This window comes from Escherichia sp. E4736, from assembly GCF_005781225.1.
Classification (GTDB): Bacteria; Pseudomonadota; Gammaproteobacteria; order Enterobacterales; family Enterobacteriaceae; genus Escherichia.
The window spans coordinates 114706-172376 of record NZ_VATT01000010.1 but is presented as its reverse complement, the minus strand read 5'-3'; the positions used below and the strand labels follow the sequence as shown (position 1 = coordinate 172376).

The following is a 57671-nucleotide window of genomic DNA, read 5'->3' as shown; positions in this document are numbered from 1 at the left end:
CAGACAAAAGTGTGCAGAGCGACCTGCAAGACGGCACGCTGATCCCCTGCTTTCAGCAACCGTATGAATGGTGGCTGGATCTGGTGGCTATCTTCCGTAAACGGGAATACCAGCCCTGGCGGGTCCAGTATGTGTTGGACGAGATGCTGCGTGAAATTCGCCACCAGCTTGCCCAGTCGCAGCAACTGCGGCCTGAACAAGCGGCGGAAAACAAAGATTAGTGGTCGAGATAAAGGTAATGCACCCAGCTGGTCATGCGTAACAGCACTTTGCGCATAACCGAAACATGGCTGAAATGATCGGAATAGACCGCCACCTGGGCGTAAATACCGTCTGGTAATGCGCTCAAATCAGTATGCTCATCCAGCTCAATAGTCGCGATAACGCCATCAGAACCTGGTGCTGTATTTAAGGACTGTAAAGTGCCGGTCGACTGATAAGCCCCGCCGGGAACGGCTGGACTAATGGCAGCCAGCTTACCGCTGAAGACCTTACCTGGCAGGGCATTAAACACCACTTCCGCATCGTCGCCAGGAGCCAGTCGCAGCAAGGAGTTCTGGCGGAACTGCGCCACGATTTGTCGTTTCTGATCGGGTATAAACACCATTACCGGACGCAGCGGCAGCGACGCGGCATACGTTCCTGGACGAATCAGTACCTGAGTCACGTAACCGTCGCTCGGCGCACGCACTACCGTCTGCTCAAGGTTATATTTTGCTTCCGCAAGCTGCGCTTTCAGGCTGGCGATTTGAGAATGTTCCCCCAACACCAGGCTATCCAGTTGGCTCTGGATCTGTTTTTGTTCCGCCGCCGATGACTTCACTGAGGCTTCCTGCGCCAGATAGTTTTGCCGCGCCACATCGATATCCCGTTCTGAAAACGGATTTACTTTCGCCTGGCTGCCGCGTGCGTAACGCTGGTACTCTTTGGCAAATTTATCCCGTGTGGCCTTTGCCTGCTGGGTATTCGCCGCCATCTCATCTAACTCTGCCCCCAATGCCCGCTGTTTATGTTCTGCGGTGACGATATCCGCCATCAGTCGATCCACCCGCGCCTGATAACGCGTCGGATCCAGTCGAAATAGCACTTCGCCTTTTTTAATCAGCGTATTTTTCTTGTCCGTCACTTCAATTACTACACCCGTCACCTGCGGAACAACCGGAATGGAAATAACCGCTTTTTGCGCTTTAAAGGTGTATGGATGGTTATAGTTCATTAATAGAATTAAGCCGCTGACAATAAATATGCCACCCAGTGCCGCAGTAGGGATGGTCCATTTATTCACGGGAATTTTAAAAATCTTAAACATTGCCCATGCGAAAGCCACATAGGTCAAAATAATCAGTAAATCCATAAATATTACTCGGCAGAAGGAGCTTTCATGTCGGCGAGCTGTTTCTCCAGCCCGGCAATGCGCTGTTGTAGTTGCATAACGGATGAATCATGGCTTTGCATTCCCCATCCCCGCTCCGGGCGGTAAAGCGTGGCCCAAATCCACAAAAAGGGCCAGATAACGTGCAGCGTAAACAAACTCACCCAACCGGCAACATGAATGGCATCGGCATGAGGATGGTTGCGTTTTTTCGCAATCAGGTAGGGAATATCATGTAAAATAATAATCCCATAGAAGATCACCAGAAATACAAAAATAAGCACTCCCAGTGCAAAATAATCCAGGAACATATTTTCCTCAGAGAATATAAAAAAGAACAATTAACGCATATTATGAAATGCCATGATGCAGTGCAATTTCCTTATTTATATAACGACATATTGTTTTTTATATACTTTCTGAAATGTGCTGCCTAGCTTTTAAACAGGTCGAGGCTTATCATATTGAAATAATGGAACTATTGGCCAAACTAATGAATAACTCCAGTAAAACATCCACAGTACAGATTAAGCGTATTAAACCTTCAATTATCTACCGTTTATTATTGATTGGTCTCGGAACACCAATGGTGATTTACGGCCTGGTTTGCGGCGTTTTAGGCATGTTTGGCTACGATCAGGTCAGATGGAACGACACCGTAATCCACGGCCTGCTGGCCCTGCCCGCAGGAATGCTTGCAGGCCTGTCAGTCAGTGTGTTCCTCACCGTGGTGATTGGCACTATCGCTTGTTTTGGTTTGTGGTTGTACAGCCTGGTTCGCCCGCTCACCATCGAAACGCGAGATTAAACTCCTGGCAAAACACGCCGGGCAGCTTCTGCCAGAAATGCACTTCTGTTGGCGTAGTCTGGGTTATTGCGCACGTAGGTATCAATCTTGTTCAGTAACCTTTTCGGCATCGTAATATTGATACGTTCAGCCCGACCTTCGAACTGATTCATATTGATATCCACCAGCAACCATTGCCCGCCAATAAAGTCCTGCGCCTGCTGAGCCAGATGTTCGTCTACGGAGCCAGGAAGAGGCAACTCTTCATTCATCTCGCACAAGGTTTCAAAGTGTGCGACCAGTGCACTTCGCGCATCCTGGAAAGCGTCATCAAGCGTATCCCCGGCAAAATAACAACCAGGTACATCAGGGAAAAAACCGCTGGCGCTACCGTCGGAATCGCTATGGATATAGGCGGGATAAAACATATTGCCTCCTGAAATTTTAAAATGTTAAACCAGCCTGACGCCCAATTTGTGCCAGCGTACCGGGCTTAATATCTTTTTTAGGATGCGGGACCGTCACCAGGCCCGGATGAACAGGATGGCGAAACTGATGATGACTGCCGCGGGTTCGAATATGTTCCCAGCCATGCTGTTTCAGGATGGCGATCACGTCTGCACTTTTCACATCCCTGTCCTTCCATGATTATACACACGATACACATATAATTAGCGATAGCAATCACGATAGCGCGATTTATAGAGGCCGTCAGGTGGCTAAAATTGATTCAGGAATGTCGCTCGGAAGAAGAATAACCACGTGCAGTAACTTGTTGAAAAAATGCGAGGAGACTCGCAATTTACGTATAACTCATAGTATTAGGCGTTAAAAAACCTTGTATTAGATTATCCATGCGATATCGAAGCCAGTCTTGCTATAGCTCCAACTCTTATTCATAGAACGTTTAAAATAACCAATAAAAGAATAACAGACATTGTTTTATTTCCTTGATAAATATCAAGCTTGTTTCACCATTGTATTTACAATGTGCAAACATTATTTTTTGTGTGTTATACATTAAGTATGATCAATGATAACGCGTTAATATATAAATATTTTCTATATTTTTATAAAACGCATTTTTATTAAATATATAAAAGGAGTTATAATGTCTATGGAGTTTATAGATAAGCTGAATTCATTATCCGCAAAAATAAAACAACAAGCCGGGGTCATTGAAACTGAGGAGGCTACCAAAAATGCTTTCGTAATGCCGTTCATTAACAATGTGTTAGGTTATGATGTCTTTGATCCTACCGAAGTTATCCCAGAGTTTGTATGCGATATTGGAACGAAGAAAGGTGAAAAGATTGACTATGCGATCTTAAAAAGTGGTGAGGTTCAGATTCTCATTGAATGCAAAAAAATCGGCGATCCTCTAAATATAAATCACGCTTCACAGCTTTTTCGATACTTCCATGTAACAAATGCAAGAATATCTATTCTAACCAATGGACAAGTTTATAAATTTTTTACTGATTTAGAAGCGCCTAATAAAATGGATGAAAAACCATTTCTTGAGATAGATCTACTTGACTTAGATGAAACAGTTGTTCCCGAGATAAAGAAACTTACTAAATCAGCATTTGATTTGGAATCAATAATTAATGCTGCAGGTGAATTAAAATATGTTAGTTTAATTAAAAAAGTTCTCCATGCACAAATGAATAATCCTGAAGAGGATTTTGTAAAATTCTTTGCAGCAAGAATTTATGAAGGTATGTTAACACAAAAAGTAAAAGATACGTTTGCAAAATTAACAAAGAAAGCTGCCAATCAATATATTAACTCTCAAATAAACGAAAGATTGAAATCGGCAATAGGTGGTGGTTCATTATCTGTAATTGATTCGAATTCACACAATGAAGAAGTAGAATGTATTAATAAAGAAGAAACCGATATTGCTACTACTATGGAGGAGCTTGAAGGATTTCATATTGTTAAAGCTATAGTTCGCGTAGTGCTTGATGCACCACGAATAGTCCACAGAGATACAAAAAGCTATTTTGGTATACTTGTAGATGACAATAATCGAAAGCCACTCTGTAGATTACATTTCAATCGAAATCAAAAATATATTGGCCTATTTGACTTAGAGAAAAACGAAACCCGCCATCCTATTGAATCTCTCGATGATATTTATTCTTTCAGCGATGAGTTAAAAGCGACTGCCGCTTTATACAACTAAAACATAGGCAGGCAACAATTAATGTTGCCTGCCTAAAACATCAGAACAGCCCCAACGGTTTATCCGAGTAGCTCACCAGCAGACACTTGGTTTGCTGATAATGCTCCAGCATCATCTTATGGGTTTCGCGTCCGATGCCCGACTGTTTGTAGCCGCCAAACGCTGCGTGTGCCGGGTAGGCATGATAACAGTTGGTCCACACGCGCCCGGCCTGAATGCCGCGCCCCATCTTATAGGCCAGATTGCCGTTACGACTCCAGACGCCTGCACCCAGGCCATATTGTGTGTCGTTCGCCAGCTCCAGCGCCTCGTCCATCGTTTTAAAGGTGGTTACCGCCAGCACCGGGCCAAATATTTCTTCCTGGAAAACACGCATATTGTTCTGACCAAACAGGATAGTCGGTTCAAGGTAGTAACCATCTTTCAGCTCGCCTTCCAGCAACTTGCGCCGCCCGCCGGTGAGCACATCTGCGCCCTCTTTTTTACCGATATCAATGTAATTGAGGATGGTTTCCAGTTGCCCGTGAGATACCTGCGCGCCCATTTGTGTCACGCTGTCGAGCGGGTTACCGCTACGAATACTTTCAACACGGCGGATGGCGCGTTCCATGAAGCGTTCGTAGATAGACTCCTGCACTAAAGCACGGCTTGGGCAGGTACAGACTTCGCCCTGGTTAAAAGCAAACAATGCAAAGCCTTCCAGCGCCTTATCGAAAAAGGCATCTTCTTCATCCATCACGTCAGCAAAGAAGATATTGGGCGATTTGCCGCCCAGCTCCAGGGTTACTGGAATAATGTTTTGCGTGGCGTACTGCATAATCTGCTGACCCACTTCCGTTGAGCCAGTAAACGCCACTTTGGCGATGCGTTTCGAGGTCGCCAGATATTCGCCAATTTCGCCGCCCGCACCGTTGACCACGTTCACCACGCCCGGCGGCAGTAAATCACCGACGATTTCCATTAGCAGCAGTACAGAAAGCGGGGTAAGTCGTGCGGGTTTCAGCACCACGCAGTTGCCCGCCGCCAGCGCGGGAGCCATTTTCCAGCTCGCCATCAGCAGCGGGAAGTTCCACGGGATAATCTGCCCCACCACACCTAACGGTTCGTGGAAGTGATAAGCCACGGTTTCGCTATCAACTTCACTGATCCCGCCTTCCTGCGCCCGAATACACGAGGCGAAATAGCGGAAATGGTCAATCGCCAGCGGCACATCGGCAGCACTGGTTTCGCGAATGGGTTTGCCGTTATCCCAGGTTTCAGCCGTCGCTAACAGCTCGAGGTTCTGCTCCATCCGATCGGCAATCTTAAACAGAATCGCTGCGCGATCCTGCACCGAGGTATGCGCCCATTTATCTTTCACTTTATGCGCAGCATCCAGCGCCAGATCGATATCTCGTTTGCCCGAAGACGCCACTTCGCACAACAACTGCCCGGTTACCGGCGTCAGGTTCTGGTAATACTCGCCATCGGCGGGCGCGACCCACTCGCCACCAATAAAGTTGTCATAGCGGGCTTTTAACTTGAGGGGGAAACCATACTCGCCGGGCTTAATCTGTGCTGAAGGGGGATTGTTGGTCATGATCGTCTCCTTGCGGTGTGAGGTATAACAAGGGTAGACGTGACTGGCGAAATCTTCGCCAGTCGGTAACAGCTTTACGACGGCTATCACGAATTTACTGGCAAGGACTACAGCGGGTAATGTGCGACGTACACTACTTGCTGGTCATTAATTTTCTTCTCTTGCGCAAATCCTTCTTTAACAATCGTCCGTAAATCAGTTCGCGCTGTATTATCAGAGACGCCCAGACTCGCGCTGGTTTCAGAAACTGTGTACTCTTTCCCCGGATTGGCGAGCATCACATTCAGAAGTGTCACCTGACGCGGATTTAGTCGCCTAAGCACACCAGAACTAAACAATAGGCGGTCAAGTTTTGCGCTTCGTTGCATAATTTCATCAATATGCTGCTGCCAGTTTTGCATAGCACGTTTAATGACACCCGCCTGATATTCAAGGAAATAAGTCAGATCCATACCATCTGATTCAGTGTACTGGTAGCTGGAGGCATATTTGACTGGTGCAACATGAAGCAAACGGCTGATGGAAATATATTTAAAGACATCGTAGCCCGATTTCAGCATATACCAGTAAAACAGCGCCCGACTGGTGCGCCCGTTGCCATCGCGAAATGGATGTTCATGGGCCAGCATAAAATGCAGAATGCAGGCGCGGACCAGCGGGTGAATATACCCTTCATGGCTGTTTAACCACTGGCAAACTTTTTCCAGTCGTTCCGGCAACAATGCCGCAGCGGGCGGTTGGTGCACAATATTGCCGTCATAATCGGCGATCACGACATCATCTGTTTCACGAAATTCACCCGGACGATATTTCGCGTCATTTATTCCCCCCATACCAATAGCATATAACTGACGTATAAGCGCAGGTGTCAGCGGTTCTGTGAGTAATTGCGGAATTTCCGCCATCAGCCGGGCATTTCCCGCAATCATATGCTCGTCTTCAGTGCGTGGCGCCCGCCCTGTTTCCAGCATTTTTCTCGCCACCAGCGTCGTGGTATTCGCACCTTCCAGTTGGGAACTGGTAATCGGCTCTTCCAGGCGTAACTGGCTTAACTCGGCGCCCGCCCCGCGTAACCGTTCAGTCTGATCTTTCAGCGCCAGCGCGGTTGCATGTTTGTCGACAAGCTCGCACGCTTCTGCAATCACTGGCGTAATGTTGAATCCGGCCTGCTCACCCGCTTCATTGCAATAATTGATTCGCTGGATCGCCGCGTTGCGCGCCAGCCGGGTAAGCGTCCACGCCACTTCAATGTTTTCCCCTTTTTTGATGCGGTACTGCAACTCATCAAAAGGCAGATAACGTCCTTTTTCATCGGTAACCCGGTTAAAGCGTAAGTGGGCCTGGAGTTCCTCACCCGATAAGTGTGATAAAGGAATCAGTCTGGGAGGTGATTTGATAGCCATTTGCTTATCTCAAAAAAGCGCAATATTGAGATAGTGTATAGCAGACTAAAGAAACTATCTCAAAAATCGCAAGTTTTGAGATAGCGGCTGACAATACGCCAGCCGCAGGAGAATGGGGATTACATTGCAGCGCGATAAATCGCCACAATTTCTTCCTCAGTTGCCTGAATCGGGTTAGTAAAGCCACAAGCGTCTTTCAGGGCATTGCTTGCCAGCTCCGGGAAATCTTCTTCTTTAACGTTCAGGTCTCGCAGACCTGCCGGGATATCCACTTTCTTCGCCAGGTCGCGAATCGCGTTAATACAGGCTTCCGCCCCTTCAGCATCATTTTTACCTGTGACGTTCACACCCATCGCCGCGGCGCAGTCACGCAAACGTGATGCAACAACTTTGCTGTTATATAACTGCACGTGCGGCAGCAGAATGGCATTACAAACGCCGTGCGGCAGATCGTAAAAGCCACCTAACTGATGCGCCATCGCATGAACATAACCCAGAGAAGCGTTATTGAATGCCATACCTGCGAGGAACTGGGCATAAGCCATTGCTTCACGCGCTTTAGCGTTGCTGCCATCTTCGACGGCTAACGGTAGATTTTCCGCAATCATGGTCATTGCTTTCAGCGCGCAGGCATCAGTAATTGGCGTTGCCGCAATAGACACATACGCTTCGATGGCATGAGTAAGAGCATCCATTCCGGTAGCTGCAGTCAGTGACTTAGGCATACCGATCATCAGCGAGGAATCATTAACCGAAAGCAGCGGGGTAACGTGTTTATCCACAATCGCCATTTTGATATGTCTCACTTCGTCGGTGATGATGCAAAAACGGGTCATTTCAGACGCTGTACCCGCCGTGGTATTAATGGCAATCATCGGCAACTGTGGTTTTGCAGAGCGGTCTACGCCTTCATAATCACGGATATCACCACCGTTAGCGGCTACCAGTGCAATACCTTTTGCGCAGTCGTGCGGAGAACCGCCGCCTAAGGAGATCACGCTGTCGCAGTTATTTTCCTTCAACATTTTCAAACCTTCTGCGACATTCTTCGTGGTCGGATTAGGTTGGGTACCCTCATAAATAATGCTAAAAATATTGCGGTCATATAAGGCTTTTTGTACCTCTCCCGCCATACCTAATTTCGCTAGCATTCTGTCAGTAACAATTAATATACGGCGAAAACCATATTCCTCCATCATATTCAGCGCATCTTTTAAAGAATCTTCGCCAATGACATTAACAGAAGGAATAAAAAATGTGGAAGCTGCCATAACACACTCCAGAACGAGGGTAAAAGGGCGGGCAGCTTACAGAGGATTTATATTTAAAAAGTTGATCGATATTATTCTTTTTAGAATCGTATATTAAAAAAAGCACATTAGACTCATGTTCTAATGCGCTTTTTCAAAATTTATAAGACTTTTAAAGTAATTCGCATTTAATATGAATTAATCATTATCTTATTTATGCGGAAATAATAATGCGTCACGCAATAAATGATCATTTCCCCGACGACGCGTAAAACCAATGCGGTCAAAATATTCCAGAATTTGAATTGCCAGTTTTCGACCAACACCTAAGCGATCGCGGAAATCCGCCGCACAGGTCGAGCCACACTCCTGATCGAGATCGCGGATCATGTTGGCAAACTCGACAATCCGATCGTTACGGTAATAACGATCTTTAACGATCGCCGTAATTATCCCCTGCTGCGCCGCCTGCCGTAGTGTCAGGCGCATTGCCTGTTCGTCAGTTCCCGTCTCTTTTGCCAGGTCACGCACCCACCACGGCTCGTTGCCAAACAGCGGTTCCACTTTTTGCCAGATTGCTTGCTGCTCTTCGCTAAATCCCGCTTTGTGATCCGGCAGATGCAGCCAACCATGATGGCTGTGAATGTCGCCGCTTTCGCGCATCTTTTCAATCAGCAACAGCACCAGTGCTTCATCTTCCATCGGCAACGCCATGCGCCGCAGACGCTCACGCCCTGGACCTGGTTCATCGCGATGTTGCTCATGATAAGTTGCTAATGTGTCGAGAATTTTACGTTGCCAGCGGGCGGCAACTGGAGCGTTCAACAAACTGTAACCAGCCTGAATATAGCCCGGCTGTTGCAGTAATTCGCGCATCCCTTCACCATTGAGCTGACGCGCCCAGGCGAAATCGGCAAGGTTAACCGCACCGCGCTCCAGATGAACGGTCAGTGCGTCGGCATCGCTTTGTGTGCGTGCCAGTGACGCCAGCCATTGCAGATATTCCGGCTTACGTTTACCGCGACGCGGCGGGTTAAGCATCACCACCCGCGCCCCCGCCAACGTGTTACGGGCAGAGATATCGCGCAGCACCAGGCGATCGTTATCCGCCAGCCACAGCGGCGTGTCGAACACCAGCTCGGCAAGGTTATCTTCCAGCAGCGAAACGCGTCCCGTAACGTGGCTGGCGGCGTGGTGAATATGCAGCGGCTGCCACTGGGTCAGCGGCGTATGGGTTTGTAACTCGACAATCACTCGTGTGAACGGCTCTGGCGGCACATCGGCAAGCAGCCAGTCGCCACGGTTAATCTGTTCTTTTTTCGCATCACCAGCGATGTTAAGCGCGATACGCTGCCCGGCATGGGCGGTTTCAGTTGGCTGGTTTTGCGCATGCAGCGCACGCACGCGCATCGGTTTATTTACACCAGTCAGCCATAGTGAATCGCCTACCTTCACTTCCCCGCTTAACGCCGTACCGGTGACCACCAGCCCGGCACCTTTTACGGTAAATGCGCGGTCGATAGCGAGTCGGAAACTATGTTGGCTGGCGTGTTCGCGTTCCGGCAACTGAAGCAGATGTTCGCGCAGGGCATCAATTCCCCGTCCTTCGGTCGCTGCGGTGATAAACAGTTTTGCCTCAGCAAAACCGTATTCCCGCAGCACCTCCTTTACCTGGCGTTCAACCTCATCAACACGCGCTTCGTCCACGCGATCGGCTTTAGTCAATGCCACTGTCAGCATCGGGTTACCGGTAAGCTGCAAAATCGCCAGATGCTCACGGGTCTGTGCCATCACGCCGTCATTGCACGCCACCACCAGCAGTGCGTGATCGATACCACCAACGCCCGCCAGCATGTTGGAAAGAAACTTTTCATGACCGGGAACGTCGATAAAACCAGGCACGCGTCCATCTGGCTGCGGCCAGTAGGCATAGCCGAGATCGATGGTCATCCCACGCTTCTTTTCTTCCGGCAGACGGTCGGCATTTACGCCCGTAATCGCCTGTAATAACGTCGTTTTGCCGTGGTCAACGTGTCCGGCAGTCGCAATAATCATTTCAACAACATCTCCAAAAACCGTTGCTCATCTTCAAGGCAGCGTAGGTCCAGCCACAGACGCCCGTCATAAATGCGCCCAATCACCGGAATCGGCAATTCACGCCAGCGAGCAGCTAATGACTCAAGGTGGCTACCGCGTCCGTCATGAGGCGTAAACGTCAATGCCGCGCTCGGCAGACGATCCACCGGCAGCGAACCACTGCCAATCTGCGACAGGCATGGCATAACCTGTACCGCAAACTCCGCACCATAGTGAGCGGCAAGGGGTGCCTGCAACCGTTGCGCCTGGATTTGAATGACCTCTGCGCTGCGGGTAAGCAGACGCAGGGTCGGTAATTTTTCACTCAGTGCTTCAGGGTGTAAATAAAGACGCAACGTGGCTTCCAGCGCCGCGAGAGTCATTTTATCTGCACGTAATGCACGTTTCAGCGGGTGACTCTGCAAACGCGCGATCATCTCTTTTTTACCAACGATAATCCCTGCCTGCGGCCCGCCTAACAACTTGTCGCCGGAGAAGCTCACCAGGCTGACGCCCGCCGCAATCAACTCCTGCGGCATAGGCTCTTTTGGCAAACCATACTGACTGAGATCCACCAGCGAACCACTGCCTAAATCAGTCACCACGGGAACATCCAGTTCTTTGCCGAGCGCCACCAGTTCAGCTTCGTCTATCGCTTTGGTGAAGCCTTGAATGCTGTAATTACTGGTATGCACCTTCATCAGCAGCGCGGTATTTTCATTCACTGCCTGACGATAATCATTCGCGTGCGTGCGGTTGGTGGTCCCTACTTCATGTAGGGTGCAGCCTGCCTGACGCATGACATCGGGAATACGAAACGCGCCGCCAATCTCCACCAGTTCGCCGCGAGAAACCACCACTTCTTTACCACTGGCAGTAGCTGCCAACATCAGCAGCACCGCCGCCGCATTGTTATTGACGATACAGGCATCTTCTGCGCCGGTGATGCGACATAACAACTGCGCCAGCGCACGATCGCGATGCCCGCGTCCGGCGTCATCCAGATCATATTCCAGCGTCACCGGCAAACGCATAACTTGCGTAACAGCCTCAACCGCCGCTTCCGCCTGCAATGCCCGCCCAAGGTTCGTATGCAGCACGGTTCCCGTCAGGTTGATCACCGGACGCAGCGCGCTCTGCGCCTCTTTCGCCAGACGAGCATCAACCTCTTGCGCCCAGTTTTCACACCATGCAGGCAGCGACTGGCTGTCGCGAATCATTTCCCGCGCTTCGTCGAGCATTTGACGTAGCAACTCCACGACACGGGTATGGCCATAAGTATCACGCAAAGAAAGGAAAGAGCTATCGCGCAATAAGCGATCGATAGCTGGAAGTTGACTATAGAGGGAACGCGTTTCGGTTGTCATAGGAAACCAGGCTCATCAAGGCCCTCTCGCACGGAGAAGGGCGTTTAACATAACCACGGATTGTAACGTGAGATGGGTCAGGAGGACATATCGCGCATCAAGCCTTTGGCGGTTCGGTGCGAGCGAAGCTTTCGCGGCTAAAGAGATTCTCGACCAGTTTGACTAAGTGTGGGCGGTCCACACACCAGCCCGGCGCAACGCGGCGGAAATTGAGATACCCGACGGCACAGGCAATGGCGATAGTCGCCAGATTGACTGTATCAGTTTTGAGCGTGCCATCGACCAGATATCCTTCCAGCACATCCAGGCTGCGGTTGATTTTCTCCCGCTGGCGTAACAATTCATCTTCAGACTGCTGCGCCGCCGGACGCGCCTGTTCACGCACCGACACCAGCCCGGCATCCATAATGCCATCCGCCAGCGCCTCAATTTTGCGCACTCGCAACGACTCCAGCGGATCGCGCGGCAACATCGCCGGAGCGACATTCATTAATTCAATATATTCAGCGATGATCGGCGAATCAAACCAACATTCGCCCTCTTCGGTCACCAGCACCGGCACTTTCCCTAACGGGTTAAATTGCGTCACGCCATTGTCCGCGCTATAGGGCAGTTCATTAATAAATTCGAAAGTTATGCCCTTTTCTAACAACAGAATAGAAAGTTTGCGTACAAACGGGCTGGTGTAGCTACCGACGAGTTTCATGCCGAGTCCTTTGTGCGAGGAAAAATATCAGTATGGCCCAGGCTCACGCAAAACACAGGTGATATAAGTCTCAATGATCCAAATAAAGATAATGCATCCAACTGGTCATTCTTAGCAGTACCTTCCGCATCACCGAAACATGGCTGAAATGGTCGGAGTAAACTGCCACCTGGGCGTAGATGCCGTCGGGTAAGGCATCGATATCATCGTTAGGGTCCAGTTCAATGGTTCCCAGCACACCGTCCGTGCCGGGCACGACCGTTAATGATTGCAGTACCCCCTGCGCCTGATACGAGCCGCCAGGCACGACAGGTAAAATACTGGTCAGTTTGCCGTGGAACACCTGCCCAGGCAGCGCGTTAAACACCACTTCCGCATCATCGCCGGGTTTCAGACGTAACAGCGAGTTTTGCCGAAATTGGGCGACAATTTGCCGTTTTTGCTCAGGGATGAAAACCATAACCGGACGCAGCGGCAAGGCAGCTGCGTATGTACCTGGGCGGATCAGTACCTGAGTAACGTAGCCATTGCTTGGCGCGCGAATGACGGTCTGCTCAAGGTTATATTTTGCTTCAGTAAGTTGCGCTCTTAAGCTCACAATCTGCGATTGCTCACCGTTGACCATGCTGTCGAGCTGGCTCTGGATCTGCGCCTGCTCCGCCACCGAGCCTTTCACTAACGCATCCTGCGCGAGAAAATTCTGCCGCGCATCGTCGATGTCACGTTCCGAGAACGGATTCACCGCCGCCTGGCTGCCTTTCAGGTAGCGTTGATAATTTTTAAACAGCCGATCGCGCTCCGCTGAAACCTGAGTGGTGTTAGCCTGCGCTTCAGTGAGCTGCGCCCGCAGCGTTTTGATGTTATGCGTCGCCGTCATCAGATCAGCCTGAAGTCTGTCTACTCGCGCCTGGTAACGTACCGGGTCGAGCTTAAAAAGCACCTCGCCCTTCTGAATAAGCTGATTATTTTTATCGGTGACTTCAGTCACGATCCCCGTCACCTGTGGCGTGATAGGGATAGCTATCACCGCCTTTTGCGCCGTAAAAGTGTAGGGATGGTTATAATTCATCAGTAAAATCAAACCACTCACCAAAAACACACCGCCGAGCGCCGCCGTCGCCAGCGTCCACTGATTCACCGGAATGCGGAAGATTTTAAATACTGCCCACGCCAGCGCCACGTAAGTTAAGACAATCAACAGATCCATGATTAGATCTCCGGAAACGTGGAGTAGTCAGGTTTTTTCTCGGCGGCGAGTTGATGTTCCAGCCGGGAGATACGGTCAGAAAGCGCAGCGATGTCCGGGTCAGGCGCCCTCTCTTGCGGCGTAATATGCGACTGCATCCCCCAGCCGCGTTCCGGTTGGTAAAGCGTGGCCCAGATCCACAGGAACGGCCAGATAATGTGGAGCGTAAACAAGCTGACCCACCCTGCGGTATGAATGGCATCGGCATGAGGATGGTTGCGCTTTTTGGCAATCAGATAGGGGATGTCATGTATCGCGATGATTCCATAAAAAATCACCAGAAAGACGAAGATCAGCACTCCCAACGCGAAATAGTTTAGAAACATAGCTGCCTCGAATTCACGCTTATCAGAGTTGTTATGGGCTGGCAGCCAGATACGCGTCGGGCTGATTATTTGACAATAATCCGGGATTGCGATTCTCGCCATCACACCGAAGAATAATTTTAAGAAGCGATGAGTTGCTTAGTTACATAACGATTTTATGACTAAGGCATAACATGCTGTAGATCACATCAGGTGAACGCCGTGAGAAAATATCTTGTGATTTAGATCACAAAGATTCAACAAACCGTCAAAATAAAAATGTGACGTTACTCACATTTAAATGCCATTTTTAGCGAAAATCGCCGTCTTGTTGCTTTTTTACACAAACGTTTTGTGATGAACATCACGTCAATTACCTCTCTACCCCCTATATTTATGTGACTAGCATCACACAAAAGGCCACCAACTGGACAGTTAACCGATTCAGTGCCAGATTTCGCAGTATCTACAAGGTCCGGCTACCTCTGCCGCCACATTAACAAAAAACCTCGGGCTTCCAGCCTGCGCGACAGCAAACATAAGAAGGGGTGTTTTTATGTCATCCGATATTAAGATCAAAGTGCAAAGCTTTGGTCGTTTCCTCAGCAACATGGTGATGCCGAATATCGGCGCGTTTATCGCGTGGGGTATCATCACCGCGTTATTTATTCCAACAGGGTGGTTACCGAACGAAACGCTGGCGAAGCTGGTCGGGCCGATGATCACCTACCTCCTGCCGCTACTGATCGGTTATACCGGTGGTAAGCTGGTAGGCGGCGAACGTGGCGGCGTAGTCGGTGCCATCACCACCATGGGCGTTATCGTCGGCGCAGATATGCCGATGTTCCTCGGTTCTATGATTGCAGGTCCGCTGGGTGGCTGGTGCATTAAGCATTTCGACCGCTGGGTAGACGGTAAAATCAAATCCGGTTTTGAGATGCTGGTGAACAACTTCTCTGCCGGTATCATGGGGATGATCCTCGCTATTCTGGCATTCATGGGGATTGGTCCGCTGGTTGAAGCCCTGTCCAAAATGCTGGCTGCGGGCGTTAACTTCATGGTTGTCCATGACATGCTGCCGCTGGCGTCCATCTTTGTTGAGCCAGCGAAAATCCTTTTCCTCAACAACGCCATTAACCACGGTATCTTCTCGCCGCTGGGTATTCAGCAGTCCCATGAACTGGGTAAATCCATCTTCTTCCTGATTGAAGCTAACCCGGGTCCGGGTATGGGTGTTCTGCTGGCGTACATGTTCTTTGGTCGTGGTAGCGCTAAACAGTCTGCGGGCGGTGCGGCAATCATCCACTTCCTGGGTGGTATCCACGAAATTTACTTCCCGTATGTGTTGATGAACCCGCGTCTGATTCTGGCCGTTATCCTCGGCGGTATGACTGGCGTGTTCACGCTGACTATTCTGGGCGGTGGTTTGGTTTCTCCGGCATCTCCGGGTTCTATCCTCGCGGTACTGGCGATGACGCCAAAAGGTGCTTATTTCGCTAACATCGCAGGTGTGTGTGCGGCGATGGCTGTGTCCTTCGTTGTCTCTGCTATTTTGCTGAAAACCAGCAAAGTAAAAGAAGAAGATGATATTGAAGCTGCAGCACGTCGCGTTCAGGAAATGAAAGCTGAGTCTAAAGGCGCGTCTCCGCTGTCTGCTGGCGATGTGACTAACGACCTGAGCCACGTACGTAAAATCATCGTTGCCTGTGACGCCGGTATGGGTTCCAGTGCGATGGGCGCAGGTGTGCTGCGTAAGAAAATTCAGGATGCGGGTCTGTCGCAGATTTCAGTTACCAACAGCGCGATCAACAACCTACCGCCGGATGTGGACCTGGTCATCACTCACCGTGATCTGACCGAACGCGCTATGCGCCAGGTTCCGCAGGCACAACATATTTCGCTGACTAACTTCCTCGATAGCGGCCTGTACACCAGCCTGACTGAACGTCTGGTTGCTGCCCAGCGTCATACTGAAAACGAAGTGAAAGTAAAAGACAGCCTGAAAGACAGCTTTGACGATTCTAATGCCAACCTGTTCAAGCTCGGCGCGGAAAACATCTTCCTCGGTCGCAAAGCGGCCACCAAAGAAGAAGCGATTCGTTTTGCTGGCGAGCAGCTGGTGAAAGGCGGTTATGTTGAGCCGGAATACGTACAGGCGATGCTGGACCGTGAAAAACTGACCCCGACTTACCTGGGTGAGTCTATCGCCGTGCCGCACGGTACGGTTGAAGCGAAAGATCGCGTGCTGAAAACGGGCGTCGTGTTCTGCCAGTACCCGGAAGGCGTGCGCTTCGGTGAAGAAGAAGATGACATTGCCCGTCTGGTGATTGGTATTGCAGCCCGTAACAACGAGCACATTCAGGTTATCACCAGCCTGACCAACGCCCTGGATGATGAGTCCGTCATCGAGCGTCTGGCACACACCACCAGCGTGGATGAAGTGCTGGAACTGCTGGCAGGTCGTAAGTAATCCAATCCCACCCTCTCCACATGGAGAAGGTGGGGCTGATTGCCTGATGCGCTTCGCTTATCAGGCCTACAAAACAAAGCGCAGTTTGTTGAATTTGCACGTTCTTGTAGGCCAGATAAGGCGTTTACGCCGCATCCGGCGCTGCCCCTCTCCTCACGGAGAGGGTTTGGGTGAGGGAAATGCCTCACCCCAGCCCTCTCGGGTAAAAACATTGATGAAGGTTAATACTATGAAAGCATTACATTTTGGCGCAGGTAATATCGGTCGTGGCTTTATCGGTAAACTGCTGGCGGACGCGGGTATCCAACTGACGTTTGCCGATGTAAATCAGGTGGTGCTTGATGCCCTGAATGCCCGTCATAGCTATCAGGTTCATGTGGTCGGCGAAACCGAGCAGGTGGATACCGTTTCCGGTGTAAATGCCGTCAGCAGCATTGGTGATGATGTCGTTGATCTGATTGCTCAGGTTGATTTAGTCACTACCGCCGTTGGCCCGGTCGTGCTGGAACGTATAGCTCCTGCCATCGCTAAAGGGCTGGTGAAACGTAAAGAGCAAGGTAATGAATCCCCGCTGAACATCATCGCCTGTGAAAACATGGTTCGCGGCACCACGCAACTGAAAGGCCATGTGATGAACGCCCTGCCGGAAGATGCCAAAGCGTGGGTAGAAGAGCATGTTGGCTTTGTCGATTCCGCCGTTGACCGCATCGTACCGCCTTCCGCTTCTGCAACTAACGATCCGCTGGAAGTCACGGTAGAAACCTTCAGCGAATGGATTGTTGATAAAACCCAGTTCAAAGGCACACTGCCGAACATCCCAGGTATGGAATTAACAGACAACCTGATGGCATTTGTCGAGCGTAAACTCTTCACCCTGAACACAGGTCATGCTATAACCGCGTACCTCGGAAAACTGGCGGGCCATCAGACCATTCGTGATGCAATTCTCGACGAGAAAATCCGTGCAGTGGTAAAAGGTGCGATGGAAGAAAGCGGCGCTGTACTGATCAAGCGCTATGGCTTTGATGCTGACAAACATGCAGCATACATCCAGAAAATCCTCGGTCGTTTTGAAAATCCGTATCTGAAGGATGATGTGGAGCGTGTAGGGCGTCAGCCGCTGCGTAAACTGAGCGCTGGCGATCGTTTGGTAAAACCGCTGTTGGGTACGCTGGAGTACGGTTTGCCGCACAAAAACCTGATTGAAGGTATCGCCGCCGCGATGCATTTCCGTAGTGAAGATGATCCGCAGGCGCAGGAACTGGCGGCACTGATTACCGAGAAAGGCCCGCAGGAAGCGCTGGCGCAAATTTCCGGGCTTGATGCTAACAGCGAGGTAGTCGCCGAAGCAGTCACGGCTTATAACGCAAAATAATGGTAGACCAGGCGCAGAAAACCCTGCGCCTGAACAACAGATTGTCAGATATGCAGGCAACAATGGAACAAACCCAGGCCTTTGAAAACCGTGTGCTTGAGCGTCTGAATGCTGGCAAAACCGTGCGAAGCTTTTTGATCACCGCCGTTGATCTCCTGACCGAGGCGGTGAATCTTCTGGTGCTTCAGGTATTCCGCAAAGACGATTACGCGGTGAAGTATGCTGTAGAACCGTTACTCGACGGCGATGGTCCGCTGGGCGACCTTTCCGTGCGCTTAAAGCTGATTTATGGGCTTGGCGTGATTAGCCGCAACGAATATGAAGATGCGGAACTCTTGATGGCGCTGCGTGAAGAGCTGAATCACGACGGTAACGAGTATGCCTTTACCGATGATGAAATTATTGGGCCATTTGGCGAGCTGCACTGCGTGGCGGCGATCCCACCGCCGCCACAATTTGAACCAACGGATTCCAGTTTGTATGCGATGCAAATTCAGCGTTACCAACAAGCTGTGCGTTCAACAATGGTCCTTTCACTGACAGAGCTGATTTCCAAAATCAGCTTAAAAAAAGCCTTTCAAAAGTAAGCGATTACTGCTTCTCAACCTGCTTCGGCCGATAAAGCCGACGATAATACTCCAGACGTTGCAGATATAACGGCACGCTATCCTCAGGTATACCGGACGGAATAGCGTCGCGGGGAGGAAGCTTTTTCAGATACTCCCGGAACGCCTGGCTTGATGCCATAAAATCTACGGCTTTGTCGATCAGATGCGGAACGTTTTCACCTAATTTGCCCATGATAATATCTCCGTATTACCCCGCGCCGGGAATGCGCGGCCGCCAATTTTAGTTTAGGATCCAGGTCAAGATGGCATTAAGGAAAACGTGCTTATTCCTCAATGTTCACCCTCACTGGTTATCTTTTTCTTTTAATTTTACTACAAATCAAAACGTTACATGGTTTTTGAGCATGTAACTGGTTGCAAGGAAGAACTATTACAATGTCATCAGTTGTGAACAAAGTGCCTGGTCGCGCATACTAGGGACTATAAATTTATCTTTATCAGAAGCCATCAAATGAAAGAAGTCGAAAAAAACGAAATCAAACGTCTCAGCGATCGCCTGGACGCCATCCGCCATCAGCAAGCCGATCTGTCACTGGTTGAAGCCGCAGACAAATATGCCGAGCTGGAAAAAGAGAAAGCCACGCTGGAAGCTGAAATTGCGCGTCTGCGCGAAGTTCATAGCCAGAAACTCAGTAAAGAAGCGCAAAAGCTGATGAAGATGCCATTCCAGCGTGCGATTACGAAAAAAGAGCAAGCTGATATGGGCAAGCTGAAGAAGAGCGTTCGCGGGCTGGTGGTTGTGCACCCGATGACCGCACTGGGCCGTGAAATGGGCCTGCAAGAGATGACCGGGTTCTCAAAGACTGCCTTCTGATCAATGTAATCACCGCTTCCTCTATTTTTACTCGCTCCTGCTGACACATGCAGGAGCTGGTTTCAGATACCGAATATCGTTAACATTCTTAACATCGCATGTTCAATGTTGCCCGCTCGCTTGCCTCATTGTCACAGGCTAAATTCTGAAAATATTCAGCGTAATAAAAGCACTATATATAAATATTAAATATGATTATTCGTGTATTAATGCTTAATTATTTATATTTTCCAACCATCATCACATTTATTTTATCAAAACATCCACCATACAAATATTAACTTCTTACCTTCCTCGCTTTTACTCCATTAAACATTTGACATTGATTGACACCGATCATTAAACTTCGCGCGATTTACTCATTATCATCGACAAACTAAAACAATTTGACATTTAATAATACACTCTCAATGCCCATTAATTAAAAACTCTCTCATTCATTTTTATTGTGAATATAAAATATTAAATCATTCACACAAAAAATAACTATACCGTAGTTTCCAACGCATCAGGATTATGAAAAGGAATTCATCCCATGAGCATAAAAAAAGCACTATTAAACGTGTTAACGATATCGTCACTCTGTGCATTAACGGGGTGTGACTATATTGAAAAAGTAAACTCAATCGACGAGTTCACCAGGCAGCAAGCATTGCAACAAAGTCAAATAGACGCGCTAAAAAAACAGCAAGAACAATATAAAAGCAAAATTGAACTTTTTGAAAAACAACAAAATAGCATCATAAATAGTACCAAAACGCTTGCTGGCGTCGTGAAATCAGTCAAGGACAAGCAGAATGAGTTTGTCTTCACTGAATTTAACCCGACACAAACACAATACTTCATTTTAAATAACGGCTCAGTCGGTCTAGCAGGACGCATACTGTCTATTGACGCCGTAGAAAATGGCAGCGTTATTCGTATTTCACTGGTCAACTTATTAAGCGTTCCCGTATCCAATATTGGTTTTCATGCCACCTGGGGCAACGAAAAACCTGCCGATGCTAAAGACTTAGCAAAATGGCAGCAATTACTTTTCAGCACCTCAATGAACTCCTCGCTGAAATTATTACCAGGTCAATGGCAAGACATTAACCTGACGCTGAAAGGCGTATCTCCTAATAATCTTAAATACCTGAAGCTCGCCATCAATATGGCAAACCTTCAGTTCGACGACCTTCACTCTGCTGCATATCAGCAGCGAAAAAGCAAAAAATAAATGCAGCTTCTGCGCTTATATCAAGGAATAGAGAGCATCAATAATGAACAAAATATTTAAAGTTATCTGGAATCCGGCGACGGGCAGTTACAGCGTTGCCAGCGAAACGGCGAAGAGTCGTGGCAAGAAGAGCGGACGCAGTAAGCTGTTAATTTCTGCGCTGGTCGCTGGTGGGCTGTTGTCGTCGTTTGGGGCGTTAGCAAATGCCGGTAATGATACTGGTGACAGTAACCACTACGACAGTGGTACTGGTTGGATTGCAATTGGTTATGGAGCTATCGCTAATTCATATACAAATACCAATGGTGCATCAGCAGCACTCGGTTATTATGCTAAAGCACTTGGAATGTGGAGCACAGCAATCGGCTCATACAGTCAATCGAATGGTGATTCCTCTCTGGCTTTGGGGGTAAAAGCAAAATCCGATGGCAACCGCTCTATTGCTATGGGAGCCTCATCCAATGCAACTGCAAATGCCGGCTTTGCTATATCTATGGGGGTATATGCCACTACCGATGCAGATAACGCTGTCGCTCTAGGCTATTACAGCAAAGCACTTGGCCTATCCAGTCTCGCATCAGGTTTTCACGCTGAGGCTAGAGGTGCCAAATCCATTGCAATGGGTGAATATAGCGTAGCAAACGGTGACGACGGCCTCGCATTCGGCAGACTATCCACCGCCAGCGCCGCAAACGCAATTTCTATGGGCGCTGAGAGCAAAGCCGCTGAAAATGCGACGGCCGTTGGTACCAAAGCGCAGGCAAATGGGCTTAATAGTATCGCGTTGGGCTTTGGGGGTATTGCAGATGCCGATAACACGATTGCTCTGGGTAATCAAAGCCAGGCCGTAGCTGCTGGTGCAATTGCCATCGGTCAGGGGAATAAAGCTGACGGCGTAAATGCTATCGCGCTGGGTAATGGTAGTACCACAGGCGGTGCAAATTCTATTGCTATTGGACAAGATAGTTATGCCGGTTTAGAAAATGGCATTGCAATTGGTGGTCAAGCCAGTGCTCAAGGGAAAAATTCCGTTGCTCTGGGCGCTGGTTCTGTAGCGACTGAAGAGAATTCCGTCTCTGTGGGGAACACAACAGTTCAGCGACAAATTGTCAATATGGCAGCAGGTAATATCAGCACTGACAGTACTGATGCTATCAATGGATCACAGCTTTATGCTATCAGTAAGTCAGTAGCGGACCATCTTGGTGGGGGAGCTACCGTCAATTCGCAAGGCGTCGTTACTTCCCCGAATTACAGACTGAAAAATGGTATTTATGGCAATGTTGGCGACGCCTTAGCGGATCTAAACAATAATACGATACAATGGGACTCCCTTAAAAAGGGATATAGTGCGGCACATGGTACAGATGCCACCAGCATCATCACCAACGTTAAAGCCGGCACTATTTCTGCTACCAGTACGGATGCGGTTAACGGTTCTCAGCTGAAAGCTACCAATGACGATGTCGAGGCCAATACCACCAATATCGCTACTAATACCAGCAACATTGCCACGAATACGGCAAGTATTGCCACCAACACCACCAACATCTCCAACCTGACGAATTCCGTTGGTGACCTTAAGGATGATGCCCTGCTGTGGAATGATGCTAAAAATGCATTCAGCGCCGCGCACGGCACCGATGCCACCAGCAAAATCACCAACGTACTGGCAGGCACTGTTTCTACCACCAGCACCGATGCCATTAATGGTTCACAACTTCAGAGTACGGCAAGCACCATTACGTCCTATTTGGGCGGTGGCGCAACAATGAGTGATACCGGCGTATTTACCGGCCCTAAATATAATATTGGCGGCAATGAATACACCAACGTTGGCGCAGCTCTTACTGCTCTGGATAATGACGCCCTGTTGTGGGATGCGACCGCTAATTCAAATGCTGGTGCATTCAGCGCCGCGCACGGTACCGATGCCACCAGCAAAATCACCAACGTACTGGCTGGCACAGTTTCTTCCAACAGCTTCGATGCCATTAATGGTAGCCAGCTTTATGGTTTAGCTGATTCCTTCACGACTTATCTTGGCGGTGGTGCCGATATCAGCGATACGGGCGTATTAACCGGACCAACCTATACTATTGGTAATAATGCCTACACTAACGTCGGTGATGCTCTGGCAGCCATTAACTCGTCATTTACCGATTCGCTCGGTGATGCTCTGCTCTGGGATACTACCGCCAAAAAATTCAGCGCCAAACACGGTGGTACCGACAGCGTCATTACTTACGTCGCAGATGGTGTAATTTCTGATACCAGCAGCGATGCCATTAACGGTTCGCAACTCTACGACACCAACAAGTACATTGCCGATGCGCTGGGTGGTGACGCAGAAGTTAACGCTGATGGCACCATCACTGCGCCGACTTACACCATTGCAAATACCGATTACAACAACGTCGGTGAAGCTCTGAACGCAATCGACACCACTCTCGATGATGCTCTGCTGTGGGATGCAACAGCAAATAACGGTCAAGGTGCATTTAGCGCCGGTCGCGGGATAGATAAAACGGCCAGCATTATTACTAATGTCGCAGACGGTGCAATTTCTGATACCAGCAGCGATGCCATTAACGGTTCGCAACTCTACGACACCAATAAGTACATTGCTGATGCCCTGGGTGGAGATGCAGAAGTCAACTCTGACGGTTCTATCACTGCGCCGACTTACACCATTGCAAATACCGATTACAACAACGTCGGTGAAGCTCTGGATGCGCTCGATGATAATGCCCTGTTGTGGGATGACGCTGCGGGTGCCTACAGCGCCAACCATGAAGGCAAAGCCAGTGTAATCACCAATGTGGCTGATGGTCTGATTGAAGCGGGCAGCACTGACGCCGTCAACGGTTCCCAACTGAATGCCGCTAACCTGCTGATCGAGCAGAATAGCCAAATCATCAATCAGCTTGCCGGAAACACCGATACGACGTACATCGCAGAGAATGGTGCAGGTATTAACTATGTGCGTACCAACGACGACAGCTTAGCGTTCAACGACGCCAGCGCCTCTGGTATTGGTGCTACCGCAGTAGGCTATAACGCTGTTGCCTCTGGTGCCAGCAGTGTAGCTATTGGTCAGGACAGCAGCAGCGAAGTTGATACGGGTATCGCACTGGGTAGCAGCTCTGTTTCCGACCGTGTGATTGTTAAAGGTTCTCGTAACACCAGCGTAACGGAAAATGGCGTAGAGATTGGCTACGACACCACTGACGGTGAATTACTCGGCGCATTGTCAATTGGTGATGACGGTAAATATCGTCAAATCATCAACGTAGCCGATGGTTCCGAAGCCCATGACGCCGTTACGGTTCGCCAGTTGCAGAATGCCATTGGTGCAGTCGCTACCACGCCGACCAAATACTTCCACGCTAACTCAACGGCTGAAGATTCACTGGCAGTCGGTGAAGACTCGCTGGCAATGGGTGCGAAAACTATCGTTAACGGTAATGCTGGCATTGGTATCGGCCTGAACACTCTGGTGCTGGCAGATGCGATCAACGGTATTGCTATCGGTAGCAACGCGCGTGCAAACCATGCCAACAGTATTGCGATGGGTAATGGTTCTCAGACTACCCGTGGTGCGCAGACTGGCTACACCGCCTATAACATGGACGCTCCGCAAAACTCTGTCGGTGAGTTCTCTGTCGGCAGTGAAGACGGTCAACGCCAGATCACCAACGTCGCAGCAGGTTCGGCTGATACTGATGCGGTTAACGTGGGTCAGTTGAAAGTAACGGACGCGCAGGTTTCCCAGAATACCCAGAGCATTACTAACCTGAACAATCAGGTCACTAATCTGGATACTCGCGTTACTAATATCGAAAACGGTATTGGCGACATCGTGACCACCGGTAGCACCAAGTACTTCAAGACCAATACCGATGGCGTCGATGCTAACGCGCAGGGTAAAGATAGCGTCGCAATTGGCTCTGGTTCCATTGCTGCCGCTGACAACAGCGTCGCTCTGGGTACAGGCTCCGTGGCCAACGAAGAAAACACGATCTCTGTGGGTTCTTCTACCAATCAGCGTCGTATCACCAACGTAGCCGCCGGTAAAAATGCTACCGACGCCGTTAACGTTGCGCAGTTGAAGTCTTCTGAAGCAGGCGGTGTGCGTTACGACACCAAAGCTGATGGTTCTATCGACTACAGCAACATCACCCTCGGTGGTGGCAACGGCGGTACGACTCGCATCAGCAACGTTTCCGCTGGCGTGAACAACAACGACGCGGTGAACTACGCGCAGTTGAAGCAAAGCGTGCAGGAAACGAAGCAATACACCGATCAGCGCATGGTTGAGATGGATAACAAACTGTCCAAAACTGAAAGCAAGCTGAGTGGTGGTATCGCTTCTGCAATGGCGATGACCGGCCTGCCGCAGGCTTACACTCCGGGTGCCAGCATGGCCTCTATTGGTGGCGGTACTTACAACGGTGAATCAGCTGTTGCTTTAGGTGTGTCGATGGTGAGCGCCAATGGTCGTTGGGTCTACAAATTACAAGGTAGTACCAATAGCCAGGGTGAATACTCCGCCGCACTCGGTGCCGGTATTCAGTGGTAATCATCCATTAACGAATGGGTAAACGCCAAATTGCCTGATGCGTTACGCGCATCAGGCCTACAGGGTGATTCTGCACATTCCTGTAGGCCGGATATTCCGGCAAGATAAGGCGCACCGGGTCAACAATCTAAGGGCAATTCTCTGATGAGGATTGCCCTTTTCTTTACCAGACATCTCCCTTCGCCAAAAAAATTGGCCCTACCAATTCTTCGCTTATCTGACCTCTGGTTCACATTTTCCCAATTAAAACTCACATTAACGTTGCCAGTAAATAACATTTAGTTAACCATTCATTGTCATTATCCCTACACAACAAAATTGGCAGTACCACTTTTACACAACGTGTGACACGGAGATGAGCAACAGACTCATTACACGATGTGCGTGGACTCCAGGAGACCTGCAATGAATCTCTGGCAACAAAACTATGATCCCGCCGGGAATATCTGGCTTTCCAGCCTGATAGCATCGCTTCCCATCCTGTTTTTCTTCTTTGCGCTGATTAAGCTCAAACTGAAAGGATACGTTGCCGCCACCTGGACGGTTGCCATCGCCCTGGCCGTGGCTTTGCTGTTCTATAAAATGCCGGTCGCCAACGCGCTGGCCTCGGTGGTTTATGGCTTCTTCTACGGTTTGTGGCCAATCGCGTGGATCATTATTGCGGCGGTGTTCGTCTATAAGATCTCGGTGAAAACCGGACAGTTTGACATTATCCGCTCGTCGATTCTTTCGATAACCCCAGACCAGCGTCTGCAAATGCTGATCGTCGGTTTCTGTTTCGGCGCATTTCTCGAAGGGGCTGCAGGCTTCGGCGCACCGGTGGCGATCACCGCCGCATTGCTGGTCGGCCTGGGCTTTAAACCTCTGTACGCCGCCGGACTGTGCCTGATTGTTAACACCGCGCCAGTGGCATTTGGTGCGATGGGTATTCCAATTCTGGTTGCCGGACAGGTAACGGGCATCGACAGCTTTGAGATCGGCCAGATGGTGGGTCGTCAGCTACCGTTTATGACCATTATCGTCCTGTTCTGGATCATGGCGATTATGGACGGCTGGCGCGGTATTAAAGAGACGTGGCCTGCGGTCGTGGTTGCAGGTGGTTCGTTTGCCATCGCACAGTATCTCAGCTCCAACTTCATTGGGCCGGAACTGCCGGACATTATCTCTTCGCTGGTATCGCTGCTCTGCCTGACACTGTTCCTCAAACGCTGGCAGCCAGTACGCGTTTTCCGCTTCGGCGATCTGGGTGCATCGCAGGTTGATATGACGCTGGCTCACACAGGTTACACGGCGGGTCAGGTGCTGCGTGCCTGGACACCGTTCCTGTTCCTGACCGCCACCGTAACACTTTGGAGTATCCCGCCGTTTAAAGCACTTTTCGCTTCGGGCGGCGCACTTTATGAATGGGTGATCAACATTCCGGTACCGTATCTCGACAAACTGGTTGCTCGTATGCCGCCGGTGGTCAGCGAAGCTACCGCTTACGCCGCCGTATTTAAGTTTGACTGGTTCTCTGCCACCGGTACCGCCATTCTGTTTGCTGCGCTGCTCTCGGTTGTCTGGCTGAAGATGAAACCGTCTGACGCTCTCAGCACCTTCGGCAGCACGCTGAAAGAACTGGCGCTGCCCATCTACTCCATCGGTATGGTGCTGGCGTTCGCCTTTATCTCGAACTATTCCGGGCTGTCGTCAACACTGGCGCTGGCACTGGCGCACACCGGTCATGCATTCACCTTCTTCTCGCCGTTCCTCGGCTGGCTGGGGGTATTCCTGACCGGGTCGGATACGTCATCTAACGCTCTGTTTGCCGCTCTGCAAGCCACGGCCGCACAACAAATTGGCGTCTCTGACCTGTTGCTGGTTGCCGCCAATACCACCGGCGGTGTTACCGGGAAGATGATCTCCCCGCAATCCATCGCTATCGCCTGTGCGGCGGTAGGCCTGGTTGGCAAAGAGTCAGACCTGTTCCGCTTTACCGTCAAACACAGCCTGATATTCACCTGTATGGTGGGCGTGATCACCACGCTTCAGGCTTACGTCTTAACGTGGATGATTCCTTAATGATTGCTACACCCAGACGCCTGTCAGACGAGGTTGCCTCCCGTGTGCGGGCGCTGATTGATGAAAAACAGCTGGAGGCGGGCATGAAGTTGCCCGCTGAACGCCAACTGGCGATGCAACTCGGCGTGTCGCGTAATTCACTGCGCGAAGCGCTGGCAAAACTGGTGAGCGAAGGCGTACTTCTTAGTCGTCGCGGTGGTGGCACATTTGTGCGCTGGCGTCATGACGCGTGGTCGGAGCAAAACATCGTCCAGCCGCTGAAAACGCTGATGGCCGATGATCCGGATTACAGTTTCGATATTCTGGAAGCCCGCTACGCCATTGAAGCCAGCACCGCATGGCATGCAGCGATGCGCGCCACGCCTGGTGACAAAGAGAAAATTCAGCTTTGCTTTGAGGCAACGCTCAGCGAAGACCCGGACCTCGCCTCACAAGCGGACGTTCGTTTCCATCTGGCGATTGCCGAAGCCTCGCATAACATCGTGCTGCTACAAACCATGCGTGGTTTCTTTGATGTTCTGCAATCCTCGGTGATGCAAAGCCGTCAACGGATGTATCTCGTGCCGCCCGTTTTTTCACAACTGACCGAGCAGCATCAGGCAGTCATTGATGCCATTTTTGCCGGTGATGCCGACGGGGCGCGTAAAGCGATGATGGCGCATCTCAGTTTTGTCCACAGCACCATGAAAAGATTCGATGAAGATCAGGCGCGCCGTGCACGTATTACCCGCCTGCCCGGTGAGCATAATGAGCATTCGAGGGAGAAAAACGCATGATTATTTCTGCAGCCAGCGATTATCGCGCCGCAGCACAACGCATTCTGCCGCCGTTCCTGTTCCACTATATGGATGGCGGCGCATATTCTGAATATACCCTGCGTCGTAACATGGAAGATTTATCAGAAGTGGCGCTGCGCCAGCGCATTCTGAAAAACATGTCCGACTTAAGCCTGGAAACGACGCTGTTTAATGAGAAATTGTCGATGCCAGTAGCGCTGGCTCCAGTGGGCTTGTGCGGCATGTATGCGCGACGCGGCGAAGTTCAGGCCGCAAAAGCGGCGGATGCGCATGGCATTCCGTTTACTCTCTCAACGGTTTCCGTTTGCCCGATTGAGGAAGTCGCACCCGCCATCAAGCGCCCAATGTGGTTCCAGCTTTACGTACTGCGCGATCGCGGTTTTATGCGTAACGCACTGGAACGAGCAAAAGCCGCGGGTTGTTCTACGCTGGTTTTCACCGTGGATATGCCAACGCCGGGCGCACGCTACCGTGATGCGCATTCGGGTATGAGTGGCCCAAATGCGGCAATGCGCCGCTACTTGCAGGCGGTGACTCATCCACAATGGGCGTGGGATGTGGGCCTGAATGGTCGTCCACATGATTTAGGGAATATCTCGGCTTACCTTGGCAAACCGACCGGGCTGGAAGATTACATCGGCTGGCTGGGGAATAACTTCGATCCGTCCATCTCCTGGAAAGACCTTGAGTGGATCCGCGATTTCTGGGATGGCCCGATGGTGATCAAAGGGATCCTCGACCCAGAAGATGCGCGTGATGCGGTACGTTTTGGCGCTGACGGGATTGTGGTTTCTAACCACGGCGGTCGTCAGTTAGATGGCGTGCTCTCTTCTGCCCGCGCACTGCCTGCTATTGCGGACGCGGTAAAAGGGGATATCGCCATTCTGGCGGATAGCGGCATTCGTAACGGGCTAGACGTTGTGCGTATGATTGCGCTCGGTGCCGACACCGTACTGCTGGGTCGTGCTTTCCTGTATGCGCTGGCAACGGCGGGCCAGGCGGGCGTGGCTAACCTGCTGAATCTCATTGAGAAAGAGATGAAAGTGGCAATGACGCTGACGGGCGCGAAATCGATCAGCGAAATTACGCAAGATTCGTTGGTGCAGGGGCTGGGTAAAGAGTTGCCTGCGGCGCTGGCTCCGATGGCGAAAGGGAATGCGGCATAGTCGTTTGAGCCCCCTAACCCTCTCCCTCAGGGAGAGGGGACCGATCGGTGTTGTTTGTGCTCCCTCAGACTGAATCACCTCTCTCGGATGCACAGTCCGGGGTGAGGGGAAAAGGCCGCACGGCTCACCAATTTTCTGCTATCCTGCCCCCGCACTAAGGGGGCAGTATGCTAAACATCGTACTTTACGAACCAGAAATTCCGCCAAATACTGGCAACATCATCCGTCTTTGCGCTAACACCGGCTTTCGTCTGCATATCATCGAACCAATGGGATTTGCCTGGGACGATAAGCGCCTACGCCGCGCAGGGCTGGACTACCACGAATTTACCGCCGTTACGCGTCATCATGACTACAGCGCGTTCCTCGAAGCAGAAAATCCCCAGCGCCTGTTTGCTCTCACTACAAAAGGTACGCCCGCACATAGCGCCGTAAGCTATCAGGATGGCGACTATCTGATGTTCGGCCCGGAAACGCGCGGCCTGCCAGCGAGCATTCTTGATGCCCTGCCCGCTGAACAAAAAATTCGTATTCCAATGGTGCCGGACAGCCGCAGCATGAACCTGTCCAATGCGGTGTCGGTAGTGGTGTATGAAGCCTGGCGGCAGCTGGGGTATCCGGGAGCGGTGTTGAGAGATTAGTTACTGTATGCCGGATAGATGATTACATCGCATCCGGCACAATCACAGGACGTCAGATCCCATCCCCATACTCAAACGTATGGTTAATACCGTTGAAATGCTGGTCCATATCCATTGATGGCTTATCGCTGTCTGGTTTACCGACAATGCGTGCCGGAACGCCAGCGGCAGTAGTATGCGGCGGCACCGGTTGCAGCACCACGGAACCTGCGCCAATCTTCGCGCCGCGCCCAACTTCAATATTGCCGAGAATTTTCGCGCCCGCGCCAATCATCACGCCTTCACGAATTTTCGGGTGACGGTCACCGCTGGTTTTCCCAGTACCGCCAAGGGTGACGGATTGCAGAATCGACACGTCGTTTTCAATCACCGCCGTTTCACCAACGACGATGCCCGTCGCGTGGTCGAGCATAATGCCACGGCCAATTTTTGCCGCCGGGTGAATATCGACCTGGAACGTCACAGAAACCTGGTTTTGCAGAAAAATAGCCAGTGCACGACGGCCCTGATTCCACAGCCAGTGACCGATGCGATAGGCCTGCAAGGCATGAAAACCTTTCAGGTATAACAATGGGGTTGAGTATTTATCGACTGCCGGGTCGCGGGTACGTACCGCCTGAATATCGCAGGCCGCAGAAGCAATCATTTCCGGGTCGGCGGCGTAGGCTTCTTCAACCACTTCGCGGATAGCAATGGCAGGCATGATTGGCGATGACAGCTTGTTCGCCAGCATGTAGCTCAGGGCACTGCCAAGGTTTTCGTGCTTGAGTAGCGTCGCGTGGTAAAAACTGGCCAGCATTGGCTCACAGTCCGCCAGCGTTCTGGCTTCAGCTTTAATATTGTTCCAGACAATTTCCAGTTCTTCACACGACATTGCTTACTCCACACGATGAGATAATGACCGGCCCGTTCTGCGCGGGCCGGGTCATAGCGGTAACAAAGGTTCCCTGGGTTTAGTGGCTGCTGCGCTCGTCCTTGCGTGCACGACCTAGTAAAGTCAATGCTGCCTCGCGCGCGTTTTTTCCGCAATATAATACTTGATAAATTTCCTCGGTTATTGGCATTTCAACGCCGAAGCGATGCGCCAACTCGCGGACTTCTTTCGTATTGCGGTAGCCTTCCACCACCTGACCAATCTTCTCCTGCGCGCTTTGTACATCCATGCCCTGACCGAGCATCATGCCAAAACGGCGGTTACGCGACTGGTTGTCAGTACAGGTAAGCACCAGATCGCCCAGCCCCGCCATGCCCATAAAGGTGGCAGGATCGGCACCCAGCGCCGCACCAAGACGCGACATTTCAGCCAGTCCACGGGTGATCAGCGCCGTACGCGCATTTGCGCCAAAACCGATACCGTCGGACATCCCCGCGCCAATGGCAATGACGTTTTTCACCGCGCCGCCAAGCTGCACGCCAATGAAATCCGGGTTGCTGTAAACGCGGAAACTTTTGCCACAGTGCAGCAACTGCTGGAGATCATCGGCGAAGGTCTGGTCGGTAGAGGCCAGCGAAATAGCCGTCGGTAAACCTGCCGCCAGTTCTTTCGCAAATGTTGGACCAGAGATAACCGCTAGCGGAATTTGATCGCCTAACGCCTCACGCGCCACGTCCTGTAACAGACGCCCGGTTTCCGCTTCCAGACCTTTAGTCGCCCACACCAGCCGCGCATCAGGACGCATCAGCGGTTTAATCTGGCGCAGCACTTCACCAAAGACATGGCTGGGTACGACGACGAGAATATTGCGGCTGGCTGCCAGCGCGGTGGCGAGATCGCTTTCAAGATGGAGCGTATCGGGAAAAGGCACATCGGGGAGAAACGCAGCGTTACAGCGGTCGCGTTCTAGCGTTGCGATATGTTGAGGGTCATGGCCCCAGAGGACAACCTCGTGGCCATTTCTTGCCAGGGTGATGGCAAGAGCGGTGCCGTACGAGCCGGCACCGATCACAGTCATTGAAGCATTACGTTGGTTCATCAGGCATCCTGATGTTCTTCAGTACCTTCGCCAGCCTGCTGCTGCAAATAGTTCATGAACAGCGCATCGAAGTTAACCGGCGCAAGGTTCAGTTGCGGGAATGTACCGCGGGATACCATGCTGGTGATGCATTCACGAGCATACGGGAACAGAATGTTCGGGCAGTATGCGCCCAGGCAATGTGCCAGCTGGGTGCCTTCAATACCCGCGATGGAGAAAATACCGCCCTGCTGAACTTCACACAGGAACGCAGTTTCTTCGCCCAGGGATGCCGTTACGGTAACACGCAGTACCACTTCGTAAACGTCATCTGCCAGTTGAGAAGATGCCGTATCCAGATCAAGTTTAACTTCTGGCTGCCAATCTTTCTGGAAAACGTGCGGCGCGTTCGGCGCTTCGAAAGAAATATCCTTGGTATAAATACGTTGGATCTGGAAAGTCATTTCGGTGTTGTTTTGTTCTGACATGTGTAGAAAACCCTTAAGTGTTGTCCTTAAATACTGCGCAATGTAATGCCAACGTTCACACGTTATTTCAGCAGGGGATCCAGTCCACCACGTGCATCCAATGCATACAAGTCATCACAGCCGCCAATGTGCTGTGCGTCAATAAAAATCTGGGGAACCGTGGTACGACCGCTGCGTTTGATCATCTCTTCACGCTTGGCGGCGTTGCCATCAATCGGCAGCTCCTGAAAACTCACGCCCTTGCTGCTCAGCAGTGCTTTTGCACGATGGCAATACGGGCAGGTTTCTTTGGTATAGATTTCAACATTGGCCATAACTTAGCTCCTGTTTTTTTACCCTGAAATTTCATGTTGCAGGGCGGCAGCAAAATGGAGTGTCCCCAGAAGCTTATAACAATAAGTCGCTGGGGGCATAATTGCAGCTAACGGCCTGCATCATGAAAGACGACAGGTAAATTATTTGCCGCGCACCAGAGGCAAGTTTTCGCCAGCCCAGCCAGCGACGCCTTCTTTCAGCACGAATACTTGCGCAAAACCAGCTTTCGTCAGCGCGTTTGCAGGCTCCTGGCACTGCATGCCAGAACCGTCTACCACGATAACCGGTTTGTCTTTGTGCTTCTCAAGCTCACCAACATTGTTGGCTTTGATTTCGCTCGGCAACAGATTGATAGAACCTGCGATATGGCCTTTACGGAAGTCATCACGCTGACGTAAATCCACAACCACAGCGTCTTCTTTGTTGATCAGACGCGTAGCTTCACCACGAGTAATCACCTTCACTTTCGAGGTCAGGCTCTTAAACGTAGTGACAAGAACCGCCACCAGTAACGCGATCCAGGCGATACTCAGTATGGGATGACGGCCAACAAATTGCATAATTTCTTGCATGGGGGGTAACAACTCCCGACGTAGTGATTAAAAAAACCAGGAAAGGAGTATACCTGCGCAGTGCGGCAAATACAGCCAGCGCGTTAACTGGAATGCAATTTTGCGGGGCGCGACGAAAAAAAATCGCAAATCTGGCATCGGCTTGCCGCGAGCGGTCGTATATTTTGATCTTCAGAGGCTATTTTATCGATTCAGCTGTAGTAAAATTACGCAAATTTTGACTCTTGAGTATGAGGTTGTCGCAATGTCGGTTTCTAAAAAACCTATGGTACTGGTGATTCTGGATGGCTATGGCTATCGCGAAGAACAGCAGGATAACGCCATTTTTAGTGCTAAAACCCCGGTAATGGATGCACTGTGGGCCAATCGTCCGCATACCCTGATCGACGCTTCCGGTCTGGAAGTCGGTCTGCCTGACCGTCAGATGGGTAACTCCGAAGTAGGCCACGTTAACCTGGGTGCCGGCCGCATCGTGTATCAGGACCTGACTCGTCTGGACGTTGAAATCAAAGATCGCGCTTTCTTCGCTAACCCGGTACTGACTGGTGCGGTAGATAAAGCGAAAAACGCAGGTAAAGCAGTACACATTATGGGTCTGCTCTCCGCAGGCGGCGTACACAGCCACGAAGATCACATCATGGCGATGGTAGAACTGGCAGCTGAACGCGGTGCAGAAAAAATCTACCTGCACGCATTCCTTGACGGTCGCGACACTCCGCCGCGCAGTGCTGAATCTTCGCTGAAAAAATTCGAAGAGAAATTTGCCGCGCTGGGTAAAGGCCGCGTAGCGTCCATCATTGGTCGTTACTACGCGATGGACCGCGACAACCGTTGGGATCGCGTTGAAAAAGCTTATGACCTGCTGACTCTGGCGCAGGGTGAATTCCAGGCCGATACCGCCGTTGCTGGTTTGCAGGCTGCTTATGCTCGCGACGAAAACGACGAGTTCGTGAAAGCGACCGTTATTCGTGCAGAAGGCCAGTCAGATGCAGCAATGGAAGACGGCGACGCGCTGATTTTCATGAACTTCCGTGCTGACCGTGCGCGTGAAATTACTCGTGCGTTCGTGAACGCTGATTTCGACGGCTTCGCGCGTAAGAAAGTGGTTAACGTCGATTTCGTGATGCTGACCGAATACGCTGCCGACATCAAAACCGCAGTGGCTTACCCACCGGCGTCTCTGGTTAACACCTTCGGCGAGTGGATGGCGAAAAACGACAAAACTCAGCTGCGTATTTCCGAAACTGAAAAATATGCTCACGTCACTTTCTTCTTTAACGGTGGTGTAGAAGAGTCGTTCAAAGGCGAAGACCGCATTCTGATCAACTCGCCGAAAGTCGCTACCTACGACCTGCAGCCGGAAATGAGCTCCGCAGAGCTGACCGAAAAACTGGTTGCGGCAATCAAGAGCGGCAAATACGACACCATTATCTGTAACTATCCGAACGGCGACATGGTAGGTCACACCGGAGTGATGGAAGCGGCGGTTAAAGCGGTAGAAGCGCTGGATCACTGTGTTGAAGAAGTGACAAAAGCCGTTGAGTCCGTGGGTGGACAACTGCTGATCACCGCTGACCACGGTAACGCTGAACAGATGCGCGATCCGGCAACGGGTCAGGCACACACAGCACACACCAACCTGCCAGTTCCGCTGATTTACGTTGGTGATAAGAACGTGAAAGCGGTTGAAGGCGGTAAGCTTTCTGACATCGCACCGACCATGTTGTCGCTGATGGGGATGGAAATCCCGCAAGAGATGACTGGTAAGCCGCTGTTCATCGTGGAATAATCCCTCCCCATGAGGGGAAAGGCGATTAATACCATGACACGGGCCACGAAACCGCGCAGGTTTGCAGTCAGGCCCATCATTTACGCCAGCGTTCTTAGCGCTGGCGTATTGTTGTGCACGTTTTCCGCCCACGCGGATGACCGCGACCAACTCAAGTCTATTCAGGCCGATATCGCCGCGAAAGAGCGCGCGGTACGCCAACAGCAGCAACAACGCTCAAGCCTGCTTGCTCAGCTGAAAAAGCAGGAAGAGGCGATCTCCGAAGCCACCCGCAAGCTGCGCGAAACGCAAAACACGCTCAATCAACTGAATAAACAGATTGATGAGATGAACGCGTCGATTGCCAAACTGGAGCAGCAAAAAGCCGCCCAGGAACGCAGCCTCGCCGCGCAACTGGATGCTGCGTTTCGTCAGGGTGAACATACCGGTATTCAGCTGATTCTCAGCGGTGAAGAAAGCCAGCGCGGTCAACGATTGCAGGCTTACTTCGGCTATCTCAACCAGGCGCGACAAGAAACCATCGCCCAGTTGAAGCAAACGCGTGAAGAAGTCGCCATGCAGCGTGCTGAACTGGAAGAGAAACAAAGCGAGCAACAAACGCTGTTATATGAGCAGCGCGCCCAACAGGCGAAACTGACTCAGGCGCTGAACGAGCGTAAAAAGACGCTGGCGGGGCTGGAATCTTCCATCCAGCAAGGTCAGCAGCAGCTAAGTGAACTGCGTGCCAACGAATCCCGTCTGCGTAACAGCATTGCCCGTGCAGAAGCGGCAGCGAAAGCGCGTGCTGAACGTGAAGCGCGCGAAGCCCAGGCGGTTCGCGACCGTCAGAAAGAAGCGACACGTAAAGGCACCACCTACAAACCGACCGAAAGCGAAAAATCGCTGATGTCCCGAACTGGTGGTCTGGGCGCACCGCGCGGTCAGGCATTTTGGCCGGTTCGCGGGCCAACGCTGCATCGCTATGGCGAACAGCTACAAGGCGAACTGCGCTGGAAAGGGATGGTTATCGGTGCCTCTGAAGGTACTGAAGTTAAAGCGATTGCCGACGGTCGGGTGATTCTGGCTGACTGGCTGCAAGGCTACGGTCTGGTGGTGGTGGTTGAGCACGGTAAAGGCGACATGAGTCTTTACGGCTATAATCAGAGCGCACTGGTGAGCGTTGGTTCGCAGGTTCGCGCGGGCCAGCCAATTGCACTGGTGGGCAGCAGTGGTGGTCAGGGTCGGCCTTCACTCTATTTCGAAATTCGCCGCCAGGGTCAGGCGGTCAATCCACAGCCGTGGTTGGGAAGATAAGTTTTGTTTCCATTTCGTCGTAACGTTCTTGCATTTGCCGCTCTGTTAGCGCTTTCCTCCCCCGTACTTGCTGGCAAACTAGCCATTGTCATTGATGATTTTGGTTATCGCCCGCACAACGAAAACCAGGTGCTGGCGATGCCCTCCGCTATCTCCGTCGCCGTGTTACCCGACTCACCGCACGCCAGAGAGATGGCGACCAAAGCGCATAACAGCGGTCACGAAGTGTTAATCCATCTGCCAATGGCACCATTAAGTAAACAGCCGCTGGAGAAAAACACGCTGCGCCCGGAGATGAGCAGCGACGAAATTGAGCGCATTATTCGTAGTGCGGTCAATAACGTGCCCTATGCCGTGGGGATCAACAACCACATGGGCAGCAAGATGACCTCTAACCTGTTTGGTATGCAGAAAGTGATGCAGGCGCTGGCGCGTTACAATCTTTACTTCCTCGACAGCGTAACCATCGGTAATACCCAGGCGATGCGTGCCGCACAAGGCACTGGCGTGAAGGTTATTAAACGGAAGGTGTTCCTCGACGATTCGCAAAATGAAGCGGATATTCGTGTACAGTTCAATCGCGCAATTGACCTGGCGCGTCGCAACGGTTCGACCATCGCCATCGGGCATCCTCACCCTTCAACGGTACGCGTGCTACAACAGATGGTTTATAACCTGCCGCCAGACATTACGCTGGTGAAAGCCAGCAGCTTGCTGAATGAACCGCAGGTCGATACGTCTACGCCACCGAAAAATACGGTGCCCAACGCGCCGCGTAATCCGTTCCGTGGCGTGAAGCTGTGTAAACCGAAAAAACCGCTGGAACCCGTTTATGCGAATCGCTTCTTTGAAGTATTAAGCGAAAGCATCAGCCAGAGCACGCTGATCGTTTACTTCCAGCATCAGTGGCAAGGCTGGGGCAAACAGCCCGAAGCGGCGAAGTTTAACGCTAGCGCAAATTAAAGGCGCTACGCGTAATGCGATGGTGCGATCGTGTTTTGTCGCGCCATTGCCATAAGCGGAAAGACCACAGTAATGCCTGATAACCCACCTTTACGCTGCGGACATTAGTAATCAGGCGCTTATACATGCCGGAAGTAAATATCTCAGCAATCATCCGTTGGCGGATAAGAATATCTGGCTCTTTGCGCACCGCATGGCAAACACGCAATGCTTCGTAAGTTATTTGCTGATGAAATTCCGGATAAATTGTAATTTTGTCGGCATAATTTCGATTTAATTTCTCCAGCAGTCGGGTAATCTTAATATAGTGCCGTTGATAATTAAGGTTTTTATTCCCTTGTCTATTCAACCGACTCACTGACGTATTATGCAGATAATATTTATATAACGATTGCTCGGTATATCGCGCACGCAGCGCGTTAAACATAAATTCTGTTGTCCAGACAATATCCTGATGATGTAATCCGGCAATAAATTTAATGTTATTTTTTACAATAACATCGCGGCGATAAACGCCCATCCAGACAACGTGAGTCCAGCGGCGAGAAGAAAGTCCCATCCGCAGCCAGTCCGGGCCGGTTAATACGCCGGTTGAGCGTATGCGATCGGTGGGAATGGATTGCCAGGTTTCCCCCGTTTCACGAAAACACCAGTCAGCGTTGCACTGCGCCACGTCGAGATCGTCCTCTAACGCCATGGTCATCAGCGTTTCGTACATAGTGGGATAGACTTCATCATCAGCATCAACAAAAGCAACATATTTGCCCGTCGCTGCCTCGATCCCGCGATTACGCGCCACCGATGCGCCAGCATTCGCCTGATGCAGCAAGCGAACATGCGGATGTTTTTCTGCGTAATGCTTTGCTATTTCAACAGAATTATCCGTTGACCCATCGTTAATAATAATAATTTCCAGAGCAGTCCAAGTTTGCGCGATTAAAGATTCCATACAAGTGCGGAAATCATCGCCCGCATTATATAACGGGATAATAACACTTAGTTTATTAGTGCTGTTCATCATAAATTACCGACGACCTCTGAAGTTACCCTGACGTTTTACAGGCTTTGTATTAAGAAACTATTAAGCCTGTGAAATATTATTTTTACGGGTGAGAAAGTAACTTCAGGCTAGAGAGATAATGAGAGCAGCAATATAAGATAACAGCGCAATTACGATATCTTTATTACACTGACAGGATTTTACATATTTAACGGATTATCCTCAGGGAAAAGGGCTGGAATTTTGGATTTTCAGATTGTAGACAAAGTGCGCTTTGTTTATGCCGGATGTAGCGTAAACGCTTTATCCGGCATACCAAATTGTGCAAATTTAATATGTTGCAGGAACCGCGTAGGCCTGATAAGCCGTAGCGCATCAGGCAATTTTGTGTTTTCCATCAGCTTCAAGGGCTGGAATACCAGCCCTTGTTCGTGTTAATCCCAGCTCAGAATAACTTTCCCAGACTGGCCCGAACGCATGGCATCAAAGCCTTTCTGGAAATCGTCGATGGAGAAACGATGGGTAATGATTGGCGAGAGATCCAGACCAGACTGAATCAGCGCCGCCATCTTGTACCAGGTTTCAAACATCTCACGACCGTAAATACCTTTAATGAACAGTCCTTTAAAGATCACTTTTGTCCAGTCGATAGACATATCAGACGGCGGGATACCCAGCATCGCAATACGGCCACCGTGATTCATGGTGTCCAGCATCGTGCGAAACGCTGACGGCGCACCGGACATCTCCAGACCAACATCAAACCCTTCGGTCATGCCCAGTTCTGCCATTACGTCGTTGAGATTCTCTTTCGCGACGTTAACCGCACGAGTGATGCCCATTTTGCGCGCCAGCCCCAGACGGTATTCGTTAACATCAGTGATCACCACGTTGCGTGCACCAACGTGTTTCGCTACCGCCGCGGCCATAATACCAATTGGGCCTGCACCAGAAACCAGAACATCTTCGCCGACCAGATCAAATGATAGCGCCGTATGCACCGCATTTCCGAACGGGTCAAAAATTGCGGCTAAGTCATCGGAGATATTGTCGGGGATTTTGAAGGCGTTGAATGCCGGGATCACCAGATATTCGGCGAAGCAGCCCGGGCGATTAACACCAACGCCTATCGTGTTGCGGCACAAATGGGTACGACCACCACGACAGTTGCGGCAATGACCACAGGTGATATGGCCTTCGCCAGAAACGCGATCGCCGATCTTGAAGCCTTTCACTTCCTGACCGATGCCAACCACCTCACCAACATATTCATGGCCTACAACCATCGGTACTGGGATGGTTTTTTGCGACCACTCATCCCAGTTATAGATGTGAACGTCAGTCCCGCAGATGGCTGTTTTACGGATTTTAATCAGCAGATCGTTATGTCCGAGTTCCGGTTCAGGAACGTCGGTCATCCAGATGCCCTCTTCCGCTTTCAGTTTGGATAACGCTTTCATCTCACATCCTCACTCAGGCGATTACGCCCAGTTGTTTACCAATACGCGTGAACGCTTCTACCGCACGCGTAATTTGCTCAGGGGTATGCGCCGCAGACATCTGGGTACGAATACGCGCCTGACCTTTCGGAACGACCGGATAGAAGAAACCGGTGACGTAAATGCCCTCTTTTTGCAGTTCACGGGCAAATTTTTGCGCCACTACAGCATCGCCAAGCATGACCGGAATAATGGCGTGATCAGCACCCGCCAGGGTAAAGCCCGCCGCCGACATCTGCTCACGGAACTGACGCGCGTTCGCCCACAGACGGTCACGAAGCTCACTGCCCGCTTCGACCATCTCCAGCACTTTAATGGAAGCAGCCACAATGGCAGGTGCCAGTGAGTTGGAGAACAGGTAAGGACGAGAACGCTGACGCAGCCACTCAACCACTTCTTTACGCGCTGCGGTGTAACCACCAGAAGCCCCGCCCAGTGCTTTACCCAGCGTGCCGGTGATGATATCGACACGGCCCATAACATCGCAGTATTCATGGGAGCCACGTCCGTTTTCACCAACAAAACCGACGGCATGAGAGTCATCAACCATCACCAAAGCGTCGTATTTATCCGCGAGATCGCAAACCCCTTTCAGGTTGGCAATTACGCCATCCATAGAGAACACACCATCGGTGGCGATTAACACATGGCGCGCCCCGGATTCACGCGCTTCTTTCAGGCACGCTTCCAGCTCTTGCATATTGTTGTTGGCATAGCGATAGCGTTTCGCTTTGCACAGCCGCACGCCGTCGATGATCGAGGCATGGTTCAGAGCATCGGAGATAATGGCGTCTTCCGCGCCCAGCAGTGTTTCAAACAGACCGCCGTTGGCATCAAAACAGGAAGAGTAGAGAATCGCATCTTCCATGCCGAGAAATGCTGCCAGTTTCTGCTCAAGCTCTTTATGGCTATCCTGGGTGCCGCAGATAAATCGCACCGAAGCCATGCCGAAACCGTGAGAATCCATTCCCGCTTTTGCCGCCGCAATCAGCTCCGGATGATTCGCCAGTCCGAGATAGTTATTGGCGCAAAAGTTTATGACGTGACTTCCATCAGCCACAGTGATGTCTGCTTGCTGCGCAGACGTAATAATGCGTTCTTCTTTAAACAACCCTTCCGCCCTTGCGGTTTCCAGATCGTTAGTTAACTGCTGATAAAATTCTCCACGCATTGCGGTTCTCCAGACAGGGCAATTTCCAGCACATATTACCCAAACTTATAGTTCGCGACGAGATGACGCGTTAACACTTCTGTAAAATTTAGAATAAATAACGTCCATCCCCCTCACTTTCGGCGAATGGCTGAAGCCAACGCCGTGTAGTGATATGATAGAAGTATTCGTGTCTGAGATTGTCTCTGACTCCATAATTCGAAGGTTACAGTTATGATCATCGTTACCGGCGGCGCGGGCTTTATCGGCAGCAACATCGTTAAGGCCCTGAATGATAAAGGCATCACCGATATTCTGGTGGTGGACAACCTGAAAGACGGCACCAAGTTTGTGAACCTGGTGGACTTGGACATCGCGGACTATATGGATAAGGAAGACTTCCTGATCCAGATTATGGCGGGCGAAGAGTTCGGCGATGTCGAAGCGATTTTCCACGAAGGCGCGTGCTCTTCCACTACCGAGTGGGACGGCAAGTATATGATGGATAACAATTATCAATACTCCAAAGAGCTGCTGCACTACTGTCTGGAGCGCGAAATCCCGTTCCTGTACGCCTCTTCCGCAGCCACTTACGGCGGTCGCACCTCCGACTTTATTGAATCCCGCGAATACGAAAAACCACTGAATGTCTACGGTTATTCGAAGTTCCTGTTTGATGAATATGTTCGTCAAATCCTGCCAGAAGCGAACTCGCAGATTGTTGGTTTCCGCTATTTCAACGTTTATGGACCGCGTGAAGGCCATAAAGGCAGCATGGCGAGCGTCGCTTTCCATCTCAACACCCAGCTTAACAACGGTGAATCACCGAAACTGTTCGAAGGTAGCGAGAACTTTAAACGCGACTTCGTCTACGTGGGCGACGTGGCTGATGTAAATCTGTGGTTCCTGGAAAATGGCGTTTCCGGCATCTTCAACCTCGGTACTGGTCGTGCGGAATCCTTCCAGGCAGTAGCAGATGCAACACTTGCTTATCACAAGAAAGGTCAGATCGAATACATTCCGTTCCCGGATAAACTGAAAGGCCGCTATCAGGCGTTTACTCAGGCGGATCTGACTAATCTGCGCGCTGCGGGTTACGACAAACCGTTCAAAACCGTTGCTGAAGGTGTAACGGAATACATGGCCTGGCTGAATCGCGACATCAACGTAAATTCACAAAATCATTCGAGCGGTATCAAGGCGGCAACGAAGTGAATCTCCGGGAGCTTACAAAAGTAAGTGACCGGAGTGAACGCAGGCAGCCGCCGCAGAGACAGCTTGAAGGATGAAGTGAATGAAAATATTGGTGATCGGCCCGTCGTGGGTTGGCGACATGATGATGTCGCAAAGTCTCTATCGCACGCTCCAGGCGCGCTATCCCCAGGCGATAATCGACGTGATGGCACCGGCATGGTGCCGTCCATTATTATCGCGGATGCCGGAAGTTAACGAAGCTATCCCGATGCCTCTCGGTCACGGGGCGCTGGAAATCGGTGAACGCCGCAAACTGGGTCATAGTCTGCGTGAAAAACGCTACGACCGCGCCTACGTCTTACCCAACTCCTTCAAATCCGCATTAGTGCCTTTCTTCGCGGGTATTCCTCATCGCACCGGCTGGCGCGGCGAGATGCGCTACGGTTTACTCAACGATGTACGTGTGCTCGATAAAGAAGCCTGGCCGCTAATGGTGGAACGCTATGTGGCGCTGGCCTATGACAAAGGCGTAATGCGTACCGCACAAGATCTACCAAAACCGTTGTTATGGCCGCAATTGCAGGTGAGCGAAGGTGAAAAATCGTATGCCTGTAACCAATTTTCGCTCTCATCAGAACGTCCGATGATTGGCTTTTGCCCGGGTGCGGAGTTTGGCCCGGCGAAACGCTGGCCACACTACCACTATGCAGAGCTGGCAAAGCAGCTGATTGATGAAGGTTATCAGGTGGTTCTGTTTGGCTCTGCGAAAGATCATGAGGCGGGCAATGAGATTCTTGCCGCTTTGAATACCGAGCAGCAGGCATGGTGTCGGAACCTGGCGGGGGAAACACAGCTTGAGCAGGCAGTCATTTTGATTGCCGCCTGTAAAGCCATTGTCACGAACGATTCTGGCCTGATGCACGTTGCTGCGGCGCTCAATCGTCCACTGGTTGCTCTGTATGGGCCGAGCAGTCCGGACTTTACGCCGCCGCTTTCCCATAAAGCGCGCGTGATCCGCCTGATTACCGGCTATCACAAAGTGCGTAAAGGTGACGCTGCAGAGGGTTATCATCAGAGCTTGATCGACATTACTCCCCAGCACGTGTTGGAAGAACTCAACGCGCTATTGTTACAAGAGGAAGCCTGACGGATGCGGGTTCTGATCGTTAAAACATCGTCGATGGGCGATGTTCTCCATACGCTGCCCGCACTCACCGATGCCCAGCAGGCAATCCCGGGGATTAAGTTTGATTGGGTGGTGGAAGAGGGATTCGCGCAAATTCCGTCCTGGCACGCCGCCGTTGAGCGGGTTATTCCGGTGGCGATACGACGCTGGCGTAAAGCCTGGTTCTCGGCCCCCATAAAAGCGGAACGGAAAGCGTTTCGTGAAGCCCTTCAAGCGGAAAACTATGACGCAATTATCGACGCCCAGGGGCTGGTAAAAAGCGCAGCGCTGGTGACACGTTTAGCACATGGCGTTAAACATGGAATGGACTGGCAAACCGCTCGCGAGCCTTTAGCCAGCCTGTTTTACAATCGCAAACATCATATTGCGAAACAGCAGCATGCTGTAGAACGTACCCGTGAACTGTTTGCAAAAAGCCTTGGGTATAGCAAACCGCAGGCCCAGGGCGATTATGCTATTGCGCAGCATTTCCTGACAAATCCACTACCGGATGCTGGGGAGTATGCTGTATTCCTTCATGCGACCACCCGCGATGATAAACACTGGCCGGAAGAGCACTGGCGAGAATTAATTGGTTTACTGGCAGGTTCAGGGATTCGAATTAAACTACCGTGGGGAGCGCCGCATGAAGAAGAGCGGGCAAAAAGGCTGGCGGAAGGCTTTGATTATGTCGACGTACTGCCGAAGATGACTCTGGAAGGCGTTGCCCGTGTGCTGGCTGGAGCTAAATTTGTTGTGTCAGTCGATACAGGATTAAGCCATTTAACTGCGGCACTCGATAAACCCAATATCACAGTTTATGGGCCGACAGACCCGGGATTAATTGGCGGTTATGGGAAGAATCAGGTAGTTTGCATGGCACCGGGGAAAAGTTTAATTAATCTCAACGGTCAAGCAGTTTTGGAAAAATTATCATCATTATAAAGGTAAAACATGCCAACCTTCATTAAATTTCACTCATGGAAACCTTACACTCTGAAATCATCTGTGATTCTAGAGATAATGACTTATATATTATGTTTTTTTTCATTGATAATTGCATTCATCGATAACACTTTCAGCATAAAGATATATAATATCACTGCTATAGTTTGCTTGTTATCACTAATTTTACGTGGCAGACAAGGAAATTATAATATAAAAAACCTTATCCTTCCACTTTCTATATTTTTTATAGGATTGCTTGATTTAATTTGGTATTCTGTGTTTAAAGTAGACAACTCTCCATTTCGTGCTACTTACCACAGTTATTTAAATACTGCCAAAATATTTATATTTGGATCTTTTATTGTTTTTTTAGCACTAACTAGCCAGCTAAAAACAAAAAAAGAAAGTGTGTTATACATTTTATATTCCCTGTCATTTATAATTGCTGCATATGCAATTTATACTAATAGCATTCATGAATATGACCGCATTTCTTTTGGTATAGGAGCGGCAACAGGAGCAGCATATTCAACAATGCTAATAGGGATAGTTAGTGGTGTTGCAATTCTTTATACTAAAAAAAACCATCCTTTTTTATTTTTATTAAATAGTTGCGCGGTACTTTATGTTCTGGCACTGACACAAACCAGAGCAACTCTACTCCTTTTCCCTGTAATTTGTGCTGTTGCACTAATTACATATTACAATAAATCCCCAAAAAAATTCACTTCCGCTATTGTTCTTCTAATTGCTATATTGGCCAGTGTTGTAATTATATTTAATAAACCAATTCAATATCGCTATAACGAAGCATTAAATGATTTAAACAGTTATACCAATGCTAATAGCGTGACTTCCTTAGGTGCAAGACTGGCAATGTACGAAATTGGTTTTGATTTATTCAAAGAATCGCCTTTTTCATTTAGATCTGCAGAGTCGCGCGCTGAAAGTATGAATTTGTTAGTCGCAGAAAACAATAGACTAAGAGGGGCATTGGATTTTGCTAACGTACACCTACATAATGAGATAATTGAAGCAGCGTCACTGAAAGGTCTGATGGGGATTTTTTCCACCCTTTTCCTCTATTTTTCACTATTTTATACAGTATATAAAAAACGCGCATTGGGTTTGTTGATATTAACGCTCGGCATTGTGGGGATTGGACTCAGTGATGTGATCATATGGGCACGCAGCATTCCAATTATCGTTATATCCGCGATAGTCCTCTTACTCGTTATTAATAATCGCAACAATACTATTAATCAAGAATAGACAAGTTTAAGAAGTGAGTTTTAACTCACTTCTTATCTATACAACTTAATCTCTTTACTGAATCAGTTAAAGTTTCAGTATCGATATCTTTTATCGTAAATGTTGGAGATACTATTTGTATAGATTGATGATTATTCGGGGCCCAAATTAAATGTGAGGGATATTCCGGAGTACGTGAATTAGGATAAAATGCAAGCGTTGGTTTATGATAAGCCGCAGCGATATGAACAAGAGCTGTATCAACAGAAATGACAAAATCGCTATACCGGGTCAACGCAACAGTATAAATAAACTCGTCAAATGGTAGTGTTTCAATTTCAGGTATTGGTATTGTCAATAAATCTTGTGGTAACCCGGTAAATATCACTCGATAATTTTCAAACTGTGCTTTCACTTCTTGATATATAATTTTTATTTGCTCAAAGGTAAGTCGGCATATTTTTTTTGCACCTAATGGGTTAATGATGATTATTCTTGTATTTCCAATAAAATCTTTTATTTTATTTTCAACATCTACAGGTAAATGCAAGTCGTAGTCGGTGGAAAATTCACCCTCACCATAAATATGCTTCAGTATTTCTGTTGCTCGTGTACTCATATGTTCTTTTAAACATTCATCGTGGGGATGGTAAAATGAATAGTAACGCTTATACCATTGATCAAAACCCAGAATGTAAGAATCTTTTAAACTTGATAATATTAAACTATGATTAAATGAGGGCATTGTTTCAAAGGGGTCTAATACAATATCGAACTGTAAATCCCGCAGATGCTTACATAGAGTAAGCATTTTAAGGGAACCCGTCGATTCTTTGATACAGAACTCAAATATATTTTTATTATTAGAGAGAAACTCCCCACCCTTTCTATTTGTGAGAATGGTTATTTTAACTCCTTTACTATAAAGCTCACGATAAATCGAACTTAATACAATTAGATCACCGAGTTTATTATTATCATGAATGATTAGACATGATTTAATTTGTGCTGGCCCTGTAACTTGGTTATTGATTTTCTTACGAAATAAAAAAGAAAGGAAATTAATTTTGATTTTGTTTATATAAAATCTTTTCTTTTTGTGAAAAGTTCCTAAACGCATTTTTATACCATATTATTTTAGTTTCAGGATAACTAATTAGCATAAGAATCAGTTGAAGCTTTATATTGCATTTTTTTTCTTGTCTTATCCTTTGACTCTTCCGTACTGATATCTTGAAGTTTAATAAATGGAATTACATCGTAAGAAATAGCCGTATCATCTGATAAATTATAAATATTAATATCTTTTACATTATCATGCATAAAACGGAAAAATGGCAAGATTTTGAATAAATCCCTACTTAATTCCGAGGGCATGGGATTCTTATTCTCGTCATAGAAACGCGAACAACTACCCGTTAAATCAAGACCGGAACAAATAATCCGTGCATACTTAAGTGAATATGCTATTTGAATTGCAGCAAAGGCAATAGTATGGCATGAGCAATAACCAAGACTAATGTCCTTGCAAAATCCGACCAGACGACCTTTTTTAGACAACGGTACAGAGATCAGCAGTTCTTTGTGAATCTGTCTCAAAATATTAAATTTAATCTTCTTTATAAAACCACCTTTTTCCCGGCGGTAAAAAGACCGTAATACAAGACAGTTCTGGAGGATATAAAGTTTATCTTCTTTGGAAGCGTGTTCATAAACGTCAACGTTTACTATAGTATAACGACTTCTCTGGCTAAATTTATAAAAATCATCACGACGCTGATGTAAAAAGCGGACATCTGTAAGTACATATATGAAAGGAACGATATTATGACTTAACAAATATTGCGCAGAACCATTGACAGCAATAATATCCTTTGTTCGCAATGCTGACAAAGGTGTTTTTTGCGATGTGGGGCCAGAAAGAAAAATAATAACATCATCAGATGTTCTATTTTCAATCAGGTTTTCAACATCTTTTTTGTCAATGTATCTAATATTCTTCATGATAAACCTGTGAAATAAATAACTCCGCTTAAAACTGTCCGGGTGAAGACAGTAATTGTGGGTAATTCTATTTTAGCGCGCTGGTTTCCCTTTCAAACGCCGCATAAAATTGCGCATTTTTTTACGATATACTAAAAGATAATAGCCTAGATCTTTAATCTCATTTTTAATACCGTAATGACGCTCTAAGTCAATACGATCTTTCGCTTTACGCTGCGCTGAAGCACGTTTTCCGGAGAGATCAATAATTCGAACCTCGCCATTTTTTATAATGAAGTTACCACGATGGGGGTCGCCAGAAACCATGCCATATTGATGTAAGGAATTAATTGATTGCTGAATTTTATTTTTTAGCACATCATCAATATCAGGCATATCACACAACTCTATGCCATCAATATACTCGATGATCATGATATAAGTATGGACAAATCGTAAGGTTTTCCGTTCAGCCAATAAATAAAAATCATTGAGTGTATTTAACCCTTCATTTCTTACTTTTTGGGTTTGCTCAAAAAGGCGTTCGTAATAATCACCTTTTAACAGAGACTTAAAGAAACGTTCGTTACGCTTAACTTTCGGAGAAAAAACCTTAAGAATCAATTTACCGTAATCGGTATCAATAAGCATAACTTTTGTATCATCAATAGAACGAAAAACCTTGATGATATTTATATTATAAGACAAGAAATCATTTAATACATTGAGATACTTTGAATTGTTTTCATCGGTAAAAACAACCAAGTCTTTGATCTTGCTCTTCTGAATCATAATAAACCAGTTAAATGTTATTTACGGTAATATTTTCGGCAAAGATAACAGACTCCTGCTATAATTCCTGAGATATATTTATGTTGTACTAAAAGATGTTTATATCTTTTTTTAAATTCAATAATTGATTTTGCATCTCGTGGAGAGTCATCTTTCCATGGTGAATTTTCTAAAGCTATTTTATAGTATTTTACCGATGGATAAATTGCCCATTTGTGCCACGGTTTAGTTGCACCTGTATAATGAATAAGCAGAGTACTTTCTGTAATCAGTTTTTTATAGTTTTGATGTGTTTTGTCTTTTAATTCACTTTTAATTGTATAAATTGTATTGTACTCACGAGGCAAAAATATTGTCATCCCTTTCAGTAAGATATTCATAACATCCTGATCAGGGTATTTATAAACATTATCTTTACTCATAAGAATAGACAACGCTTTTTCTGTTAGTTTTGCGTCAGCCCATTTTTTTAAGTCTAAATAAACGACGCCGGAATTAAAGTATTGCCCAAGTAATTCAGGATCAGACAACCTGGATACCGCCTTTTCCTGCATTGGCTCAACATCTTTAACAACAGCAGCTACCGCTCCGTTTAAATCCAGATGCAATAGTTGGCTAATATCGCCTTTACAAACAACATCTGCATCAAGATAAAGCAAACGATCAAGCGTTAAACCCAATAATTGAAATGCAAATAAACGGAAGTACATTGCTCTTGACCAGACCTGTGTACAAGGCAAGCACTGGAGCTTATCAGTGATAATTCTATATAGCGTGATTCTTAATTGGTATTGCTCTGCAAGCTTTGCGACTTTTTGAAAAAAACCATCATTATAAACATCAGCAATAATATAAAAATCAAGATTAATATTTCGATTGTTTAGCACAATTGATGTGATGGAAACACCTACACCATCAAGATAATTAGCATCGACACCATAGGCAACATTTAAACATTCAGAAGTATTTATATTAACTAGCCGATAATCCCAGGCTTTAACTTTATCTATCTCTATGGCAGGAAATGAGTCCACAATGCTACCCTTATATCATTACTTTATAGTTTCCCAGTTTTAATGCTTTATCTTTTCAATAAAATAAAAAAGATAATTGCTAAATCCTTTTAGATATCTATGCTTTTTAAGCATATGTTTTGCGCTATATCTTAATTGATTGCTATTGTTCGGTTTCAGCAACGCCGTACTCTTCCATGGCGAAGCATTTTTTGCCTCCATAAAGGCTTGTGATACAGGATAATCCCAGGCCCAATCATGCCAGGGCTTGGTTGGACCGATATAGTGGATAAAAATAGTATCGTTGGTTACTGGGTTTGTAAAACTTTCTTTGAGTTGATAGTTTAAGCTAAACTGGGTGTTATATTTTATATCAGCAAAAATAAGTCTGTCTGCCAGCAACATATTTAATACATCCTGATCAGGATGTGTTATTTTTTTGACTATTTCTGGATCATTTAGCATTGCAATGACTCGTGCAGAAACCTGCTGAGCAGCCCATTGGTCAGTATTAATCAATAAAAAACCGGAGTTAAAGTAACCTTTAGCAATTCCCGCAACACCTAACGAATGTGCGCGTTTTTCCCACCAGTCAGTTTGCCCTTCTGTAACAACCATTGCGACTTTATTGTCAGGAAATGAGAAATTAATTAGTGGCTCAATAGTCCCCTGACAAATGATATCTGCATCCAGATAAAGGACTTTAGACGCCTTATTAATAAAGTAATCTGCAATAACAAAGCGAAAATATATTGCATGAGTCCAGTTCTTAGTGCTAGGCAATGAGCGGAGTCGATCAGCATTAATCAGATATATTTTAATTCTGGTTTTATACTGCAGCGCCAGGGCATCAAAATACTTACGATCATCATCACCAAAATAGTCAGTAAAAATATGGAAACACAATCGACTTCCTTCATTACACTTTAATATTGAAGCAATCGAAATTCCGCAACCAAATAGAAAATTTTTGTCAGTCCCATAAGCGATGTCCAGACAAAGATTTTCTGTTTCTACTTTATGATTATAATCAATAACTGAATTAAGAAACTCAGTTTCCTGGAAAAACACCTGCTGCATTATTTCCTCCGGGAAATAGCAGAAATAATTAATTCATGTAATCTATCGTAATACTTCAATTGGTAATACTTATCGATCGACGCAGGAATTTTTTCATGTTCGATATGAATTTCACCTGCTATATATTTATTTAGAAGCGTTACAAAACCAGCAATATCTCCCGGTTGATACAGATGACCATTGACATCAGGTTGAATAATGTCAGCAGGCCCGGAGACACAATCGGCACTGATACAAGGAATTCCCCATGACAAGGCTTCAAGTAGGGTCATTGGGAAACCTTCAAAAGATGACGTGAGCAATAACGCACTCACCTTTTTAATATCTTGCTGGACCAATTCCCAGGGATGTTGTTGCCAACCATACCAGACAATTCGATCATCAATATTTAGTTCTCTACTATAAGCCTGGCATTTTTCGAAATCGGAACCATCACCCAATACATGGAGTTTCCAGTTACCTTGCGCTTGTGATAAGCCATCAAGGAGGTCTTTAACTCGCTTCTGGCCCTCGAATTTCATACGCCCAACATAAATGAACGTTGCCGTTTCGCCTTCCTCAGGCGCAGGAATGACTGTGTCTTTAGCTTCGACTGGATTAAAAATAACATTTATCGTCGATTCTGCTACACCCCGATTAATCATTTGCTGTTTAATGCCAGAGCTGATTGCTAAATGATAGTCGGCACAGGTGATATATTCAGCATGTTTTTTGTGATCTAAAGAAAAATGTGGCCATGAAAATACTGGCACATTAATTCCTGATTTTTTACGTGCTTTGGCGGCAAACAGGCAGGAGATCACATCAATACAAATAACGATATCTGGTTGGTACTCCTGAAGCCATTTACTTAGAGCATAAATATGTTTCGCCCGACGCAAAAAACCTAAACGAATATTGGAAAATGAACATGAGTATTTAATACCTTCCAGCCATCCCTTATCCATTTTGTCATTACGACAAAAGAAAAACATTTCACTTTGGATATGTTGTTGCCTGAAGGTAGTAATAACATCACGAATGACTGTTTCCATGCCGCCAAATCCAGAAACAGCTTCGCCGATAAATGCTATTTTCATTGAAACTCTCATTAATTGAGTAAAGCTCACTATTTTAATGATTTTATTTTTCTATAAAATCAGAAACAATTGTTGACATCATTTTATCAGGGCTGAATTTATATAAACTATCATAATCCATTGGTTTAACAGATGAGTTAATAAAATACTCTAACTTATCCCAATCATCATGACCTATTATAAAAAAGCGAGACTCACTATAGATTTCTGAACCAAGTATATTTATATTATTAGTAATTAATTTTTTATTGAAAAATAGTGCCTCAAGTATACGAAGAGTCCAGCCAGATTGGTTTTCTTTAGTTATATCAACAATTATATTAGCATTTAATGTTCTTCTAATATTCTCTTCATACGGTATTTGTTCTTCAATCAAATACTTTGAAGTCGGAGATGATGTTTTATCTTTGACAACATTAAAATCTAACTTACATCCTAGTGTTGTTAATCTATCGGCTAATTCATTAATTATTTGAAGACGTCCTTTATCACGACCAAGAAAAAAACATATTGGCTGACTGTTATTTTTGTCAGATAAACTATAATTTCTAATTTCATCCATTCCTATAGGAAAAAATTGTTCTATTGCCTTGGTCTTTTCATTCCCTATAAATCTATGCTCAAAATCATAGATAATATCAAAATAATTAGTGTTATCAAAAATAAAATCTTCGCTGACAGTATTTCTTAGAAGCAAAACTTTATGACAGTTAATGTTTTTTAATATTTGTTTATTGATACCTTTATTAATAACACTGTCATTAAATATAATTATGTCATCTTTTCTGATATCATTGAGGTAATGCTTGATGAATAATCGCCCCAGCCATGCATTATCCATCCCTAATTTCAAAATTTTCTTATTAACCCAGTTGTATTTTTTTGGTGTTGTTATATTTTTTATCTTGTACTTTTTTTTCAGGTACTGGATCATTCTTAATTCATAATCTGCAATCCAGTTTATAAAATAAATAGTCATAATGAAGTTAGTTCCAGTACATACTGATAAATATTTTTATAATCCTTTGCGTTGTGTTCGCTCTTTAATATGCTCGGCCTTAACACTTGCCATGTTCAATAAATTCCGTTCAAGAGATAATATCTTACGTAAAGGCATACCAAAATAAACCTTCATAAATCGCCAGATATCTCTCTGCGTCAGCCCTATATTCATTGATGAGAAATACAAACCAATCAGGTCTTTATCGCGCCAACGACGCGGTACTTTTGCACGTATCTGTGCCCGATGCAGATCGATAACCGAAATTTTTAATTCATCTTCCCGGCCAGTAAATGGCAAATGAAGTAAAAAGTGGCAAATGTAGCAGTCACGGTGATTTATCCCTGCGGCGTGCATTTTACGCACCATGGTTGCCACTCGTGTAATCAGCATACGCTTTACACGTATATCAGGCGGGTTGACTGCCCAATCAGCACAATAATCTTCAAGGCTAATCGTGGGAGTGAGATCTTCGGTAATAATAAATGATGTACGGGTTAATGGGTTTAAACCTTTCTCACCAAACCCAATGCCCTTCATTGTATCAACGCCAACATCACTCAGGCGATGAATAGCGTGCCACTCTCTGTCTGCGCCCAAAACGGGCATCCGTAATGAGAGTAGATTTTTTACAATCTCTTTTAATGTCGTCCCCTTGTGCCATTTAAGAAAATAGCTTTTCCCGGACAGCTCAAAGCGTAATGTGCGACGCGTCTCGAGTTCACGAAAGACCTCGCCGTTCAGTTCTTTGACTTCTGCAAAAACATCTTTACCACGCCAAAGTGTGGCAAGCGGCTCTTTTAATTCAACCATCTAAACCACCTGTAATGATATCTGCGGCTTTCTCTGGCAGGCTATACAAATCCTGAGTATCGGCATAATGGCGAGCATTCTCCGCCCAGGCCATTCGTAATGGAGACTGAGTTAACGCTTTACGTAAAACCTCATTTAATTGTTCCTGGGAGAAAGGTTCAGCAATGACCGTTCCACAATTGGCATCTGCAATATAATGCGCATACCCACATACTGCAGTTGTTAAAACAGGTAATCCAGCAGTGATCGCTTCAAGAAGAACGATACCCGCGGCTTCCTGATAAGCGGGATGCAGTAATAAATCAGCGGCTGCCATTAATTCTGACACATCATTGCGACCGGAGAAGAAATGCACATTGCTCCGCACGCCGAGTTTTTCTGCCAACGCTTCAAATTTCCGCGGTTTATCCTGACCAACAACAAATAAAAGCGTATTGTGACGTAATGATTCCGGTAACGATGCCAAAGCTTCAATTGAGCGATCAACACCTTTACGACCAAAATCTGATCCAACCTGCAGTAATAAGTTTTGTTGCTCTTTTATGCCATTTTTCTGGCGATAAATTTCACGACTGTTTGGGATTTGCTCGCTGTATTTTCTGTCCGGATAAATACCGGGAGGAAGAATTTGAAAACGTTCAGATTCAGTTTGATAATGCTTCTGGAAATCGGCGATTTGCTTATCGGTCAGCATCATAAGTTTCGTCGATTTACCCTGCTCGAAAGTCGCTCGCTCAAATGCGGCATAATGGCGATATCGTGATGTTAAACGATATAAAAAACCTTTTTCTTGCGCAGCTTTCTCGGCGTAACAAACATCAGCGGCAAAATAAACATCCAGACCTGGCATCTTATTAAACCCAACAACGCGATCAGCGGGATGCGCTTTGAGATGATTTTGTACCCAGGCATAATATTCTGCATTGCGTCCATGGTTGGTATGGGACTTAACTGGCACCTGAATAAGCTCAAATACTTTTGGGCAATCACCTTCCCATGACTGCGTATAGACTCGAACATGGTGGCCCCGTGCGGCAACTGTTGATGCAATGCGCATAAAGTCACGTTGAAGCCCACCAAATGGAAAATATTTATATAAACAAAACGCCACGATCATAATTGTGTATTCCTGTCAGCTGATGGGGCATCTTCTGGCAACAGCTTTTCCGTAGCGGCGATCACATCTTCCGCTGGAATAACAGAAAGATATTTTTTGTTGCGGTCAAGTTCATGCCGGGTCGGCATTTTCTGATAATTCCCCGCCCAGAATTGAATAATATTCTCGGTCCATGGGCGCCAGAATACATGATCAGTGGCCCCAAAGAGGCTAATAACTGGCGTCTTCACCGCCGCCGCAATATGCCCCGGCGCAGAATCCACACCAATAAAAAGCACTGCATGATCAATTAACGCGCCTAGTTCAGGAAAACGTGTTTTACCTGCAAGGCCAGTAATGGGTTTTGTTTCGCAACCTCGTGCAATCTCATCTACACAAGCGAGATCATCTGCCGAAGGCCCACAGGTCAGGACAACCTGATACCCTCGCTGTTGCAGCGCATCGATAACCTTAGAAAATTTATCGTTATCCCAGCACTTAAATATCTGACGCGCTGTCGGCTGGATGACAACATAATGATCTTTTACGCCCAGGGCATCTAATTCCTGGCGCATCTTCTTCCAGCAATCTTCGGCGTAACTCATTGTTGTGTCAGTGTAGAAATCGGTAATACCTAATGGCTCAAGGACCGATAAATTACGCTCAACAATATGTGTGCCGTGTATTGGCGCTAAGTGTGTGAAGCTTTTTTTCCAAATGCCATGCTGCCGATGACCATAAAGTTGCGATATTTTCATCCGTGCGGGTAAAAAACGTACCAGCAGCGCCACCATCCACTGATCCGTAAGATTAATGACCAGGTCATAATTATTCGCACGCAGAGTTTTTATCAACGAAAGCACATTTTTAATTTTATCGAATGTTCCCGCACCTTTATTGCTTATCCCGTAGAGCGCATTAATTTCCGGGTTTTCAGACAAAATAGGGATGGTATCCTGATAAAGCAGCATATCGATTTTTGCATCAGGATAATTCTGCTTGAGCGTACTGATGACAGGAGTAGTTAATAACATATCTCCATGATATCGCATCTTTATGACCAGAATTTTTCGAAATGGCTTTTCCACTAGCGACTCTTTTGTGTGATTGTCTGATTAAGTTAAGCAGAAAAAAAGCACGCTACCGCCCCAGGCTCAACAGCTACCTGAATACTGATAACGCACTTACTTGACGTGCTAGTGTATCATTTCTTTCGCAGCAATCCGACCCGAATGATTTTTATACACGAAATATGTTTTAATCATAAAAATCAAATAGATAAAAAAGCATATCAATAATGTCGGTATGGCCTATGTAGAGTTGAAAATGGGGCCGAGTTTCAATGAATCGCATAAAAATACAAAAAAAATGAAGATGTAGCGGCAGATCAGACCAAACTGAAGCTATTTAAGTCAAAAACGGGAAAAGTAATGGTAAAGCCACCGTTAAATACATAGAATCCCCAGCACATCCATAAGTCAGCTATTTATTATGCTCGAATTGCTTTACACCGCCCTTCTCTACCTTATTCAGCCGCTAATCTGGATACGGCTCTGGGTGCGCGGACGTAAGGCTCCGGCCTATCGAAAACGCTGGGGTGAACGTTACGGTTTTTACCGCCATCCGCTAACACCAGGCGGCATTATGCTGCACTCCGTCTCCGTCGGTGAAACCCTGGCGGCAATCCCGTTGGTGCGCGCGCTGCGTCATCGCTATCCTGATTTACCAATCACAGTCACGACTATGACGCCGACTGGTTCGGAGCGCGTACAATCGGCTTTTGGAAAAGATGTTCAGCACGTCTATCTGCCTTACGATCTGCCCGATGCGCTCAACCGTTTCCTGAATAAAGTCGACCCAAAACTGGTGTTGATTATGGAAACCGAACTATGGCCTAACCTGATTGCGGCGCTACATAAACGTAAAATTCCACTGGTTATCGCTAATGCGCGACTCTCTGCACGCTCTGCCGCAGGTTACGCCAAACTGGGTAAATTTGTTCGTCGCTTGCTCCGCCGTATTACGCTGATTGCTGCGCAAAATGAAGAAGATGCTGCGCGCTTTGTGACGCTGGGTGCAAAAAATAATCAGGTCACCGTCACCGGTAGCCTGAAATTCGATATTTCAGTGACGCCACAGTTGGCCGCTAAAGCAGTAACACTGCGCCGCCAGTGGGCGCCGCATCGTCCAGTATGGATTGCCACCAGTACTCATGATGGCGAAGAGAGCGTAGTGATTGCCGCCCATCAGGCGCTGTTACAACAGTTCCCGAATTTATTGCTCATCCTGGTACCCCGTCATCCGGAACGCTTCCCGGATGCGATTAACCTTGTCCGCCAGGCTGGACTAAGCTATATCACACGCTCCTCAGGGGAAGTCCCCTCCACCAGCACGCAGGTTGTGGTTGGCGATACGATGGGCGAACTGATGTTGCTGTACGGTATTGCCGATCTCGCGTTTGTTGGCGGTTCACTGGTTGAACGCGGTGGGCATAATCCGCTGGAGGCCGCCGCACACGCTATCCCGGTGTTGATGGGGCCGCATACCTTTAACTTTAAAGACATTTGCGCGCGGCTGGAGCAGGCAAGCGGGCTGATTACCGTCACCGATGCCACGTCGCTGGCGAAAGAGGTTTCCTCTTTACTCACCGACGCCGATTACCGTAGTTTCTATGGCCGTCATGCCGTTGAAGTGCTGTATCAAAACCAGGGCGCGCTACAGCGTCTGCTTCAACTGCTGGAACCTTACCTGCCACCGAAAACGCATTGAGGTTGTTATGCAAAAACGGGCGATTTATCCGGGTACTTTCGATCCCATTACCAATGGTCATATCGATATCGTGACGCGCGCCACGCAGATGTTCGATCACGTTATTCTGGCGATTGCCGCCAGCCCCAGTAAAAAACCGATGTTTACTCTGGAAGAGCGTGTGGCGCTGGCACAACAGGCAACTGCGCATCTGGGAAACGTTGAAGTGGTCGGATTTAGCGATTTGATGGCAAACTTCGCCCGCAATCAACACGCTACGGTGCTGATTCGTGGCCTGCGTGCGGTGGCAGATTTTGAATATGAAATGCAGCTGGCGCATATGAATCGCCACTTAATGCCAGAACTGGAAAGTGTGTTTCTGATGCCGTCGAAAGAGTGGTCGTTTATATCTTCATCGTTGGTGAAAGAGGTGGCGCGCCATCAGGGCGATG

General features: G+C 48.0%; 53 protein-coding genes (2 of these 53 only partly in view). 22 read left to right on the top strand and 31 right to left on the bottom strand.

Annotation, left to right across the window (positions count from 1 at the left end; all coding sequences use genetic code 11):
* Positions 1 to 221, top strand: the final stretch of a protein-coding gene (locus FEK46_RS07575; RefSeq protein ID WP_130206642.1) for a LysR family transcriptional regulator. Its footprint begins 754 nt before the window's first position; the window shows 221 of its 975 coding nt (coding positions 755–975); its start codon lies beyond the left edge, outside the window; its stop codon occupies positions 219 to 221.
* On the opposite strand, the gene FEK46_RS07570 is transcribed toward FEK46_RS07575, so the two are convergent.
* Positions 218 to 1354, bottom strand: coding sequence for an HlyD family secretion protein (locus tag FEK46_RS07570; protein WP_062883751.1), 1137 nt, complete (start codon positions 1352 to 1354; stop codon positions 218 to 220). The two genes, FEK46_RS07575 and FEK46_RS07570, sit on opposite strands and share 4 nt — an antisense overlap.
* Positions 1355 to 1359: 5 nt before the next feature.
* The gene (locus FEK46_RS07565; RefSeq protein WP_130206646.1) at positions 1360 to 1683 is read right to left on the bottom strand and encodes a DUF3302 domain-containing protein; all 324 of its coding nucleotides are present in this window, start codon (positions 1681 to 1683) and stop codon (positions 1360 to 1362) included.
* A 182-nt stretch (positions 1684 to 1865) separates the two neighbouring features.
* Here FEK46_RS07565 and FEK46_RS07560 point away from each other — a divergent pair, with 182 nt between their 5' ends.
* On the top strand, positions 1866 to 2180 hold the full coding sequence (locus FEK46_RS07560; RefSeq protein WP_130206648.1) for a hypothetical protein: 315 nt from the start codon (positions 1866 to 1868) through the stop codon (positions 2178 to 2180).
* On the opposite strand, the gene FEK46_RS07555 is transcribed toward FEK46_RS07560, so the two are convergent.
* Positions 2177 to 2587 (bottom strand): type II toxin-antitoxin system HicB family antitoxin, encoded by a 411-nt coding sequence (locus FEK46_RS07555; protein ID WP_130206650.1) that lies wholly within the window; start codon positions 2585 to 2587, stop codon positions 2177 to 2179. The genes FEK46_RS07560 and FEK46_RS07555 overlap by 4 nt on opposite strands.
* A 16-nt stretch (positions 2588 to 2603) precedes the next feature.
* Positions 2604 to 2789 (bottom strand): type II toxin-antitoxin system HicA family toxin, encoded by a 186-nt coding sequence (locus FEK46_RS07550; protein ID WP_000833473.1) that lies wholly within the window; start codon positions 2787 to 2789, stop codon positions 2604 to 2606.
* A 481-nt stretch (positions 2790 to 3270) separates the two neighbouring features.
* On the opposite strand from FEK46_RS07550, the gene FEK46_RS07540 reads away from it, so the two are divergent.
* Positions 3271 to 4350, top strand: a complete 1080-nt coding sequence (locus FEK46_RS07540; protein WP_171020853.1) for a type I restriction endonuclease — start codon at positions 3271 to 3273, stop codon at positions 4348 to 4350.
* A 40-nt stretch (positions 4351 to 4390) separates the two neighbouring features.
* Here the strand turns inward: FEK46_RS07540 and aldB are convergent, their stop codons facing one another.
* The 8 genes from aldB to FEK46_RS07500 all read right to left on the bottom strand — a co-directional run bounded on the left by aldB (position 4391) and on the right by FEK46_RS07500 (position 14303).
* A complete protein-coding gene (aldB, locus tag FEK46_RS07535; protein ID WP_000183976.1) occupies positions 4391 to 5929 on the bottom strand; it encodes an aldehyde dehydrogenase AldB in 1539 nt (512 codons plus the stop codon).
* A gap of 107 nt (positions 5930 to 6036) precedes the next feature.
* Entirely contained in the window at positions 6037 to 7332 is a 1296-nt protein-coding gene (locus FEK46_RS07530) for a Fic family protein (protein ID WP_135560301.1), read from the bottom strand.
* Positions 7333 to 7451: 119 nt separating this feature from the next.
* Positions 7452 to 8603, bottom strand: a complete 1152-nt coding sequence (gene yiaY / locus FEK46_RS07525; RefSeq protein WP_130206658.1) for an L-threonine dehydrogenase — start codon at positions 8601 to 8603, stop codon at positions 7452 to 7454.
* 189 nt (positions 8604 to 8792) lie between these two features.
* On the bottom strand, positions 8793 to 10637 hold the full coding sequence (gene selB, locus FEK46_RS07520) for a selenocysteine-specific translation elongation factor (RefSeq protein WP_135560302.1): 1845 nt from the start codon (positions 10635 to 10637) through the stop codon (positions 8793 to 8795).
* Positions 10634 to 12025, bottom strand: coding sequence for an L-seryl-tRNA(Sec) selenium transferase (gene selA / locus FEK46_RS07515; protein ID WP_130206662.1), 1392 nt, complete (start codon positions 12023 to 12025; stop codon positions 10634 to 10636). Before selA ends, selB begins: the two co-directional genes overlap by 4 nt.
* 97 nt (positions 12026 to 12122) lie before the next feature.
* Positions 12123 to 12731: a glutathione S-transferase gene (locus FEK46_RS07510; protein WP_135560303.1), complete on the bottom strand. Its 609-nt coding sequence runs from the start codon at positions 12729 to 12731 to the stop codon at positions 12123 to 12125.
* 70 nt (positions 12732 to 12801) lie between these two features.
* A complete protein-coding gene (locus FEK46_RS07505) occupies positions 12802 to 13938 on the bottom strand; it encodes an HlyD family secretion protein (RefSeq protein WP_000364939.1) in 1137 nt (378 codons plus the stop codon).
* Positions 13939 to 13940: 2 nt separating this feature from the next.
* Positions 13941 to 14303 (bottom strand): DUF3302 domain-containing protein, encoded by a 363-nt coding sequence (locus FEK46_RS07500; protein WP_130206666.1) that lies wholly within the window; start codon positions 14301 to 14303, stop codon positions 13941 to 13943.
* Positions 14304 to 14838: 535 nt separating this feature from the next.
* Here FEK46_RS07500 and mtlA point away from each other — a divergent pair.
* From mtlA to mtlR, 3 genes are all read left to right on the top strand, one after another.
* The gene (mtlA, locus tag FEK46_RS07495) at positions 14839 to 16752 is read left to right on the top strand and encodes a PTS mannitol transporter subunit IICBA (RefSeq protein ID WP_130206668.1); all 1914 of its coding nucleotides are present in this window, start codon (positions 14839 to 14841) and stop codon (positions 16750 to 16752) included.
* A 229-nt stretch (positions 16753 to 16981) separates the two neighbouring features.
* Positions 16982 to 18127 (top strand): mannitol-1-phosphate 5-dehydrogenase, encoded by a 1146-nt coding sequence (gene mtlD / locus FEK46_RS07490; RefSeq protein WP_130206670.1) that lies wholly within the window; start codon positions 16982 to 16984, stop codon positions 18125 to 18127.
* On the top strand, positions 18127 to 18714 hold the full coding sequence (mtlR, locus tag FEK46_RS07485; protein ID WP_130206672.1) for a mannitol operon repressor MtlR: 588 nt from the start codon (positions 18127 to 18129) through the stop codon (positions 18712 to 18714). Before mtlD ends, mtlR begins: the two co-directional genes overlap by 1 nt.
* A gap of 4 nt (positions 18715 to 18718) precedes the next feature.
* Here the strand turns inward: mtlR and yibT are convergent, their stop codons facing one another.
* On the bottom strand, positions 18719 to 18928 hold the full coding sequence (gene yibT / locus FEK46_RS07480; RefSeq protein WP_130206674.1) for a protein YibT: 210 nt from the start codon (positions 18926 to 18928) through the stop codon (positions 18719 to 18721).
* Positions 18929 to 19207: 279 nt separating this feature from the next.
* Here yibT and FEK46_RS07475 point away from each other — a divergent pair, with 279 nt between their 5' ends.
* From FEK46_RS07475 to trmL, 7 genes are all read left to right on the top strand, one after another.
* Positions 19208 to 19570 carry a YibL family ribosome-associated protein gene (locus FEK46_RS07475; RefSeq protein ID WP_000665680.1) on the top strand — a complete coding sequence of 121 codons (363 nt, stop codon included), beginning with the start codon at positions 19208 to 19210 and terminating at the stop codon, positions 19568 to 19570.
* Between the two features lie 535 nt (positions 19571 to 20105).
* Positions 20106 to 20789: a DUF3251 domain-containing protein gene (locus tag FEK46_RS07470; RefSeq protein ID WP_130206676.1), complete on the top strand. Its 684-nt coding sequence runs from the start codon at positions 20106 to 20108 to the stop codon at positions 20787 to 20789.
* 43 nt (positions 20790 to 20832) lie between these two features.
* Positions 20833 to 25371, top strand: coding sequence for a YadA-like family protein (locus tag FEK46_RS07465; RefSeq protein ID WP_135560304.1), 4539 nt, complete (start codon positions 20833 to 20835; stop codon positions 25369 to 25371).
* A 405-nt stretch (positions 25372 to 25776) separates the two neighbouring features.
* The gene (lldP, locus tag FEK46_RS07460; protein WP_130215198.1) at positions 25777 to 27432 is read left to right on the top strand and encodes an L-lactate permease; all 1656 of its coding nucleotides are present in this window, start codon (positions 25777 to 25779) and stop codon (positions 27430 to 27432) included.
* A complete protein-coding gene (gene lldR / locus FEK46_RS07455) occupies positions 27432 to 28208 on the top strand; it encodes a transcriptional regulator LldR (protein WP_130261179.1) in 777 nt (258 codons plus the stop codon). Before lldP ends, lldR begins: the two co-directional genes overlap by 1 nt.
* Entirely contained in the window at positions 28205 to 29395 is a 1191-nt protein-coding gene (gene lldD, locus FEK46_RS07450) for a quinone-dependent L-lactate dehydrogenase (protein WP_130206682.1), read from the top strand. Before lldR ends, lldD begins: the two co-directional genes overlap by 4 nt.
* Before the next feature lie 167 nt (positions 29396 to 29562).
* Positions 29563 to 30036 (top strand): tRNA (uridine(34)/cytosine(34)/5-carboxymethylaminomethyluridine(34)-2'-O)-methyltransferase TrmL, encoded by a 474-nt coding sequence (gene trmL / locus FEK46_RS07445; protein ID WP_000932351.1) that lies wholly within the window; start codon positions 29563 to 29565, stop codon positions 30034 to 30036.
* A 52-nt stretch (positions 30037 to 30088) separates the two neighbouring features.
* Here trmL and cysE read toward each other — a convergent pair whose 3' ends face one another.
* The 5 genes from cysE to FEK46_RS07420 form a co-directional block, all read right to left on the bottom strand.
* Positions 30089 to 30910, bottom strand: a complete 822-nt coding sequence (gene cysE / locus FEK46_RS07440; RefSeq protein WP_001277565.1) for a serine O-acetyltransferase — start codon at positions 30908 to 30910, stop codon at positions 30089 to 30091.
* Between the two features lie 79 nt (positions 30911 to 30989).
* Positions 30990 to 32009 (bottom strand): NAD(P)H-dependent glycerol-3-phosphate dehydrogenase, encoded by a 1020-nt coding sequence (gene gpsA / locus FEK46_RS07435; RefSeq protein ID WP_105289412.1) that lies wholly within the window; start codon positions 32007 to 32009, stop codon positions 30990 to 30992.
* Entirely contained in the window at positions 32009 to 32476 is a 468-nt protein-coding gene (gene secB / locus FEK46_RS07430; protein WP_130206686.1) for a protein-export chaperone SecB, read from the bottom strand. The genes gpsA and secB overlap by 1 nt, the downstream gene beginning before the upstream one ends.
* 62 nt (positions 32477 to 32538) lie before the next feature.
* Positions 32539 to 32790 (bottom strand): glutaredoxin 3, encoded by a 252-nt coding sequence (gene grxC / locus FEK46_RS07425; RefSeq protein ID WP_000024392.1) that lies wholly within the window; start codon positions 32788 to 32790, stop codon positions 32539 to 32541.
* A 141-nt stretch (positions 32791 to 32931) separates the two neighbouring features.
* A complete protein-coding gene (locus tag FEK46_RS07420) occupies positions 32932 to 33363 on the bottom strand; it encodes a rhodanese-like domain-containing protein (protein ID WP_001156181.1) in 432 nt (143 codons plus the stop codon).
* A gap of 244 nt (positions 33364 to 33607) precedes the next feature.
* On the opposite strand from FEK46_RS07420, the gene gpmM reads away from it, so the two are divergent.
* From gpmM to FEK46_RS07405, 3 genes are read left to right on the top strand one after another with little or no spacing between them, the layout of a single operon-like run.
* A complete protein-coding gene (gpmM, locus tag FEK46_RS07415) occupies positions 33608 to 35152 on the top strand; it encodes a 2,3-bisphosphoglycerate-independent phosphoglycerate mutase (RefSeq protein ID WP_135560305.1) in 1545 nt (514 codons plus the stop codon).
* Between the two features lie 33 nt (positions 35153 to 35185).
* Positions 35186 to 36445 (top strand): murein hydrolase activator EnvC, encoded by a 1260-nt coding sequence (envC, locus tag FEK46_RS07410; RefSeq protein ID WP_001626259.1) that lies wholly within the window; start codon positions 35186 to 35188, stop codon positions 36443 to 36445.
* A gap of 3 nt (positions 36446 to 36448) precedes the next feature.
* The gene (locus FEK46_RS07405; protein ID WP_135490510.1) at positions 36449 to 37408 is read left to right on the top strand and encodes a divergent polysaccharide deacetylase family protein; all 960 of its coding nucleotides are present in this window, start codon (positions 36449 to 36451) and stop codon (positions 37406 to 37408) included.
* Here FEK46_RS07405 and waaH read toward each other — a convergent pair.
* The 3 genes from waaH to kbl all read right to left on the bottom strand — a co-directional run bounded on the left by waaH (position 37395) and on the right by kbl (position 41078).
* Positions 37395 to 38429 carry a UDP-glucuronate:LPS(HepIII) glycosyltransferase gene (waaH, locus tag FEK46_RS07400; protein WP_130206691.1) on the bottom strand — a complete coding sequence of 345 codons (1035 nt, stop codon included), beginning with the start codon at positions 38427 to 38429 and terminating at the stop codon, positions 37395 to 37397. The genes FEK46_RS07405 and waaH overlap by 14 nt on opposite strands.
* A gap of 413 nt (positions 38430 to 38842) precedes the next feature.
* Entirely contained in the window at positions 38843 to 39868 is a 1026-nt protein-coding gene (gene tdh / locus FEK46_RS07395; RefSeq protein ID WP_130206693.1) for an L-threonine 3-dehydrogenase, read from the bottom strand.
* Between the two features lie 13 nt (positions 39869 to 39881).
* A complete protein-coding gene (gene kbl, locus FEK46_RS07390) occupies positions 39882 to 41078 on the bottom strand; it encodes a glycine C-acetyltransferase (protein WP_064526086.1) in 1197 nt (398 codons plus the stop codon).
* A gap of 213 nt (positions 41079 to 41291) precedes the next feature.
* Here kbl and rfaD point away from each other — a divergent pair, with 213 nt between their 5' ends.
* From rfaD to FEK46_RS07370, 4 genes are all read left to right on the top strand, one after another.
* Entirely contained in the window at positions 41292 to 42272 is a 981-nt protein-coding gene (gene rfaD / locus FEK46_RS07385; RefSeq protein ID WP_135490513.1) for an ADP-glyceromanno-heptose 6-epimerase, read from the top strand.
* A gap of 79 nt (positions 42273 to 42351) precedes the next feature.
* Positions 42352 to 43398, top strand: a complete 1047-nt coding sequence (rfaF, locus tag FEK46_RS07380) for an ADP-heptose--LPS heptosyltransferase RfaF (protein WP_130206695.1) — start codon at positions 42352 to 42354, stop codon at positions 43396 to 43398.
* A gap of 3 nt (positions 43399 to 43401) precedes the next feature.
* Positions 43402 to 44361: a lipopolysaccharide heptosyltransferase RfaC gene (rfaC, locus tag FEK46_RS07375; protein ID WP_130258365.1), complete on the top strand. Its 960-nt coding sequence runs from the start codon at positions 43402 to 43404 to the stop codon at positions 44359 to 44361.
* Positions 44362 to 44370: 9 nt separating this feature from the next.
* Complete coding sequence (locus FEK46_RS07370; RefSeq protein WP_135560306.1) at positions 44371 to 45636, top strand: O-antigen ligase; 1266 nt, start codon at positions 44371 to 44373, stop codon at positions 45634 to 45636.
* 25 nt (positions 45637 to 45661) lie between these two features.
* Here FEK46_RS07370 and FEK46_RS07365 read toward each other — a convergent pair whose 3' ends face one another.
* From FEK46_RS07365 to rfaQ, 10 genes are all read right to left on the bottom strand, one after another.
* Positions 45662 to 46735, bottom strand: a complete 1074-nt coding sequence (locus tag FEK46_RS07365) for a glycosyltransferase family 9 protein (RefSeq protein ID WP_135560307.1) — start codon at positions 46733 to 46735, stop codon at positions 45662 to 45664.
* A 32-nt stretch (positions 46736 to 46767) separates the two neighbouring features.
* Complete coding sequence (gene waaZ, locus FEK46_RS07360; RefSeq protein ID WP_135560308.1) at positions 46768 to 47619, bottom strand: 3-deoxy-D-manno-oct-2-ulosonate III transferase WaaZ; 852 nt, start codon at positions 47617 to 47619, stop codon at positions 46768 to 46770.
* Positions 47620 to 47691: 72 nt separating this feature from the next.
* The gene (gene rfaY / locus FEK46_RS07355; RefSeq protein WP_135560309.1) at positions 47692 to 48390 is read right to left on the bottom strand and encodes a lipopolysaccharide core heptose(II) kinase RfaY; all 699 of its coding nucleotides are present in this window, start codon (positions 48388 to 48390) and stop codon (positions 47692 to 47694) included.
* 17 nt (positions 48391 to 48407) lie between these two features.
* The gene (gene rfaJ / locus FEK46_RS07350) at positions 48408 to 49424 is read right to left on the bottom strand and encodes a lipopolysaccharide 1,2-glucosyltransferase RfaJ (RefSeq protein ID WP_135560310.1); all 1017 of its coding nucleotides are present in this window, start codon (positions 49422 to 49424) and stop codon (positions 48408 to 48410) included.
* Positions 49425 to 49463: 39 nt separating this feature from the next.
* The gene (waaO, locus tag FEK46_RS07345; RefSeq protein WP_135560311.1) at positions 49464 to 50483 is read right to left on the bottom strand and encodes a lipopolysaccharide 3-alpha-galactosyltransferase; all 1020 of its coding nucleotides are present in this window, start codon (positions 50481 to 50483) and stop codon (positions 49464 to 49466) included.
* Positions 50483 to 51562: a lipopolysaccharide 1,6-galactosyltransferase gene (gene waaB, locus FEK46_RS07340; protein ID WP_135560312.1), complete on the bottom strand. Its 1080-nt coding sequence runs from the start codon at positions 51560 to 51562 to the stop codon at positions 50483 to 50485. The genes waaO and waaB overlap by 1 nt, the downstream gene beginning before the upstream one ends.
* Before the next feature lie 43 nt (positions 51563 to 51605).
* Positions 51606 to 52541 carry an LPS core biosynthesis protein RfaS gene (gene rfaS / locus FEK46_RS07335; RefSeq protein ID WP_135560313.1) on the bottom strand — a complete coding sequence of 312 codons (936 nt, stop codon included), beginning with the start codon at positions 52539 to 52541 and terminating at the stop codon, positions 51606 to 51608.
* A 36-nt stretch (positions 52542 to 52577) separates the two neighbouring features.
* Positions 52578 to 53375: a lipopolysaccharide core heptose(I) kinase RfaP gene (gene rfaP / locus FEK46_RS07330; protein WP_130206717.1), complete on the bottom strand. Its 798-nt coding sequence runs from the start codon at positions 53373 to 53375 to the stop codon at positions 52578 to 52580.
* On the bottom strand, positions 53368 to 54492 hold the full coding sequence (gene rfaG, locus FEK46_RS07325; protein WP_135560314.1) for a lipopolysaccharide glucosyltransferase I: 1125 nt from the start codon (positions 54490 to 54492) through the stop codon (positions 53368 to 53370). The genes rfaP and rfaG overlap by 8 nt, the downstream gene beginning before the upstream one ends.
* Positions 54489 to 55559, bottom strand: a complete 1071-nt coding sequence (rfaQ, locus tag FEK46_RS07320; RefSeq protein WP_130206721.1) for a lipopolysaccharide core heptosyltransferase RfaQ — start codon at positions 55557 to 55559, stop codon at positions 54489 to 54491. Before rfaQ ends, rfaG begins: the two co-directional genes overlap by 4 nt.
* 403 nt (positions 55560 to 55962) lie before the next feature.
* Here rfaQ and waaA point away from each other — a divergent pair, with 403 nt between their 5' ends.
* Both waaA and coaD read left to right on the top strand, forming a co-directional pair.
* The gene (waaA, locus tag FEK46_RS07315) at positions 55963 to 57240 is read left to right on the top strand and encodes a lipid IV(A) 3-deoxy-D-manno-octulosonic acid transferase (RefSeq protein ID WP_130206723.1); all 1278 of its coding nucleotides are present in this window, start codon (positions 55963 to 55965) and stop codon (positions 57238 to 57240) included.
* Between the two features lie 7 nt (positions 57241 to 57247).
* Positions 57248 to 57671, top strand: partial view of a pantetheine-phosphate adenylyltransferase gene (gene coaD, locus FEK46_RS07310; RefSeq protein WP_001171866.1) — the 5' portion only. Its footprint extends 56 nt past the window's final position; only the first 424 of its 480 coding nucleotides appear in the window; its start codon is at positions 57248 to 57250; the stop codon falls past the right edge of the window.

Excerpts from the sequence above, each read along its gene's own strand:
- FEK46_RS07570 (WP_062883751.1), bottom strand. The coding sequence starts at position 1,354 with ATGGATTTACTGATTATTTTGACCTATGTGGCTTTCGCATGGGCAATG.
- FEK46_RS07565 (WP_130206646.1), bottom strand. The coding sequence starts at position 1,683 with ATGTTCCTGGATTATTTTGCACTGGGAGTGCTTATTTTTGTATTTCTG.
- FEK46_RS07560 (WP_130206648.1), top strand. The coding sequence starts at position 1,866 with ATGAATAACTCCAGTAAAACATCCACAGTACAGATTAAGCGTATTAAA.
- FEK46_RS07555 (WP_130206650.1), bottom strand. The coding sequence starts at position 2,587 with ATGTTTTATCCCGCCTATATCCATAGCGATTCCGACGGTAGCGCCAGC.
- FEK46_RS07540 (WP_171020853.1), top strand. The coding sequence starts at position 3,271 with ATGTCTATGGAGTTTATAGATAAGCTGAATTCATTATCCGCAAAAATA.
- aldB (WP_000183976.1), bottom strand. The coding sequence starts at position 5,929 with ATGACCAACAATCCCCCTTCAGCACAGATTAAGCCCGGCGAGTATGGT.
- FEK46_RS07530 (WP_135560301.1), bottom strand. The coding sequence starts at position 7,332 with ATGGCTATCAAATCACCTCCCAGACTGATTCCTTTATCACACTTATCG.
- yiaY (WP_130206658.1), bottom strand. The coding sequence starts at position 8,603 with ATGGCAGCTTCCACATTTTTTATTCCTTCTGTTAATGTCATTGGCGAA.
- selB (WP_135560302.1), bottom strand. The coding sequence starts at position 10,637 with ATGATTATTGCGACTGCCGGACACGTTGACCACGGCAAAACGACGTTA.
- selA (WP_130206662.1), bottom strand. The coding sequence starts at position 12,025 with ATGACAACCGAAACGCGTTCCCTCTATAGTCAACTTCCAGCTATCGAT.
- FEK46_RS07510 (WP_135560303.1), bottom strand. The coding sequence starts at position 12,731 with ATGAAACTCGTCGGTAGCTACACCAGCCCGTTTGTACGCAAACTTTCT.
- FEK46_RS07505 (WP_000364939.1), bottom strand. The coding sequence starts at position 13,938 with ATGGATCTGTTGATTGTCTTAACTTACGTGGCGCTGGCGTGGGCAGTA.
- FEK46_RS07500 (WP_130206666.1), bottom strand. The coding sequence starts at position 14,303 with ATGTTTCTAAACTATTTCGCGTTGGGAGTGCTGATCTTCGTCTTTCTG.
- mtlA (WP_130206668.1), top strand. The coding sequence starts at position 14,839 with ATGTCATCCGATATTAAGATCAAAGTGCAAAGCTTTGGTCGTTTCCTC.
- mtlD (WP_130206670.1), top strand. The coding sequence starts at position 16,982 with ATGAAAGCATTACATTTTGGCGCAGGTAATATCGGTCGTGGCTTTATC.
- mtlR (WP_130206672.1), top strand. The coding sequence starts at position 18,127 with ATGGTAGACCAGGCGCAGAAAACCCTGCGCCTGAACAACAGATTGTCA.
- yibT (WP_130206674.1), bottom strand. The coding sequence starts at position 18,928 with ATGGGCAAATTAGGTGAAAACGTTCCGCATCTGATCGACAAAGCCGTA.
- FEK46_RS07475 (WP_000665680.1), top strand. The coding sequence starts at position 19,208 with ATGAAAGAAGTCGAAAAAAACGAAATCAAACGTCTCAGCGATCGCCTG.
- FEK46_RS07470 (WP_130206676.1), top strand. The coding sequence starts at position 20,106 with ATGAGCATAAAAAAAGCACTATTAAACGTGTTAACGATATCGTCACTC.
- FEK46_RS07465 (WP_135560304.1), top strand. The coding sequence starts at position 20,833 with ATGAACAAAATATTTAAAGTTATCTGGAATCCGGCGACGGGCAGTTAC.
- lldP (WP_130215198.1), top strand. The coding sequence starts at position 25,777 with ATGAATCTCTGGCAACAAAACTATGATCCCGCCGGGAATATCTGGCTT.
- lldR (WP_130261179.1), top strand. The coding sequence starts at position 27,432 with ATGATTGCTACACCCAGACGCCTGTCAGACGAGGTTGCCTCCCGTGTG.
- lldD (WP_130206682.1), top strand. The coding sequence starts at position 28,205 with ATGATTATTTCTGCAGCCAGCGATTATCGCGCCGCAGCACAACGCATT.
- trmL (WP_000932351.1), top strand. The coding sequence starts at position 29,563 with ATGCTAAACATCGTACTTTACGAACCAGAAATTCCGCCAAATACTGGC.
- cysE (WP_001277565.1), bottom strand. The coding sequence starts at position 30,910 with ATGTCGTGTGAAGAACTGGAAATTGTCTGGAACAATATTAAAGCTGAA.
- gpsA (WP_105289412.1), bottom strand. The coding sequence starts at position 32,009 with ATGAACCAACGTAATGCTTCAATGACTGTGATCGGTGCCGGCTCGTAC.
- secB (WP_130206686.1), bottom strand. The coding sequence starts at position 32,476 with ATGTCAGAACAAAACAACACCGAAATGACTTTCCAGATCCAACGTATT.
- grxC (WP_000024392.1), bottom strand. The coding sequence starts at position 32,790 with ATGGCCAATGTTGAAATCTATACCAAAGAAACCTGCCCGTATTGCCAT.
- FEK46_RS07420 (WP_001156181.1), bottom strand. The coding sequence starts at position 33,363 with ATGCAAGAAATTATGCAATTTGTTGGCCGTCATCCCATACTGAGTATC.
- gpmM (WP_135560305.1), top strand. The coding sequence starts at position 33,608 with ATGTCGGTTTCTAAAAAACCTATGGTACTGGTGATTCTGGATGGCTAT.
- envC (WP_001626259.1), top strand. The coding sequence starts at position 35,186 with ATGACACGGGCCACGAAACCGCGCAGGTTTGCAGTCAGGCCCATCATT.
- waaH (WP_130206691.1), bottom strand. The coding sequence starts at position 38,429 with ATGATGAACAGCACTAATAAACTAAGTGTTATTATCCCGTTATATAAT.
- tdh (WP_130206693.1), bottom strand. The coding sequence starts at position 39,868 with ATGAAAGCGTTATCCAAACTGAAAGCGGAAGAGGGCATCTGGATGACC.
- kbl (WP_064526086.1), bottom strand. The coding sequence starts at position 41,078 with ATGCGTGGAGAATTTTATCAGCAGTTAACTAACGATCTGGAAACCGCA.
- rfaD (WP_135490513.1), top strand. The coding sequence starts at position 41,292 with ATGATCATCGTTACCGGCGGCGCGGGCTTTATCGGCAGCAACATCGTT.
- rfaF (WP_130206695.1), top strand. The coding sequence starts at position 42,352 with ATGAAAATATTGGTGATCGGCCCGTCGTGGGTTGGCGACATGATGATG.
- rfaC (WP_130258365.1), top strand. The coding sequence starts at position 43,402 with ATGCGGGTTCTGATCGTTAAAACATCGTCGATGGGCGATGTTCTCCAT.
- FEK46_RS07370 (WP_135560306.1), top strand. The coding sequence starts at position 44,371 with ATGCCAACCTTCATTAAATTTCACTCATGGAAACCTTACACTCTGAAA.
- FEK46_RS07365 (WP_135560307.1), bottom strand. The coding sequence starts at position 46,735 with ATGCGTTTAGGAACTTTTCACAAAAAGAAAAGATTTTATATAAACAAA.
- waaZ (WP_135560308.1), bottom strand. The coding sequence starts at position 47,619 with ATGAAGAATATTAGATACATTGACAAAAAAGATGTTGAAAACCTGATT.
- rfaY (WP_135560309.1), bottom strand. The coding sequence starts at position 48,390 with ATGATTCAGAAGAGCAAGATCAAAGACTTGGTTGTTTTTACCGATGAA.
- waaO (WP_135560311.1), bottom strand. The coding sequence starts at position 50,483 with ATGCAGCAGGTGTTTTTCCAGGAAACTGAGTTTCTTAATTCAGTTATT.
- waaB (WP_135560312.1), bottom strand. The coding sequence starts at position 51,562 with ATGAAAATAGCATTTATCGGCGAAGCTGTTTCTGGATTTGGCGGCATG.
- rfaS (WP_135560313.1), bottom strand. The coding sequence starts at position 52,541 with ATGACTATTTATTTTATAAACTGGATTGCAGATTATGAATTAAGAATG.
- rfaP (WP_130206717.1), bottom strand. The coding sequence starts at position 53,375 with ATGGTTGAATTAAAAGAGCCGCTTGCCACACTTTGGCGTGGTAAAGAT.
- rfaG (WP_135560314.1), bottom strand. The coding sequence starts at position 54,492 with ATGATCGTGGCGTTTTGTTTATATAAATATTTTCCATTTGGTGGGCTT.
- waaA (WP_130206723.1), top strand. The coding sequence starts at position 55,963 with ATGCTCGAATTGCTTTACACCGCCCTTCTCTACCTTATTCAGCCGCTA.